General features: G+C 68.7%; 57 protein-coding genes, 1 tRNA gene and 6 pseudogenes (1 of these 64 cut by a window edge). 38 read left to right on the top strand and 26 right to left on the bottom strand.

Translation table 11 applies throughout. The features are described 5' to 3' along the window. The 5 genes from ACF1G2_RS00320 to ACF1G2_RS00300 form a co-directional block, all read right to left on the bottom strand. Positions 1–724, bottom strand: partial view of a DUF427 domain-containing protein gene (locus ACF1G2_RS00320; RefSeq protein ID WP_391796050.1) — the 5' portion only. The gene continues 95 nt to the left of window position 1, outside the view; only the first 724 of its 819 coding nucleotides appear in the window; its start codon is at positions 722–724; the stop codon falls past the left edge of the window. 904 nt (positions 725–1,628) lie between these two features. Beyond that, a complete protein-coding gene (locus ACF1G2_RS00315; RefSeq protein ID WP_391796049.1) occupies positions 1,629–2,045 on the bottom strand; it encodes a hypothetical protein in 417 nt (138 codons plus the stop codon). A 541-nt stretch (positions 2,046–2,586) separates the two neighbouring features. Next, positions 2,587–3,024, bottom strand: a complete 438-nt coding sequence (locus ACF1G2_RS00310) for a DUF3618 domain-containing protein (protein ID WP_391796048.1) — start codon at positions 3,022–3,024, stop codon at positions 2,587–2,589. Then, positions 3,021–3,458, bottom strand: coding sequence for a phage holin family protein (locus tag ACF1G2_RS00305; protein ID WP_391796047.1), 438 nt, complete (start codon positions 3,456–3,458; stop codon positions 3,021–3,023). Before ACF1G2_RS00305 ends, ACF1G2_RS00310 begins: the two co-directional genes overlap by 4 nt. A 196-nt stretch (positions 3,459–3,654) precedes the next feature. Then, positions 3,655–4,758, bottom strand: coding sequence for a YihY/virulence factor BrkB family protein (locus ACF1G2_RS00300; RefSeq protein ID WP_391796046.1), 1,104 nt, complete (start codon positions 4,756–4,758; stop codon positions 3,655–3,657). A 121-nt stretch (positions 4,759–4,879) separates the two neighbouring features. On the opposite strand from ACF1G2_RS00300, the gene ACF1G2_RS00295 reads away from it, so the two are divergent. From ACF1G2_RS00295 to ACF1G2_RS00275, 5 genes are all read left to right on the top strand, one after another. Further along, on the top strand, positions 4,880–5,041 hold the full coding sequence (locus ACF1G2_RS00295) for a suppressor of fused domain protein (RefSeq protein WP_391796999.1): 162 nt from the start codon (positions 4,880–4,882) through the stop codon (positions 5,039–5,041). 203 nt (positions 5,042–5,244) lie between these two features. Continuing rightward, the gene (locus tag ACF1G2_RS00290; protein WP_391796045.1) at positions 5,245–5,571 is read left to right on the top strand and encodes a PadR family transcriptional regulator; all 327 of its coding nucleotides are present in this window, start codon (positions 5,245–5,247) and stop codon (positions 5,569–5,571) included. Further along, on the top strand, positions 5,568–5,924 hold the full coding sequence (locus ACF1G2_RS00285; RefSeq protein WP_391796044.1) for a DUF1048 domain-containing protein: 357 nt from the start codon (positions 5,568–5,570) through the stop codon (positions 5,922–5,924). The genes ACF1G2_RS00290 and ACF1G2_RS00285 overlap by 4 nt, the downstream gene beginning before the upstream one ends. Before the next feature lies 1 nt (position 5,925). Continuing rightward, complete coding sequence (locus ACF1G2_RS00280; RefSeq protein WP_391796043.1) at positions 5,926–6,243, top strand: DUF1048 domain-containing protein; 318 nt, start codon at positions 5,926–5,928, stop codon at positions 6,241–6,243. A gap of 169 nt (positions 6,244–6,412) precedes the next feature. After that, positions 6,413–6,661, top strand: a complete 249-nt coding sequence (locus tag ACF1G2_RS00275; RefSeq protein ID WP_391796042.1) for a hypothetical protein — start codon at positions 6,413–6,415, stop codon at positions 6,659–6,661. A gap of 145 nt (positions 6,662–6,806) precedes the next feature. On the opposite strand, the gene ACF1G2_RS00270 is transcribed toward ACF1G2_RS00275, so the two are convergent. Beyond that, positions 6,807–8,243: a D-alanyl-D-alanine carboxypeptidase family protein gene (locus ACF1G2_RS00270; protein WP_391796041.1), complete on the bottom strand. Its 1,437-nt coding sequence runs from the start codon at positions 8,241–8,243 to the stop codon at positions 6,807–6,809. Positions 8,244–9,336: 1,093 nt separating this feature from the next. Between ACF1G2_RS00270 and ACF1G2_RS00265 the strand changes: the two genes are divergently transcribed. From ACF1G2_RS00265 to ACF1G2_RS00245, 5 genes are all read left to right on the top strand, one after another. Next, positions 9,337–9,639 carry a hypothetical protein gene (locus tag ACF1G2_RS00265; RefSeq protein ID WP_391796040.1) on the top strand — a complete coding sequence of 101 codons (303 nt, stop codon included), beginning with the start codon at positions 9,337–9,339 and terminating at the stop codon, positions 9,637–9,639. Between the two features lie 277 nt (positions 9,640–9,916). Further along, positions 9,917–10,720, top strand: a complete 804-nt coding sequence (locus tag ACF1G2_RS00260) for an alpha/beta fold hydrolase (protein WP_391796039.1) — start codon at positions 9,917–9,919, stop codon at positions 10,718–10,720. Next, positions 10,720–11,997, top strand: a complete 1,278-nt coding sequence (locus tag ACF1G2_RS00255) for a PP2C family protein-serine/threonine phosphatase (protein ID WP_391796038.1) — start codon at positions 10,720–10,722, stop codon at positions 11,995–11,997. The genes ACF1G2_RS00260 and ACF1G2_RS00255 overlap by 1 nt, the downstream gene beginning before the upstream one ends. A 13-nt stretch (positions 11,998–12,010) precedes the next feature. Further along, the gene (locus tag ACF1G2_RS00250) at positions 12,011–12,349 is read left to right on the top strand and encodes an STAS domain-containing protein (protein WP_391796037.1); all 339 of its coding nucleotides are present in this window, start codon (positions 12,011–12,013) and stop codon (positions 12,347–12,349) included. Positions 12,350–12,411: 62 nt separating this feature from the next. Continuing rightward, positions 12,412–12,666, top strand: a complete 255-nt coding sequence (locus tag ACF1G2_RS00245; RefSeq protein ID WP_391796036.1) for a hypothetical protein — start codon at positions 12,412–12,414, stop codon at positions 12,664–12,666. 87 nt (positions 12,667–12,753) lie between these two features. Here the strand turns inward: ACF1G2_RS00245 and ACF1G2_RS00240 are convergent, their stop codons facing one another. Further along, the gene (locus tag ACF1G2_RS00240) at positions 12,754–13,215 is read right to left on the bottom strand and encodes a DUF4279 domain-containing protein (protein WP_391796035.1); all 462 of its coding nucleotides are present in this window, start codon (positions 13,213–13,215) and stop codon (positions 12,754–12,756) included. A 235-nt stretch (positions 13,216–13,450) separates the two neighbouring features. On the opposite strand from ACF1G2_RS00240, the gene ACF1G2_RS00235 reads away from it, so the two are divergent. Beyond that, positions 13,451–13,669, top strand: a complete 219-nt coding sequence (locus ACF1G2_RS00235; RefSeq protein ID WP_391796034.1) for a hypothetical protein — start codon at positions 13,451–13,453, stop codon at positions 13,667–13,669. Here ACF1G2_RS00235 and ACF1G2_RS00230 read toward each other — a convergent pair. Then, positions 13,666–14,485: pseudogene (locus ACF1G2_RS00230) on the bottom strand (IS5 family transposase). The gene ACF1G2_RS00235 and the pseudogene ACF1G2_RS00230 overlap by 4 nt on opposite strands. A 70-nt stretch (positions 14,486–14,555) precedes the next feature. On the opposite strand from ACF1G2_RS00230, the gene ACF1G2_RS00225 reads away from it, so the two are divergent. Continuing rightward, positions 14,556–14,783 (top strand): hypothetical protein, encoded by a 228-nt coding sequence (locus ACF1G2_RS00225; RefSeq protein WP_391796033.1) that lies wholly within the window; start codon positions 14,556–14,558, stop codon positions 14,781–14,783. A gap of 700 nt (positions 14,784–15,483) precedes the next feature. Here the strand turns inward: ACF1G2_RS00225 and ACF1G2_RS00220 are convergent. From ACF1G2_RS00220 to ACF1G2_RS00210, 3 genes are all read right to left on the bottom strand, one after another. Continuing rightward, a complete protein-coding gene (locus ACF1G2_RS00220; RefSeq protein WP_391796032.1) occupies positions 15,484–16,086 on the bottom strand; it encodes a hypothetical protein in 603 nt (200 codons plus the stop codon). Between the two features lie 306 nt (positions 16,087–16,392). Next, positions 16,393–17,823, bottom strand: coding sequence for a phospholipase A2 (locus ACF1G2_RS00215; RefSeq protein ID WP_391796031.1), 1,431 nt, complete (start codon positions 17,821–17,823; stop codon positions 16,393–16,395). Between the two features lie 205 nt (positions 17,824–18,028). Then, complete coding sequence (locus tag ACF1G2_RS00210; RefSeq protein WP_391796030.1) at positions 18,029–20,086, bottom strand: hypothetical protein; 2,058 nt, start codon at positions 20,084–20,086, stop codon at positions 18,029–18,031. 212 nt (positions 20,087–20,298) lie between these two features. Here ACF1G2_RS00210 and ACF1G2_RS00205 point away from each other — a divergent pair, with 212 nt between their 5' ends. The 3 genes from ACF1G2_RS00205 to ACF1G2_RS00195 all read left to right on the top strand — a co-directional run bounded on the left by ACF1G2_RS00205 (position 20,299) and on the right by ACF1G2_RS00195 (position 24,041). Then, a complete protein-coding gene (locus ACF1G2_RS00205) occupies positions 20,299–21,831 on the top strand; it encodes a hypothetical protein (protein WP_391796029.1) in 1,533 nt (510 codons plus the stop codon). A 58-nt stretch (positions 21,832–21,889) separates the two neighbouring features. Further along, positions 21,890–23,122, top strand: coding sequence for an RNA polymerase sigma factor (locus ACF1G2_RS00200; RefSeq protein WP_391796028.1), 1,233 nt, complete (start codon positions 21,890–21,892; stop codon positions 23,120–23,122). A gap of 238 nt (positions 23,123–23,360) precedes the next feature. After that, entirely contained in the window at positions 23,361–24,041 is a 681-nt protein-coding gene (locus ACF1G2_RS00195; RefSeq protein ID WP_391796027.1) for a hypothetical protein, read from the top strand. A gap of 322 nt (positions 24,042–24,363) precedes the next feature. Here the strand turns inward: ACF1G2_RS00195 and ACF1G2_RS00190 are convergent, their stop codons facing one another. Next, positions 24,364–24,813 (bottom strand): hypothetical protein, encoded by a 450-nt coding sequence (locus tag ACF1G2_RS00190; RefSeq protein ID WP_391796026.1) that lies wholly within the window; start codon positions 24,811–24,813, stop codon positions 24,364–24,366. 143 nt (positions 24,814–24,956) lie between these two features. Between ACF1G2_RS00190 and istB the strand changes: the two are divergent. Continuing rightward, positions 24,957–25,613: pseudogene (gene istB / locus ACF1G2_RS00185) on the top strand (IS21-like element helper ATPase IstB); the annotation flags it as partial. Positions 25,614–25,741: 128 nt separating this feature from the next. Here the strand turns inward: istB and ACF1G2_RS00180 are convergent. Then, positions 25,742–26,164, bottom strand: coding sequence for an SMI1/KNR4 family protein (locus ACF1G2_RS00180; RefSeq protein WP_391796025.1), 423 nt, complete (start codon positions 26,162–26,164; stop codon positions 25,742–25,744). A 530-nt stretch (positions 26,165–26,694) separates the two neighbouring features. On the opposite strand from ACF1G2_RS00180, the gene ACF1G2_RS00175 reads away from it, so the two are divergent. The 3 genes from ACF1G2_RS00175 to ACF1G2_RS00165 all read left to right on the top strand — a co-directional run bounded on the left by ACF1G2_RS00175 (position 26,695) and on the right by ACF1G2_RS00165 (position 28,667). Next, positions 26,695–27,465, top strand: a complete 771-nt coding sequence (locus ACF1G2_RS00175; RefSeq protein ID WP_391796024.1) for a transposase — start codon at positions 26,695–26,697, stop codon at positions 27,463–27,465. A gap of 575 nt (positions 27,466–28,040) precedes the next feature. Then, complete coding sequence (locus ACF1G2_RS00170) at positions 28,041–28,499, top strand: hypothetical protein (protein WP_391796023.1); 459 nt, start codon at positions 28,041–28,043, stop codon at positions 28,497–28,499. 39 nt (positions 28,500–28,538) lie between these two features. Next, entirely contained in the window at positions 28,539–28,667 is a 129-nt protein-coding gene (locus ACF1G2_RS00165) for a hypothetical protein (protein ID WP_391796022.1), read from the top strand. Positions 28,668–28,792: 125 nt separating this feature from the next. On the opposite strand, the gene ACF1G2_RS00160 is transcribed toward ACF1G2_RS00165, so the two are convergent. Beyond that, a complete protein-coding gene (locus tag ACF1G2_RS00160) occupies positions 28,793–30,307 on the bottom strand; it encodes a hypothetical protein (protein ID WP_391796021.1) in 1,515 nt (504 codons plus the stop codon). Positions 30,308–30,647: 340 nt separating this feature from the next. Here ACF1G2_RS00160 and ACF1G2_RS00155 point away from each other — a divergent pair, with 340 nt between their 5' ends. Further along, positions 30,648–31,112, top strand: coding sequence for a hypothetical protein (locus ACF1G2_RS00155; protein ID WP_391796020.1), 465 nt, complete (start codon positions 30,648–30,650; stop codon positions 31,110–31,112). A 34-nt stretch (positions 31,113–31,146) separates the two neighbouring features. Here ACF1G2_RS00155 and ACF1G2_RS00150 read toward each other — a convergent pair whose 3' ends face one another. Beyond that, positions 31,147–31,527 (bottom strand): hypothetical protein, encoded by a 381-nt coding sequence (locus ACF1G2_RS00150; RefSeq protein WP_391796019.1) that lies wholly within the window; start codon positions 31,525–31,527, stop codon positions 31,147–31,149. 72 nt (positions 31,528–31,599) lie between these two features. Here ACF1G2_RS00150 and ACF1G2_RS00145 point away from each other — a divergent pair. Next, positions 31,600–31,788, top strand: a pseudogene (locus tag ACF1G2_RS00145) (IS5/IS1182 family transposase); the annotation flags it as partial. 63 nt (positions 31,789–31,851) lie between these two features. Here the strand turns inward: ACF1G2_RS00145 and ACF1G2_RS00140 are convergent. Beyond that, positions 31,852–32,091 (bottom strand): hypothetical protein, encoded by a 240-nt coding sequence (locus tag ACF1G2_RS00140; RefSeq protein WP_391797052.1) that lies wholly within the window; start codon positions 32,089–32,091, stop codon positions 31,852–31,854. 255 nt (positions 32,092–32,346) lie between these two features. On the opposite strand from ACF1G2_RS00140, the gene ACF1G2_RS00135 reads away from it, so the two are divergent. Then, positions 32,347–32,420: transfer RNA gene (locus tag ACF1G2_RS00135), tRNA-Gly, on the top strand. A 3-nt stretch (positions 32,421–32,423) separates the two neighbouring features. Further along, positions 32,424–34,850, top strand: a complete 2,427-nt coding sequence (locus ACF1G2_RS00130) for a hypothetical protein (protein WP_391796018.1) — start codon at positions 32,424–32,426, stop codon at positions 34,848–34,850. 122 nt (positions 34,851–34,972) lie between these two features. Here ACF1G2_RS00130 and ACF1G2_RS00125 read toward each other — a convergent pair whose 3' ends face one another. From ACF1G2_RS00125 to ACF1G2_RS00115, 3 genes and pseudogenes are all read right to left on the bottom strand, one after another. Next, a complete protein-coding gene (locus ACF1G2_RS00125; protein ID WP_391796017.1) occupies positions 34,973–35,566 on the bottom strand; it encodes a DUF4291 domain-containing protein in 594 nt (197 codons plus the stop codon). A gap of 40 nt (positions 35,567–35,606) precedes the next feature. Next, positions 35,607–36,424: pseudogene (locus ACF1G2_RS00120) on the bottom strand (IS5 family transposase). A gap of 38 nt (positions 36,425–36,462) precedes the next feature. Continuing rightward, a complete protein-coding gene (locus tag ACF1G2_RS00115; RefSeq protein ID WP_391796016.1) occupies positions 36,463–36,924 on the bottom strand; it encodes a hypothetical protein in 462 nt (153 codons plus the stop codon). A 209-nt stretch (positions 36,925–37,133) separates the two neighbouring features. Here ACF1G2_RS00115 and ACF1G2_RS00110 point away from each other — a divergent pair. Beyond that, positions 37,134–37,582 (top strand): annotated as a pseudogene (locus ACF1G2_RS00110) (ATP-binding protein); the annotation flags it as partial. Positions 37,583–37,634: 52 nt separating this feature from the next. Here the strand turns inward: ACF1G2_RS00110 and ACF1G2_RS00105 are convergent. Then, complete coding sequence (locus tag ACF1G2_RS00105) at positions 37,635–38,273, bottom strand: HAD family hydrolase (RefSeq protein ID WP_391796015.1); 639 nt, start codon at positions 38,271–38,273, stop codon at positions 37,635–37,637. 391 nt (positions 38,274–38,664) lie between these two features. Here ACF1G2_RS00105 and ACF1G2_RS00100 point away from each other — a divergent pair, with 391 nt between their 5' ends. Together ACF1G2_RS00100 and ACF1G2_RS00095 are read left to right on the top strand one after the other, a co-directional pair. Next, on the top strand, positions 38,665–39,234 hold the full coding sequence (locus ACF1G2_RS00100) for a suppressor of fused domain protein (RefSeq protein WP_391796014.1): 570 nt from the start codon (positions 38,665–38,667) through the stop codon (positions 39,232–39,234). 165 nt (positions 39,235–39,399) lie between these two features. Beyond that, positions 39,400–39,888 carry a hypothetical protein gene (locus ACF1G2_RS00095; RefSeq protein ID WP_391796013.1) on the top strand — a complete coding sequence of 163 codons (489 nt, stop codon included), beginning with the start codon at positions 39,400–39,402 and terminating at the stop codon, positions 39,886–39,888. A 379-nt stretch (positions 39,889–40,267) separates the two neighbouring features. On the opposite strand, the gene ACF1G2_RS00090 is transcribed toward ACF1G2_RS00095, so the two are convergent. Then, complete coding sequence (locus tag ACF1G2_RS00090; protein WP_391796012.1) at positions 40,268–42,331, bottom strand: PP2C family protein-serine/threonine phosphatase; 2,064 nt, start codon at positions 42,329–42,331, stop codon at positions 40,268–40,270. A gap of 607 nt (positions 42,332–42,938) precedes the next feature. Between ACF1G2_RS00090 and ACF1G2_RS00085 the strand changes: the two genes are divergently transcribed. Next, positions 42,939–43,889, top strand: a complete 951-nt coding sequence (locus tag ACF1G2_RS00085) for an ADP-ribosylglycohydrolase family protein (protein ID WP_391796011.1) — start codon at positions 42,939–42,941, stop codon at positions 43,887–43,889. Between the two features lie 448 nt (positions 43,890–44,337). Here ACF1G2_RS00085 and ACF1G2_RS00080 read toward each other — a convergent pair whose 3' ends face one another. After that, positions 44,338–44,637: a hypothetical protein gene (locus ACF1G2_RS00080; protein WP_391796010.1), complete on the bottom strand. Its 300-nt coding sequence runs from the start codon at positions 44,635–44,637 to the stop codon at positions 44,338–44,340. Between the two features lie 158 nt (positions 44,638–44,795). On the opposite strand from ACF1G2_RS00080, the gene ACF1G2_RS00075 reads away from it, so the two are divergent. The 3 genes from ACF1G2_RS00075 (at position 44,796) to ACF1G2_RS00065 (ending at position 47,012) form a co-directional block, all read left to right on the top strand. Beyond that, positions 44,796–45,266: a lamin tail domain-containing protein gene (locus tag ACF1G2_RS00075; RefSeq protein WP_391796009.1), complete on the top strand. Its 471-nt coding sequence runs from the start codon at positions 44,796–44,798 to the stop codon at positions 45,264–45,266. A gap of 519 nt (positions 45,267–45,785) precedes the next feature. Next, a protein-coding gene (locus ACF1G2_RS00070) for an IS5 family transposase (RefSeq protein ID WP_391796008.1) occupies positions 45,786–46,662 on the top strand; the annotation gives its coding sequence in 2 pieces (ribosomal slippage) (positions 45,786–46,175 and positions 46,177–46,662; 876 coding nt in all). Positions 46,663–46,712: 50 nt separating this feature from the next. Continuing rightward, the gene (locus tag ACF1G2_RS00065; RefSeq protein ID WP_391796007.1) at positions 46,713–47,012 is read left to right on the top strand and encodes a hypothetical protein; all 300 of its coding nucleotides are present in this window, start codon (positions 46,713–46,715) and stop codon (positions 47,010–47,012) included. A gap of 23 nt (positions 47,013–47,035) precedes the next feature. Here ACF1G2_RS00065 and ACF1G2_RS00060 read toward each other — a convergent pair whose 3' ends face one another. Further along, complete coding sequence (locus ACF1G2_RS00060; RefSeq protein WP_391796006.1) at positions 47,036–47,659, bottom strand: glycine-rich domain-containing protein; 624 nt, start codon at positions 47,657–47,659, stop codon at positions 47,036–47,038. 462 nt (positions 47,660–48,121) lie between these two features. Further along, a complete protein-coding gene (locus tag ACF1G2_RS00055) occupies positions 48,122–48,406 on the bottom strand; it encodes a hypothetical protein (protein ID WP_391796005.1) in 285 nt (94 codons plus the stop codon). Between ACF1G2_RS00055 and ACF1G2_RS00050 the strand changes: the two genes are divergently transcribed. Next, complete coding sequence (locus tag ACF1G2_RS00050; protein WP_391796998.1) at positions 48,378–48,551, top strand: nuclear transport factor 2 family protein; 174 nt, start codon at positions 48,378–48,380, stop codon at positions 48,549–48,551. The two genes, ACF1G2_RS00055 and ACF1G2_RS00050, sit on opposite strands and share 29 nt — an antisense overlap. 177 nt (positions 48,552–48,728) lie before the next feature. Here the strand turns inward: ACF1G2_RS00050 and ACF1G2_RS00045 are convergent, their stop codons facing one another. Both ACF1G2_RS00045 and ACF1G2_RS00040 read right to left on the bottom strand, forming a co-directional pair. Then, positions 48,729–48,920, bottom strand: coding sequence for a hypothetical protein (locus ACF1G2_RS00045; RefSeq protein ID WP_391796004.1), 192 nt, complete (start codon positions 48,918–48,920; stop codon positions 48,729–48,731). A 67-nt stretch (positions 48,921–48,987) separates the two neighbouring features. Next, positions 48,988–49,161 (bottom strand): DUF6233 domain-containing protein, encoded by a 174-nt coding sequence (locus tag ACF1G2_RS00040; protein WP_391796997.1) that lies wholly within the window; start codon positions 49,159–49,161, stop codon positions 48,988–48,990. A 474-nt stretch (positions 49,162–49,635) separates the two neighbouring features. Here ACF1G2_RS00040 and ACF1G2_RS00035 point away from each other — a divergent pair, with 474 nt between their 5' ends. The 7 genes and pseudogenes from ACF1G2_RS00035 to ACF1G2_RS00005 all read left to right on the top strand — a co-directional run. Further along, positions 49,636–49,875, top strand: a complete 240-nt coding sequence (locus ACF1G2_RS00035) for a hypothetical protein (protein ID WP_391796003.1) — start codon at positions 49,636–49,638, stop codon at positions 49,873–49,875. Next, a complete protein-coding gene (locus tag ACF1G2_RS00030) occupies positions 49,872–50,309 on the top strand; it encodes a hypothetical protein (protein WP_391796002.1) in 438 nt (145 codons plus the stop codon). Before ACF1G2_RS00035 ends, ACF1G2_RS00030 begins: the two co-directional genes overlap by 4 nt. A 665-nt stretch (positions 50,310–50,974) precedes the next feature. Continuing rightward, positions 50,975–51,592 carry a tyrosine-type recombinase/integrase gene (locus tag ACF1G2_RS00025; RefSeq protein ID WP_391796001.1) on the top strand — a complete coding sequence of 206 codons (618 nt, stop codon included), beginning with the start codon at positions 50,975–50,977 and terminating at the stop codon, positions 51,590–51,592. Between the two features lie 116 nt (positions 51,593–51,708). Next, complete coding sequence (locus ACF1G2_RS00020; RefSeq protein WP_391796000.1) at positions 51,709–52,752, top strand: hypothetical protein; 1,044 nt, start codon at positions 51,709–51,711, stop codon at positions 52,750–52,752. Positions 52,753–53,034: 282 nt separating this feature from the next. Continuing rightward, a complete protein-coding gene (locus tag ACF1G2_RS00015) occupies positions 53,035–54,081 on the top strand; it encodes a tyrosine-type recombinase/integrase (RefSeq protein ID WP_391796996.1) in 1,047 nt (348 codons plus the stop codon). 126 nt (positions 54,082–54,207) lie between these two features. Further along, positions 54,208–54,954, top strand: coding sequence for a hypothetical protein (locus tag ACF1G2_RS00010; protein ID WP_391795999.1), 747 nt, complete (start codon positions 54,208–54,210; stop codon positions 54,952–54,954). A 69-nt stretch (positions 54,955–55,023) separates the two neighbouring features. Then, a pseudogene (locus ACF1G2_RS00005) lies at positions 55,024–55,420 on the top strand (hypothetical protein); the annotation flags it as partial.

Raw genomic sequence — 55,420 nt, 5'->3', positions numbered from 1 at the left:
TCTTGATGATCCCTACGGAGGGCAGGGGGTCGGGGTAGCTCCAGGCGATGTCGGGCCGCACGTCGGCGTCGCCGGCCCAGGACCAGTACTCGCTGGCCACGCCCTTGTACGGACAGCGGGTACGCCCGTCGGTGCGAGTGAAGAGGTCGAGCCGGACGTCCTCCCGCGGGAGGTAGAAGCGCACCGGCAGGCCCGTCTCGAACAGCAGAACCGGCGTGTGGGTGTCCGCGACGACCGTGCCCTCGATCTCGATCTGGACGTGTCGACTGCTGGGCAGGACGTCGACCCGCTTGTGCGGGTCGCGGGGGTGCACGAAGATCTCTTCGTCCTCCTCGTACCAGTGGTCGAGAACCTCGCGCCCGAACCATTCGAAGCTGATGTGGCCGGCCAGCTCCTCTCCGGGGTACGTCCAGGCCGCCGCCCCGACGGTCCGGTCGGGGAGCACGAGGTCGTAGAAGACCGTCGCTCCCGCGTGACGCCGCCGGGCGGCGGGCCGCTCCGTCCGCCGCAGAAGGTCCGTCCGGATGTCCCCGGCCGGGAACGCGTAGAGAGGTACGGGGCGACCGGGCTCCCACACGAGAACCGGTGCACGGCTGTCCACGATCGTGAGCTCCCCTGCCGTCGCACGCACCCAGCGCTCACTCGGTTCCCAGAAGACGCTGTCGGACTCGTCCCGGCGGCGCACGACGGGCACGGCTTCCGGGCCGGACTTCGGTGCGGCCATCGGTCTCTCCTCTCGCTCCGGTTCCCGCCTGCGGTTGCCCGGACCCCGTGTCCTGGTACCGGTGGCAGCCGGTGTGGTCCACGCTGCTCCCGATCCCGGCCCGAGGCAAACGGTCCGGGATCAGGAGCAGCTCTCTGCCCCGCAGCTCCGGCCGGCCCTCGCATTGATCGACGCCGGGGTCCCACAGTCGACCGTCGGAACCGTCCGCCGAGGCGCGCGCAACGCCCAGCCTCTGCCTGAAGCCGTATCGGCCGCAGGCGCTGGGGGCGCTGGCCCGTACAGCGCGCCCCATGCCCGGGAAGAGTGCCCCATGCCCGGGAAGAGTGCCCACCGTCCGGACACGCAGTGGTCAGGGGATCGCAGCGGGTGGCACCGGCGCCCCTTCCGCCCCGAGCACGGCCATGCCTGAAACGCTGCGTCCATGGCCTTCGTGTCGTTGAGGCGCGGGCCCCGGCGGCGCAAGCCGGGAAAGCTCATCGCCCGCAGGAGCGTCGAGTCCTCGCAGCGACTGGGCCACCATGGCCTGGCTCGCCGGCTGCTCACGCCACCACCGACGCTGTGCACGCAAAGCCGACCAGTTCCTCGCCTTCACCGGCGTCGCCTGCGGTTGAGGCCGTATCGCACCTGTATCAAGAGCTCATTGAACTACGTTTCCTCCCAGCTTGGCTGGAGCGGACCGCGCTTGTCGCGGATTCCACACACCCAGCCACCGAGTGAGATGACGTCTTACTCCACCGCTTCGGCGAGCTGGTCGGCGACGGTGCAGGCGGCGTCCAGCTGGATGGGGAGGGCGAGATCTGCTTGTCGAGCGGGTCCTCGACCCGTGGCGGCTGATGGGCCCACTCCCCGCGGAAGACGTCGCGGGCGGCCGGCCTCGCCCTCCGCCGCACCCACAGGACGCGCTCTACGTCGCGCTGAATCTGGCCAGTGCCCAGATGGCGACGAGGTCGAGGACCATGACGGTGATCGACCAGCCCGGGTAGTACGGGATGAACATGAACTGGGTGACCAGGCTCACCGCACCCACTGCCACACCAGCGCCTTTGGCCCAGCTCTGGCCGAGCAGCACCCCCAGACCCGCGGCAATCAGCGCGACCCCGATGACCACGTGCAGCCAGCCCCAGGCTGTCACGTCGAAACGGTAGGCGTACCCGGGTGCCCTGAAGATGGAACCCTGTCCGATGCTGGCGGCGCCCATGAGAATGCTGAGCGTCCCGCTCAACGGCAGTGTCACCCCCGCGAAAAGGTGCGGGCCGGTCACCCACTGGTTGTCGCGGGGCTGCGTCGTGCCCTTCCGCGGCCCACCAGACATCTCCGCCATTGTCTCCACCTTTTCTGAACAGCGCGGAAACCGCCGCGCACCGTGGGGTGGGGACTGCCGCCTCTGACAGGCACAGTCTCGACTCGCATCGATCGCACCGCGACCGCCCGAGGCCATCCGAGCGAAGCCCCTGCCCCGGATCGTTCCGTGGCGAGGCCGCTTGGTGCGGAGCCGGTCAGTAGGCAGCGGGTTCGCGGCTGAGGGGGCAGGTCGTGCAATGACCGCCGCACTTACCCTCCCTGCGGTGCCCGCAGCACTGGACGACCTCGGCTGAGTCCCTGGTCGATCGTGGCCGTCGCCCGATCGGCGAACTTGCCGACCCCGCGGCCATTACGCAAGTTCGTACAACCGAGTTCACCAGTGCTGCGCCAGGCCGCGGGGCCGTCCTGGACACGCGGGTGTATGGGCGGCTGTCGCGCCTCTGTACTGGCAGCCCCCTGCTCTTCCCCGGCGGCCCACTCCGCAGGGGACCCGTGTGGGGGCCGATCGCCCGCTTCGCAGGGCTTCGGCGGGCCCCCGTCGCCACGGGCATACGGGGGTACTAGCGACGGCCCCTGCGACGTCGACGGATGAGGGCCACGGTGAGCAGCCCGGCGGCGGTGACGATCAGCGCGGTACGGTTCTTCCGTGCCACCCGCTTGGCCTCACCGGCCCGCTGCCTGAGGGGTTCGGGAGTCGTGTCGTGCACCAGCTGACCGGCGAGGGCCGCCTTGTCGCGCACCTGCGCGGCTGTCGCGCCCGCCGTGTCCCGTAGGGGCTGCGCGGCCTGCGCGACGGTGTCCCGGGCTTGGGCCGCGACACGGCCCGCCTGTTCCCTCACGTCGGCGGCCTTCTCCTGCGTCCTGGCCTTGACGTCGGTCTTCGCGGCCAATGCCTCGACAGTCCTGCCAAGCTGCTCGCGGGTCTGCTCCACCAGCTCGCGCGGTTCCGCGGGAGCGTGGGCGTCGTGGCCCTGGGGCTTGTCCTCGGACTGCGTCATCGCTTCGCCGCCTCCTTGATCTCCTCCACGTCGGCCTTGACGTTCTCCAGCGCCTCCTGCGGGACCGGAGTCCCCGCCTTGCCGATCTCGTTCTTGCCGACCGCGGCCAGCACGGCGGTGATCCCGGCGAGCAGCGCGGTCACGACCAGCGCCGCCAACCACACCTCCCACACCAACGCCAGTGCGGCGATCGCGGTGGCCGCCAAGGCCTGCAAGGTCAGGACCCCGAACAGGCCGGCGCCACCGAAGAGGCCGCCGCCGCGCCCGTACCGCTTGCCCTTCTGTGTCATCTCGGCCTGCGCGAGGCGCATCTCGTCCCGCACGAGCTGGGAGAGCTGTTGGGAAGCCTGCTGAACCAGTTCGCCCACGGATTCATCGGGGCGAGAGTGCCGTCCGCCACTACGGGTGCTGTCGCTCGGATCGACGATGGCCATGCTCGTTCACCTGCCCGTTCCCTCACGGAGTGGTCATCTGCTGTCCGCGTCGGTGCGCGCCTACCCGCACACGGCCGACCCACCCGGCGGGCCTGTCGCTTTCTCAGCTGCCGAGGCCATGGAAAGGGCCTGCCGGAACTGAAAAGGCCGCCCTCGTCCCCTCGCGGGTCCGACCGTGCGACGCCGGCGCGCACGCTCAGGCCTCACCCTTGAGGCGCTGTTTGTCCTCCTCGTCCCACGCCCGGGTGTCGCGCGGCTCGACGTACGGTTCTTCCTGCTCGGGGTGGCCGCCGGCGATCGCTCGCTGGCGGGAGGTCTCCGCGTCGAACTCCAGGCCGAGGAGGATGGCCAGGTTGGTGATCCACAACCACACGAGGAAGACGATGATCCCCGCGAAAGTGCCGTATGTCTTGTTGTACGAACCGAAGTTCGCCACGTACAGCGCGAATCCGGCAGAGGCGATCATCCAGATCAGAAGGGCCAGGAAGCTGCCCGGGGTCACCCAGCGAAAACCGCGGACACGCGCGTTCGGCGTCGCCCAGTACAGGATTGCGATCATGGTCAGCACGAGCAGGACCAGCACGGGCCACTTGGCGATGGACCACACCGTCATCGCGGTGTCCCCGATGCCCAACGCCGTGCCGACCTGTTTCGCGAGAGGTCCGGTGAACACGACGATCAGCGAGCTGATCAGCGCCATGACCATCAGGACGACGGTGACACCGACGCGGACCGGCAGCACTTTCCACACCGGCCGGCCCTCGGGGATGTCGTACACGGCGTTGGCGGTACGGATGAACGCCGCGATGTAGCTGGAGGCCGACCACAGCGCCAGCAGCAGACCGACGATCGCCATCACCGAACCCGTACCCGCGTTGCCCTGCAGCTGCTGCACCGCGCTCGTGATCACGTCACGGGCGGAGCCGGGGGCGAATCCGGTGAGGTTGTCCAGCACCTTGTCCGTCGTCGACTTGCCGGTGATGCCGAGCAACGAGACCAGCACCAGCAGTGCGGGGAAGAGCGCAAGGATCCCGTAGTACGTCAGGGCGGCCGCGCGGTCGGTGAGCTCGTCCTTCTTGAACTCCCTCACCGTCCGGCGAAGCACCGCGCCCCACGACTTCTTGCCCAGCCCGGTGGGAGCATCCGGCGCCCGCCGCTCGACATCGGGCTCCGGACCGTACTCCGTCTCCGCCTCTCCACCTCCCGTCGGAGCGCCGCGCGCCTCGTTCTCGACATCCGGATGGGCGGCATCGCTCCCGGAGGATCGATGGTTATGGGTCAGTTTCGGTATCCGTGTCATGTATGCGCCGCTGCCCGGGATACCCGTACGCGAACCTGAAAACGCCCGCGAGATGCCGCCCCAGCTCGAAAGGGCGTAGCACAGGTCCGGCCTGCATGCCGAGTGAACTGGGCGGCGGTCGATCGGGGTCTGCGATGATCGCGCCGCTCGCGTCCTGTGGGCGCTGCCCGTGACGACCGCCGAGATCGAGTTCCGCAGGCGTCACGGCCACGAGGCGTTGGAGCAGCTCTTTGACGAGGCGGGGATCAACCCCATCGATCCTTTCCGAGCGTCGGTCGTCTGAGCCTTCCGGCCGCCCATGATCGCCGCTCGTGGTCACCAGGGCGTAGCGGCTCCAGGTCCGCCAGATGGCGAAGGCCTGCAGAAGCCGACGGTGTTGCCCCATTTGTTCCGCCCACTGAGGACATTGGCGCTCCCACTACTCGGTGATACCGTATAGCGGTACTCGGTACCACGTAGTACCGACGGGGTTGAGGAGCATCCGCAATGGACGACCTGACGGAGATGCTGAAAGGCACGCTCGAAGGGTGCGTGCTCGAGATCATCGGCAGGGAGGAAACCTACGGGTACGCCATCACCCGCCAACTCAACGAGCTCGGCTTCGCCGACGTCGTCGAGGGGACGGTGTACACCATCCTGCTGCGGCTGGAGCGGAACGGGCTCGTCCAGGTGACGAAACGGCCATCCGAAGTCGGTCCGCCGCGCAAGTTCTACGCGCTCAACGACGCCGGACGCGAGGAGCTCGCGAAGTTCTGGGCGAAATGGCAGTACCTCTCATCACGCATCGACAGGCTCAAGGAGGGCGGGAGATGAACTTCTGGGAGAAGGTCACAGGCAGCGATCTCACCAGGGAGTGGCAGGAGTTCGAATCCCGGGCCGAGGCCCTGCCGGACGACCACCGGGCGGCGTGGGAACAGATCGTCGCCCACCTCTTCCCCTACGGGGACTTCACCGGCCGCAACCTGATGCCGATCCTCGGCTCCGCGCTGGGGCTGCTCGAACTGGCCGCGGCAGACAGGCAGAGCGTCCACGAGGTGCTCGGAGAGGACGTCCAAGGCTTCTGCACCGCGCTGGCCGGCGGAGCGGGCGCCCGGACGTATCGCGACCGCTGGCGCGAGCAGTTGAACAGAAACGGTGCGAGGAAATTGAGCCGGCTGGGAGGCTGACGTGAGCATCCAGGACATCATCGAAGGCAAGAAGCAGTGGCGGGCGCATGTGGCCCGGGTCAGGGCACTGCCGCCGGACTACCGGATCGTCTATGGGGAGATGCAGAGGTACCTGTTCAAGGTCGGACCGATCAGCCTGGCTGACGGGTCGCTGCTCCCCGGCATCGTCCGCTTCTTCGAGGAGGGTGTCGCCTCGGGCAAGGGAGTGCTGGAACTCATCGGCACCGACGTCGCCGCGTTCTGCGACGACCTGGTCAAGGACTCTCCTACCTACGCGGATGCCTACCAGGCATCCGCCACCACAGCACACGACAAATGACGCCCGACGTGCCATGTGCGGCGGCCGGGTTGCCACTTGGTGCGGGACTTGGCGGTTGAGCGTCCGAATCAACGGGGTTGAGCGATCGGGCCGGCGGCCGCAGGCCCGAACTGGCGGACAGTTTTGTGACACTGCGATGACCTGCGATGACGCGTGGCACAGTGCACGCATGTCCAACGACGTCGCCTGTCCCGGCTTCCGTACGTTCGAAGGGGTGCCGCTGGAGGACTGGCCCGCGCTGGTCGTCGGCGTCCAGGGGCCAGGTCCCCGAGATCTCGACGAGCCCGCTGACGACCACACCGTCCTCGTCCATGTCCGCAGCGTCGACGTCGACGGCCGTCAGATGAGGGAGCCGTACGCGCAGTGGCTCGCCGAGCAGGCCGGACTCAGGGTCATCGGGCCCGGCCAGCGGTGGTAGAGCAGGCCGGTCCCTCCGAACCAGGGGGCGCGTGGACCCCCGCCCATGCGGCGGTGACCGCGCTGGTTCCGCGAGGTCAGGCTCGGTGCGTGTTCAGGCATGGTCCGGCAGGAGCACCGGCCGTGCTCCGGAGGCGTCGGACCGGTCAGAGGATGCGGGTGAGTCGGGTGCTGAGAGAGGGTTCGGTCAGCTCGCGGCCGAGTTCGACGGGTACGCTCCTGGCGGCCGACCCCTCGCCCACGGTCAGCACGCCGATCTCGGCGCCCGCCGCAGCGGTGCGCGGGACCGCGTCGGAGGCCTTCGCCCTGTTCCCGCCGCTGAGGGTGAGTCGCAGTGACTGCCCGGGGACGGCGACGACTCCCAGCTCCGCGCCCGCCACGAGAGGCGTGCGGCCGCCCAGCCCGTCGTCGACGTACCCGACCGTGTCGCCCTTTCGTACCACCGTCGCCGAGGTCAGGGCGCTCCGGACGGACCCTATGACCTTCTTGCTGTTCGCCAGTACCAGGGCCAGGCTCCGGGTCGCGTTGGGATCAGGTCCATCCGCCCGCTGGTCCATGAGCGCGCCCAGGATCAGCGGGGTCTCGTCGCCGACGGTCTTGTAGCCCGCCCAGACCAGCGCGCCGCCCGCAGGGGTGCTCGAACCGGTCTTGATCCCGCGGATGCTCAACTCGGGCTCATTGAGAAGGGTGTTGTTGTTGATCAGCCGCTGGGACAGATTCTTGATCTCGGCATCCGGCAGGGCGACCACGGAGCGGAACACGTCGTTCTTCATCGCCGCTTCAGCGAGCTTGAGCTGGTCGACGGCGGTGCTCACCGTGCCCGCGTCCAGGCCGCTCGGATCGGTGTACCTGGTGTCGGTCATGCCGAGTTCGCGGGCGGCGGCGTTCATCCGCTGCACGAAGGCCGCCTCGGACCCGCTGCCGGTGGACCACCGTGCCAGCAGCCGGGCGGCGTTGTTGCCCGAGGGGATCATCAGCATCCGCAACATGTCGAGCTGGCTGTAGGAGCTTCCCTCGGTGAGTCCTTGGATCCGGGACTCGTTCTGGGACCGGCCCTCGGCGACGGCCTTGGCGTCGACGGTGATGGTGGGACCCGCTTCTCCCTTGCGCAGAGGATGATCCCTGAGCACCACGTACGCCGTCATGATCTTGGCTACGCTCGCGGTCGGCACCGGCTTCCGCGCGCCGAACGTGCTGATCGTTCCCGACCCGGGGAGGCGGACGGCCCCCTGGCCCTGCGTGGGCCACGGGATGGCGAGCTGCCCCTCGACGGTGTGTGTCCGCTCGGCCGCGACGAGACGGGGATCGGGCAGCGGACGGAGCAGTTGGGCGCCGGCCAAGGCGCCGGCGAGGAGCAGCAGGACGAGAGCCGGTGCCTTGATCCGCCGCGCCAGGGGGCGGCGCGGGGTCTCGACCGGGGGAGGGGAGCTCGTCTGCTCGGCGAGCGGGTCGGACGGGCTCTCAGCGGATGCGGCATCCTGCTCCACGCCGGCGGGCGAGGGTTCGGACGCGCCGGGAGCTGCGGTCGTCGCGGCCGTCGGGACGGCGAAGCTCGCCGTCGGCGTGTCCGGAGCCGCGTGCACGGTGAGGGCGCGAGTGGGCTGGTCGTACTCGCCGCGTCGCGCCCATGGCGGCGCGTCCTGCCCCGCCCTCTCAGTCGCCGGGGATGACGGCGTGTCCTGCCCCGCCCCCTCAGTCACTGGCGATGCCGGCGCGCCACGCCCCTTGGTGGCCCGGGCCACCGTGCCCAGCACGGCGGTTGCCTGGTCCACGGCCGGCCGCGGCTCCGCTGCGAAAGGGGCTTGGCCGGGTTCCGTACGGGCCGCGGGGGTGGCGGATTCCGGCCCGCCGTCGCCCTGGGGCACGGGCCGGACGGTACCGTTCCCCGCCGATGCCGCCGATGCCGCCGATGCCGCCGATGCCGCCGGGGCGGCCTCGGCCCGGTCCTCGGTCCAAGCCGTGTTGTTCGTGTCCGGCCGCCCCTGCGCGTGGGATCCGTCCTCGGCATCCGTCGCGTCCTCGGACGCGGAGATGTCCTCCGGGGAGGAGTCTGCCTCGGGACGGGTCCCATCCTCAGGGAGGGCCGCGGATCTCGTGGCCAGGGGAGCGGTCTTCGGGGTGCCCACATCCGTCAGAGGCGGGGCCGCGCCCCCGTCGGCGGAGTCGTCCGCCGGTGCAGCACCGCCGATGGGTGCTGGAGCGCTCACTCCGGCCGGCTTCCCTGCCTGCGGCTCGGTCACCACGGGCTCCAGCGGCCGCCCATCGCCATGGCCTTCCCCTCCGGCCTGGCCTTCTCGCGCGGCGGCCCGGAGGGCGTCCGACGCAACCGCCGGATCCGTGCTGCTCTCGCGAACCGGAGACTCCGATCCTCCATCCGGTACCGCTTCGTTCGTCATCCCGGCCAGCCCTGCCTTCTCGTTGCCGTGGTTCTCGGGGCCCGTCGCCTCCCGAGACGTGAGCCGCGGAGGTGATGTTCCATAGAACCGACCTTGTGACAGTTCGGTCATACAAGCGCGCGTGAGGGGCTGCTGTTCCGCCGGCCGACGGAACGAAGACCGACGCTGTCCGGTCGTTCACCCGTTCGGAGCCGGCTACGTGAGGGCCGCGATGGCCACGGCTCCCTACCTGCGGCACGAGAGGCCTGTGAGCGCGGGGTACAGACCCGACCGGTACTGCGTGTCCGACTCGGCAGGCGGTTCGGGAGCGCTGGGATACCCGCACTTCGACCACGCGTACGACAACTCGACCGACCCGACGAAGCCCACCGCGCTCTTCTACGAGGACGACGGCAAGGGAGGCAAGCGTCTCGCCGGCGTCGAGTGGCTCGTCTTCGACCGTGACCAGGACCTGGCCACGGACGACGACCGGCCGCGCATGTTCGGCGTGCCGTTCAACGGTTCCAAGCGCGGGAACTTCCCCGATCAGCCCGTCCACTACGCCCTGCACCTGTGGCTGGGGAAGAAGAAGCCCCGTGGGTAGTTCGCCACCTTCAACCCGGCTGTCACCTGTCTGCCCGGCACCACTCGACCGGCTGCCTGACGGCAGATACGCGCCACCGGGACCGAGGGCCTGCCCGGCCGCCGGCGGGCGACGGTACGCAGGCCTCGTCGGCGATGCGCTCGTCCGCAGTCGGTACGACTCCGTCACCGCCGTCACCGCCGTCACCGCCGTCACGGCCGCACGGCCGTCACCGCCTGCGACGCCGGATATGGGGGCATGTGAAACGCCTGGTGGCGGAGCTGCAAGGATGGCGGGCATGGACATCCGACGCAGGAACAACGTCACCGTCACCGGCAATCCGCGGGGTCCGGTGGTCGTCCTGGCGCACGGATTCGGCTGCGACCAGAACATGTGGCGGCTGACAGCGCCCGCACTCGTCGAGGACTACCGGGTGGTGATGTTCGACTACGTCGGATCGGGCCGCTCCGACCTCTCCGCGTTCTCCGAGGCCCGCTACTCGTCCCTGGAAGGCTATGCCCGGGACGTGGTGGAGGTGTGCGAGGCTCTGGACCTGCGTGACGTGGCGTTCGTGGGCCACTCGGTCAGCGCGATGATCGGTGTGATGGCCGCCGCGATGGCCCCCGAACGCATCGGATCCCTGGTGATGATCGCCCCTTCCCCGCGGTACGTCGACGACGACGGCTACCGCGGCGGGTTCAGCGCCGAGGACATCGACGAGCTGCTGGACGCGCTGGAGTCGAACTTCCTCGGATGGTCGGCTGCCATGGCGCCGGTGATCATGGGCAACGGCGAGCGCCCCGAGCTCGGTGAAGAGCTGACCAACAGCTTCTGCGCCACCGATCCGGACATGGCGCGCGTCTTCGCCAGGACCACGTTCCTGTCTGACTCGAGGGACGATCTGAAGGCGGTCGAGGTGCCGACCCTGGTGCTGGAATGCACCGAGGACGTCATCGCCCCCCGCGAGGTCGGTGCCTACGTCCACGCGGCCGTCCCGGGGTCGACCCTGGTCACGCTCGATGCCACGGGCCACTGTCCGCACCTTTCGGCGCCCGAGGCCACCAACCAGGCCATCAAGAGTTTCCTCGCGGGCCTGCGGTGATGTGCCGAACCGGACAATCGTCGGGGCCCAGCGAGACGGGCGGCGAGGAGACGAGCGATGCCGCGTTCGCGGCGATGCTCGAGGACGACGCACAAGACCTGTACGAGAGCGCGCCGTGCGGGTACCTCTCCACGCTGATGGACGGCACCGTCGCGAAGATCAACAACACGCTCCTGGGCTGGCTCGGCCTCGAGCGGAACGCGGTGGTGGGCCGGATGCGGTTCACCGACCTGCTGACCGTGGGTGGCAAGCTGTACTACGAGACACACTTCGCACCCCTGCTGCGGATGCAGGGGGAGATCGCCGGCATCGCCCTCGAACTGCGGCAGGCCGACCGCAGCCGACTGCCCGTACTGGTCTCCAGCATCGTCAAGCACGCCGAGGACGGCGAGCCGCTGCTGATCCGTACGTCCGTCTTCGACGCCCGCGACCGCCGCGCGTACGAGGAAGAGCTCCTGCGCGCCCGGAAGGCGGCCGACGAGGCCACCAAGCAGGCGCAGGCCGACCGGGCCCGCCTCCAGGACGCCCTCGCCGTGCTCCAGCAGTCGCTCCTGCCCACCACGCTGCCCCAGGTCGCCGGAGTCGAGACGGCCGCCTACTACCACACCGCCTCCCCCGACCGTCTCGGCGGCGACTTCTACGACGTGTTCCCGATCGACGGCAAGCGCTACGGCTTCTTCCTCGGCGATGTCTGCGGCAAGGGCCCGCAGGCGGCCGCGGTCACCTCACTCACCCGCTACACCCTGCGGGCGGCCGCGCTGCACGACCCCGAGCCCGTCGCGGCCCTGGCGACCCTCAACACGGTGCTCCACGAGCGCTACACGGGCGGAGACCCGCGCTACTGCACCGCCATCGTCGGAATCCTCGCCCCCGACCCGCACACGGGGCTGACCTCCGTACGGCTGGCATCCGGCGGCCACCCCCCGGCCCTCGTGCTGCGCGCCGACGGCCGGACCGAGTATCTCCACACCACCGGAGGCCTGCTCGTCGGCATCCTGCCCCGGCCGAACTTCGCCGCCGTGGACACCACACTTGCCCCAGGCGACACGCTGCTGCTCTACACCGACGGCCTCACCGAGGCCCGTACGGGAGCGGACCGCGCGGACCTCTTCGGCGACGAGGCCCTCCAGGACTTCGTCGCCGGCCACGCCGGCGGATCGGTGAGTGGCGTCATCGACGCCCTGACCGGACTCCTGGCCGGATTCGGCGAAGGACTCGATGACGACACCGCTCTCCTCGCCCTCGGCGTCCCCACCCCTCCGGCCTCCGTCCTGTAGTGAAGAAAACACGATGAGCGCATTGAAGATCACTGTCCGAGAGTCCACGGTCGGCCTCGTCCTGGAGATCAAGGGCGAACTCGACTACGCCAGTGCCGACGAGGTGCGTGAAGTGCTGCCCACGCTCACGCTCAGCGCGGGACAACGTCTCGTCATCGACCTGGACGGCATGGAGTTCTGCGACTCCAGCGGCATCACCGCCCTGATCGCGGCACGGAACCGAGCCGAGGCGGCCCAGGCGGACATCGCTCTGGCGTCCGTACCCGCCAACACCCTGCGCATCCTGCGCCTGGTCGGCCTCGATCAGGTCTTCGCCTTCCATCCCGACGCCGAGACGGCCTTGCGCGGCTGAGGCACGGCGGGAGACCCAGGACGGCTGCGAGGCGGTGAACGGCGGGGGAGAACCCTCATCTCGTGGCGTGGACGGCCCTGCACGGTGCGGGAGGCGGCCCGCGAGAACGGGTGGTGACGGCCGTGGTCGGGATCCGCGGCATCGGTTCACTGTTCTACCTGGCCAACGCGTTCGGCCACAGCGACCGCTTCGACGCGTACGCCGACGAGCTGTGGGCCGTCACCGCGTTCACCGTCTTCCTGTCGGTGTTCCTGCACGGCGCGGCCGCAACACCGGTCATCCTCCGACTCGACCGCCTCCGCCGCACCCCTCGTTGACGGCTGTCTCACGGCACCGGTCTCGCCCTCGATGGCTGACCGGTCGAGGTCGTCCTTGCACCTCGGCACGGATGGCGTCGGCAGCGGTCACGTCCCGGTGGCAGCATCCTCCGGCGTCGGCGGATAGAGGTCGAGCACGACATCGAGCCCCAGAGCGCCGACCTCGGCGAGCAGGTGAGCCGGCAGGACGCAGCCCCCCTGGCCGTTTTCACTGCCGAACCCGAGAACCACCTCCAGATCGCAGGCATCAGATAGCCGCATCAGCTCCTCACGGTGCCCGTCGAGCAGCCTGACCAGTGCCGCCACATGTTCCTCCGGCCATCGGTCGCTGCCCAGGCCGCTCCGGCGAATCCACACGTTGACCTCACGCCGGACGCTGCTCGGATTCCGAGGGGTCGTCAGGCTTCCTCGCTCGAACTGATCATCCGGCGCGATCCCCAGGCGAGCCGAGATCTCGCTGGCGCCCACCGTTTGGCTCGTGATCCGCAACGACCCGGCGGACCACTTCGTATCCGGCATCGGCTGCCGCAACATCAGGTTCTCTGGCACGCCATCACGATCGCAGGCCGTCCAGTCCAAGGCCACTGACTTCTTGGCGCTCCACCAATCGGAGCCCCCGAACTTCAGCCACTCGACACCACGAGTTCAAGTTCCATAGTGTCCGGGCGCGACCCTGACTGACCTCAGCAACGGCTTCCGTGACGACAAACAGAGGCGCCGCGTCCAGGCGGTCATCCATGATCGCCTGGCAGACGACCGCGACCCGCAGGAGTGTCGCTTCCTCATGCGGTTCTGGTGGCAGCTGAGCATGTCGTACCGCGAGGTGTCGATGCGGGATCTGAGTCTGAACGTCAGCCAGGAGAAGCTCGCGGCGCTTGAGGCGCTGATCAACGCCATCCGGTCGTCCCATGCTCAGATCGATGCATGGGCCGCGGGCGCCGAGCGGGCCTTCCCGGTTGTTGAAGATCGTGGCTTTCGAGGTTCCTCGGGCAGCGAGAGCTAGGACGCCGGCAGCCTCTTCAACCGTCGCCAGCAGATGAGACTGCAGGCGAGGCTGAGGAAGGCTTCGTGGATGTCGTCGCGTATCTCCCAGCGGATCCGCAGCCGGCGGAACCAGTGCAGGTGGGCGAACGCGCGTTCCACGACCCACCGCTGGGTGCCCAGGCCGGAGCCGTGCTCGGTGCCGCGGCGGGCGATCAGCGGTTGCACTCCGAGGTCCCAGACCAGCCGGCGGTACTTGTCGTGGTCGTAGCCGCGGTCGGCGAGCACCATGTCCGGGCGGCGCCGGGGCCGGCCGCGCTTACCCCGCACCGGCGGCACAGCCTGGAGCAGTGGGATCACCTGGGTGACGTCCTTACGGTTGCCGCCGGTCAAAGTGGCGGCGAGCGGGATGCCGGTCGCGTCGGTGATCAGGTGATGCTTGCTGCCCGTCCTGCCCCGGTCGACAGGACGTCGTCCCGTCTCGGGTCCCCCTTCAGCGCCCGGACGCGGGAGCCGTCGACGGCCGCCAGGGAGAAGTCCAGGGCGTTCGCGCCGCGGAGCTCGGCGAGCAGGGTCTCGTGCAGCCGGGGCCACACACCGGCCTCGGTCCACTCGGCCAGCCGGCGCCAGCAGGTCATGCCCGAGCCGAAGCCGAGTTCCTGCGGCAGGTGTTCCCAGGCGTCCCGGTGTGCAGAACGAACAGGATGCCCTGGAACACCAGCCGGTCAGGATGCCGCGTGCGCCCGGGATGCCGAGCCCGACGCTCCACCTTCGGCAGCAGCGGCTCGACCACCGACCACAGTTCATCGTCGACTTCCCATGGCTTCGGTCGCGCCACTCTGCACCCCCGGATCGTCAGTTCCGGAGCGATCCAACCACCTCGAAGATCATTTTGTGAGGAGTTCTAAGTGCCCGAGCGCGTACCGCAGTCCCTGCGACCGCACTCGCTCCCACTGCGTCGCCCCCTGCCGCTGGACCATCCAGGCGGCCACCGCACCGCCGGCGAGAAGAACCAGCGAGAGGGGAATCCACGGGTGGGCGGCCAAGAAATTGACCAGACCGGTGAGCAGCATCCACGCGGCGAGCAGACCGCCGCCGACGAGGGCGAGCTGCTCGCCTCCGGATGTTTTGTGTGAGCGTCTCCGGGTCGGGCGGCGTGGCGCGGGGCGCCGGCTCACCGTGTGTCCCCGTTCCGGTCCCACTTGATCGGGTACGACACGGTCGGCTTGGGCCGCGGAGCGGTCTCGTTCCATCCGGGCCACTTGATCGGATACGACACCGTCGGCGCCGGGCGGGGCGTCGCCTTATCTGCCGCGGGCCATTTGATCGGATAGGTCACCACCGTCGTCGACCCTGGCGCCGGTGCGCGCCGCGGACTCGTCTCCGTGCCCGACGACATGCCCGAGCCGCCGAACACGAGCACAGCCGCCACGATCCCGATCGCATACGCGGTCTGCTTACTCGTCCCAGCCGGCGCCCTCCAGTACGACCGGACCGCCGTCCCGTCCCGCCTGATGTATCCCCTCACTAACGGCAAAGCCGTCCCTCCCCAGGTCACGGCGCGAATCCCGCGCAACAGGCCAATCTAGCGGCCCCCACTGACAGAAGGTTGCCTCAAGGTGTAGGCGCGCCCCTCGCGGCCGTGCCCACCGGCGGGCGGGTCGGGTACCTGGACGACATCGAGGTCGTCGACCGCTACCACGAGGCCGCCTGGGTCGAGGTCATCGAGGCGAAGGCCGGGCACCGCCACCCCAAGCCCGTCGCTGGGGAACCGGAGCCGCTCGCATCGACCTTCTCTGCACCATCGATCGGCCTGGAGTCTGTTGCTGGTATGGATCAGGCGGTGGGTGCCTCTGCGATCTCTTTGCGCATCGCGTCAGTGAGCGCGACGTGTGTCGCCGCGTCGGTCGCGTATTCACCTCGCCAGCTGTCCTGCATCCGCTTGGACGTGGAGCGGCGGTGATCATTGAGAGCGTCCACCACTTCTTGCCCTCCGATCAGGAAAACGAGATTGAAGGCCTCACGCCACGAGGCCGTGGCGGCTTGGAACTCCGCAGCGGTCTCCGCTGGAATCCGCGCTCTCGCTTCGAGAGGGTCCGATGGCGCTGGATCGAGGGCGGCGATCACCGTCTTCACTTCGAGAAGCTGCTGGGTGAGGCGGTTCCAGGTAGACAGATAGTGCGAGTAGGTCTCAAACCGATCTTGCCGGAGCTGCTTGGTGTGCTCCCAGCGCTCTCCTCGCTCGGCGGTTCGTGTCTGCCATCTGTGGTTGAGGATGGCTGTCACGAGAGCGATCGCGCTGGTGATCAGCACTCCTCCGAGCGCGCCAGCAAGCGCGAACCACGCGCTTTGGCTTCCGGTGTTGTCCGCAGCCGCGCTGACGAGGGCAGGAGGCGCAGTCAACATCGATGCTCCCGGTTCTGGGTGGGCGAAACTCATCGTAGGACTAGACGACTTACCCGGTTAGCGGATCGTCAAGTTGGTGCAGTCAACAGACCGGGGCATGCAACCGGGTGCGGTGTTCTGGCGGGCCACGGCGGCGGGGGTCACCGCGCCGCGAGCATTCGGTCTCTGCCGCTCAGACTGCGGGGGCCAGGGGCCGCGGGCGCCGAGGGGTGTTCGAAGCGAGTGACGTCCAGGCGGAAGGCGAAGGGGCCGGCGCTCTCAGTCCGCCCGTAGGGGGCGGACTGAGAGCGCCGGCCGAGATCTACCCCGTGACGCTGTATGGGAAGGGCAATGTCGGGGTCAGCCGAGGACGGTGACGGCTGCGTAGTACTGCTGGGCGACGGCTTCGCATGCTGCGATCTGGAACGCCGGCTTGGCCTGGACGTACCGGCCTGAACCGAGGGGGCGGTTGCACTCCTTCTTCATGTCCTGGAGAAACACCGCGTCCGTCTGTGCCTTGGGGCTGTCCGCTCCGAGTCCCGTCACACCGGGGACTCCGAAGCGCATGCCGTGCTCGCCGAGGAGCGCGCGGTAGTTGCGGTAGCCGAAGTCGTGCCGGGTGCATGCCGCCCGGAAGTCGGCGCCGGGCTGATCCGGTGCCTTGGTGCACTTGTCGGCATCCCAGTTGAACCCGTGGATGTCGGGGTTGTTGTTGACGAGTGCGTCTCCGCGGGCGGCCGCCCAGTCGTTGAACGACTGCTGTCCGAGCTGCATGAAGGCGCGTACGCGTGCGAGCTTCTGTTCCTTGGTGACGGAGCTGGACTCCACCGTGCCGGCTGTCTTCTTCCACGTGCGGTCGGACACGTGCTTGAAGACCGCGGAGCGGTCCGGTGACACTCCGTAGACGTCGTCCGTGGAGCTGACGAAGGTGGAGCCGGGCCCACCGATCTTCGTCCACTTGCGGAACAGAACGGAGTACCGGTAGACGTCGCCGGTCTCCTTGGAGACCTTCAGCACTCGGCCTTCACCGCCGTAGATGTGCTCCGCCGGTCCGCTGATGCGCTGCCATCCGCCGTGCTGGGTCCATTCGTGGACGGAGAGGCGGTCGGGGGCCAGGCCGTACAGGCTGCGGGTGCCGACGACGAACTCGGCGCCCGGGCCGCCGATCTGGGTCCACTGGCCCTGGTGGTAGCGGTGGACGTTCCCGTCGAGCGTGGTCATGAACACTCCCGCGCGGCCCGCGTGGATGTCCTTGGCCGGCCCGCCGATCCGCTGCCAGCCACCGGATCCCCATGCGTTGACGGAACCGTCGCCGGCGAGCGAGTAGAGCCGGTCAGCGCCGACGGCGAACTTCGTGGCAGGCCCGCCCGTGAAGAACCACTTGCTCTGCTCCGTGTCGTACCGGTAGATGCTGCCGTCGACGGACGAGGTCGCGAACAGCCCGGCGCCACCGGCATAGATCGCCCGTGCCTCGCCGCCGATCTTCTTCCACACGCCGTGGTCTGCCGCCTCATAGACCGCAGACCCGTCCTCGGCCAGCGCGTACACGGTCCGGCCGGATGCCGCCAGGGACGACACCTTGCTGGGTGATCCCGACGCGTTGACGTGAGCGACCGTGTCGGGGCGCCGTGTCGTGGTGCCTGCGGGGTCGTCGACGCCTGTGGTCCCGGCCCATGCCAGCCCGCCCACCCCTAGGGCTGTCACCAGCGCCAGACTGACCATCCGCCCACCGCGCCCGGTCCTGCCTTCGGTGGTAGCGGCTCCGGTGCGGCGTCGCAGCAGTGACTTCATCTCTCGTTCCTCCTCGGTCGGGTTCGACTGGGAGGCCCACGCTGGCCGCAGCTGGGGGATGTCCGTTGTCCGAAGGCGTGAATGTGCAGGTCAGCAGGTGGACAAGTGCCCGTTGTCCGCGGACAGGAAAGTGTCCGCAAGGTTGGGCGGGGCACTGCTGCAGTCACTGCGTCGCGCCCCGCCGTGTCACTGGGCGGGCGGTGTTTCAGTGGGTGTCGATGTCGCTGGCGGTCTTGCCGAGTGGGGTCCAGGTGGACCGGCCGGTCCACCGCTCGACTGCGCCGGTGTTCTTCGCGATCCGGTAGACCGACCGGTCGTCGACTTCGTGGGCGGTGCCGGCCGCGCCGATCTGCGTCCAGGCGTGCGGGGTGCCGCTGTACTTGAGCAGCTTTCTGTTGCCGGGGTCGGTGGCGAACAGCCCCGCACCGCCGGCGTGGACGCTTCCGGCGGGGCCGCTGATCTTGTGCCATCCGGACCCGTGGGAGTCGGCCATCCAGATCTGGCTGCGGTCCGGGGCCAGCCCGGCGATGTAGTCGGGGCCGATGGCGAACTCGGAGCCCGGCCCGCCCGCGCGGGTCCAGCCCCGGCCGGGTCCGCCGTAGCGGTAGAGGTCATTGTTCTGGCCGGGGAAGACTGCGAACAGCCCTGCTCCGCCCGCGTACAACGCACTGGCCGGGCCGCCGATGTTCTCCCACCGGCTTCCCTCCCCGGTCCAACGCATGACGGCGTCCTTGCGCGGTGTCAGCGCATACAAGGAGTTGCCGTGGACGAGGAACTGCGCGCCGGGGCTTCCGATCCACCTCCAGGCGCCGGCCTGGTTGCGAGCGTAGATATCGCCCGTGTGGGGGTTGGTGGCGAACACCCCAGCAGGTCCGGCGTAGACCCGGCCTGCGATGCCCCCGACCGCTGTCCACCCTTTGCCCGCGGTCCACTGCAGGACCTCCTTGCGGTCGGACGTGACGGTGTAGAGGGTGCCGGCGGGCTGGGGTGCGCTTCTGGGATCACTACCAGAGCGGGAAGAAGCGGGCGCCTGCGAGGGGCCCGTGGTCACCGCCGGCGGCGGGGTGCTGCTGGCGACCGTCGGGCTGGAGTCCTCGAGGCCGGGCACGTCGAGCCCGCGGCCTGGCGCGGAGGATGTGGGTGACTGGGACGGCACCCTGAGGGACTGGTCCGGGCCGGTGTCGGATGCCGTCTGCCGCAGGCCGATCACGATGCCGCCGGCCACACAAGCGGCTGCCAGGAACAGAGCGGCCAGAGCGGGAACCCTCACACGCCGTGGACTGCTCTGGTCCCCACGGGCTTCGGTGCCGACGAGCGGTGTGCCGGCATCGCCGTCACGCTCGTCGTCACCCGGCGCCTGTCCTTCCGGCGCGTGGGGGGCGGAGGGCGGTGGCAGGTCCAGGCCGTCGCCGCCGTGCGCGGGAGCCGCCTGCGAGATGTCCGGCTCCTCCGGGCCATCGGGCCTCGAGGCCTGGGCCGGGACGGGGGTGTCCTCCGCGTTCCGGTGCCCGTCTTCGGTCTTGCTCCTTGCGCTGGAGGCGGAGACGGGTACTGACGAAGTGTCTTCGTCTGCCTGCTCGCCTGGTCCGGTCTCGCTCTGCCACCCCTGCAGGTCGTCCTGGTGGCGAGTCACGCTGTCGCGGAGTCGCGCCAGGTCCTTCAGCAGATCCGTGCTGCCCTCACCCCTGGGATCACTGTCCTCGAGTGACGGCTGGGTGGCCTGGATGCCGGCGTACGCCCTGCGGGCGGCCTGATGGACCTGCTGAGCCTCCGACACCCGACTGCGTAACTCAGCCAACTGCACGACCTCAGAGGAGTCCGCTTCCTGCCCCGTCTCTGCCGATGACCCCGGCGCGGGCGCCTGTTCCAAGGTGTCGATCCTTGCGAGGAGCACGGTGATCAGGCGGCCCATCTGGTCGATGTCCTGCTCGGCCTGACGCAGGGCCGCGTCGAGACCGGGGGAGGGGCGCTCCTCCTCCTCGGCGGTCAGCGCCTCTTCGTACAGGCGGCGTGCCTTCGCCAGCATCGCCTCGCGGCCGCGGGCGTCGCGCACGCGGTCCCTGACCACCGCGTTGAGCCGTCCCAGGGGGATGATCCGCGCGCCGGAGCGGTACTCGCCCCACAGCGTCTTGCCTCCCTCATAGCGCTCGGCCATCTCCCGGACACCCATGCCGTCGGTCAGCTCCCGCAGGAACTGCGCGAGTGCGTTGGCCGCGTCGGTCGCTCCCCTCGGAGCACCTTGCGGACGTCCCCCTCTGGCCACCCGTCCCCCTTAACGGTTGTCCGCGGACAACCCCCGTTGTCCGTTCCCCAGCTTGCGCCTGACCTGCGCGTTCCATACCCGCCCCACCCGGTCAACTCCGCAGAGAAGCAACGTAGGCGGCACGGGTAGCACAGGCGGCTTCCGGCGAGATCGCCGACGCCTGGTGCCACAGAACACGGCCAGGTCTGTTCCGTCCATCAATGGGGGTTGTCATGTCTCAAATTCGTACGCTTGCTGCCCTGGGGGTGGCCCTCACACTCGGCGGCGTCGTCGCCGCGGGAATCACCGCCCCTCAGCCCGGCCCCGTCGGAGTCAAGCCGGACACCGTCACCAACGCCGCAGCCCAGCCCCTCTCGACCGGGACGCTCGGCCGTCACGCCCGCCCAGGCGGAGCGGTCACCCGCGAGCAGATCATCAACCGCGCCCAGTCCTGGGTGAAGCAGAAGGTTCCCTACAGCCAGACCGCCTGGTGGCCGGACAAGGCGACCGGTGGCCCCTACCGGCAGGACTGCTCCGGCTTCGTCTCCATGGCCTGGCAACTGCCCACCAGCGACACCACCCTCACCCTGCCCCGCCGCGCCCACCCGATCGCCGTGAAGGACCTCAAGCCCGGCGACATCCTCAACTCACGCGGACACGTGATCCTGTTCGGTGCCTGGAACAACCAGGCCAAGGGCACGTTCACGTTCTACCAGGCGAGCCGACCGGGCCACCCCGCCGGCAAGTCCACCGGCAGCATCCACGCCGCCCGGCTGGCAGGCCACCCCACCCACCACTACACCGCCCTGCGCTACAAGAACCTGACCGAGACAGCGCCGGTCGCCACGCCCTCGCGGAAGCCGCCGCGCAGAGCGCCCGCACCGACCACCCCGGCCCCCAAGACCACCACCGCCCCGGCTGCCAAGCAAACCCGCGCTCCGGCGCCCAGCGACCGGGCGCGGACACTGCGGCTGTCGACGATCGTCACCGCGCAGAACACCCTCTACGCCCGCTCCGCCGACGGCTCGGGCGTCTATCAGTGGACCGGCCGCGGCACCGTGTGGGTCAAGGTAGGAGGACCGGCGCGGCACCTGTACGGCGGAGGGGCGGGCCTGTTCGCGACGAACCCGCACACCGGGAACATTTACCGCTACGACCCCACCCGCCGCACGTGGACAGGGATCGGAGGTCCGGGCAAGTCGTTCGTCATGGACACCACCCGCCTGTACGGCCTGAGCCCTGATGGTTCGGGCATCTACCAGTGGACCGGCAAGCCCGGACAGTGGACCAAGATCTGGGACCACACCCGCAACGTCTACGGCGGCCCCGCAGGCCTGTTCGCCACGAACCCCAGCAACGGCAACATCTACCGCTACCACCCGGCCACCCGCAGCTGGTCGCTGACCGGCGGCCCGGGCAGGACGTTCGCCACCGACGGAAAGCACCTCTACGGCCTGAGCCCCGACGGCTCGGGCGTCTATCAGTGGACCGGCCACGGTACCGAGTGGGTCAAGGTAGGGGGGCCGGCGCGGCACCTGTACGGCGGAGGGGCGGGCTTGTTCGCGACGAACCCGCACACCGGGAACATCTACCGCTACGAGTCGAACTCCCGACGCTGGTCGCTGACCGGCGGCCCGGGCAGGACGTTCGCCGCCGACGGCAAGCACCTCTACGGTCTGAGCCCTGACGGCTCGGGCGTCTACAAGTGGACTGGCCGCGGCACTCTCTGGGCGGGCATCGGTGGACCCACCCCGCGGCATCATTGACCTTCCGCACTGAGCGCCCGCCCACGCTCCCCGGTCTGACCTTTCGGCCGGCACGTGCGTGCGACGCGAGCTGGCGCCGCAGGTCCTCGGCGCGCTCGTACGCCGTTACGGCGTCTTCGACGCCTGCGAGGACGCGGTCCAGGAAGCACTGCTGTCCGCCGCCCTGCAGTGGCCGGAGGCTGGCGTCCCGGACAACCCCCGGGGCTGGCTGGTCACCGTTGCCTCCCGCAAGCTGGTCGACCAGATCCGCAGCGACAGTGCCCGGCGGCGCCGTGAGGACGCCCTGGCGCTGGCCACTCCGCAGGCCGCGTTGCTCAGCCACGCTGCCGACGCCGCATCAGATGCGGACCGGGACGACTCGCTGGCGTTACTGTTCCTGTGCTGCCACCCCGCGCTGTCGCCGGCCAGCCGGATCGCCCTGACCCTGCGCGCGGTCGGAGGTCTGACCAGTGCGCAGATCGCTGCCGCTTTCCTGGTTCCTGAGTCGACCATGGCACAGCGCGTCAGCCGTGCCAAGCAGACCGTCAAGGCCTCAGGTACCCCTCTGGCCGTGCCTGAGGGTGCCGACCTCACCGAGCGGCTGGCCGAGGTGCGGCACGTGCTGTACCTGATCTTCAACGAGGGGTACACCGCCACCGGCGGTACCGACGGCGACGGCCTTACCGTGCCGGAACTGTCCACCGAGGCGATCCGACTCACCAGGATGCCGCACCGTCTGAGGCCCTATGACAACGAGACCGCGGGCCTCCTCGCTTTGATGCTGCTTACCGACGCGCGTCGCCCCGCCCGCACCAGTCCATCCGGCGAAGGGGTGCCGCTGGCCGAACAAGACCGAAGCCAGTGGGACCGCCGTGCCATCAACGAAGGGGTCGACCTGATCAGCCGGACCCTCCCGAACGGTCAGGTCGGCCCGTACCAACTGCAAGCTGCCATCGCGGCTGTGCACGACGAGGCCGAGGACACCGAAACCACCGACTGGCCACAGATCCTCGCGCTGTACGAGCTCCTGGAACGGTTCGGACCGAATCCGATGGACTCCCTCAACCGCGCGGTCGCCGTAGCCATGGTCCACGGCCCAGCCGCAGGACTCGACCTGATCGCATCGCTGGAGACCGACAAGTGCATAGCCCACCACCACCGCCTGCTCGCCACCAGAGCCCACCTGCTCGAACTCCTCGGCGAACATGAGGCCGCGGCAACCTCCTACCGCGAAGCCGCCCGTCGCACCACCAGCATCCCCGAACGCCGCCACCTCAGCGCCCGCGCCCACCGCCTGAAAGCCCTTATGTGACACGCCCCGCTCCGTCGGGCGGTGCCCGGCAGAGCCAGACGACCCGATGAGACGAGGGAGACCCCACCGGCGTGTGGCGCGGCCGGTCCGCGTACGTGCGAAGGAACGCGCATAGCCCATACTGGTGGACTCGCCTATTCGACTGTCGCGTGTTGGCCGCCCGGCTCTGGAACTGCTATTGACCGTGACGTCTGGCAGGGGTGGGGCTGATGTCAGAGGGATCCGGTTGGATGAGCCCGTGACTGTCTATGACGTAGCCCGCCAGCTTCCCACCATTGCCGACCTGCGGGACCTGTGCCGCTCGCTTGCGATGCTCGACGCGATCCTGAGCCCGGACTGGGAAGGCCGGTACTACTCCTTCAACGCCGCTTGGGCCGGCGGCGAGGAGGTGGCCTCGATGCGCGACGGGTCAGGAGACGAGTACTCCATCGTCTTCTCGGCGGCCGGGGTCTATGTCCGCAGCTTCAGCCACGAATCGCCGATGAGCCCCTATGGCAACGACGGCGAGCCTTGGCCGGGAGTGATCGACGAAGTGCCTGAGGTCTTTCGGCCCTTCGTGGAGGAGCCGGCGTTCACCGACGAGGACGGCGTGCCCGTCGTAACAGCCTGCTTGTGGCGGGGGAAGACCGACGATCAGTGGCGCCACGGGACGATCGACTTTCCCGTGGGTCGTGCCGATCCTGATGGGACGACCGGACTGTTCAGTCTCCTGGTCGACCGTTCTCCGGAAGCGTTCCAGTGCTTTGCCGAGGACTACTACGAGGTCCCCGTGGACCTGGCAGCGGTGAGCAATGTGTATGCCCTGCGGCCTCTGGACCAGGAACTCGTTTCGTCGCTGAATGCAGAGGTCACCCTGGCGGACCTGGCCCAGGACATCTCCGAAATCGGCTATCCGCGGCCGGACCGAGAGGCGCTCTGACTGCTGCGCGTCCCGGTGGGATCGCCTGTTCAACTGTGATCGGCCTGCCGGGGAGCCCAGCCGGATGGTGACCTTAGGTGATCACCGGCGGCATAGCGGGTCCAGTTGCCGCCAGCCTTTCGGCGCAGCCGCCGAACCCTGCAGGGCACCAAGCCCCGCGCATGGCATCCGGGGCATGCGATCACAGCGGCGCGGTGCTTAGCCTGGGTGGTCGACCGCCAGGGGGGCCAGGAGGTACGCATGCCCGCCGGCCGTGCGATGTGGTCCGGAGCCGTCAGCTTCGGGCTGGTCACTTCTCTGAACTAGCGCTGGCGGGCGCGGATCACGTCGGGTCGGAGCCGATTGCGGTGTTCAGCGCGAGCAGGGCGGCATCGTATTGGCCACGTTCAAACTGGAACGGTCCAAATTCCCGGTACTCGCGGGTCTTGCGATGGGGTTGCTCGAAGGAATCCCAGATAACGAGCTCCGCTGTCGTGGTGATGCGGGCCATGAGGGGCCAGCATCCCCACTCGCCGCATTCACAGCCGAGGACGGGTGTCTTCGGCCCCATCGCGTTGGTGGATCGCCCGGAGAAATGGTCCTGCATCGGTCCGAACCGGTAGAACGCAGGGATCAGGCCACCATAGGCTTCGCCTGCAGGCTGCATCTCGGCGGCGATCTCGAAGTTGTCGATCAGCTCGGTGAGTGGTGCTCCGTCGATGTGAGAGAGCACCACGAGTGGGCCGACGCCGCCACGCGGCCGGCAGTCGAAACGGATCTCATTGCTCGTCATCCGCTGATTGTTCCAGCGCAGCTGTGCCATCATCCTCCCGGATCGGCTGAGCTGGGGGCACGCGTGGCATGCCGAGGCTGACCGTCGTGCCGCCGGGAGTTTGCCGGTCCACTTGAGCGATCTTGTCCTCGGCGCCAGCCAGGTACCGCGGCTTTCTCGCCGAGCTGCTGATGGCCGAGTGCGACGACCGGGCCCGGCGCCGGTCGGAGAGGCGGATCAATTCGGCCGGCTTCCCCCGGGAGAAGTCCCTGCGGAGCTTCGACTTCGACGCCAACCCCAACATCGACCCCGCCACCATCCACACCCTCGCCAGCTGCGAATGGATCAAGAAGAGCGAGCCCCTCTGCCTCGTCGGCGACTCCGGCACCGGCAAGTCCCACATGCTCATCGCCCTGGGCACCGAGGCCGCCATGAAGGGCTACCGCGTCCGCTACACCCTCGCGACGAAGCTGGTCAACGAGCTGGTCGAGGCCGCGGACGAGAAGCAGCTGAAACAAGACCATCGCCCGCTACGGTCGCGTCGACCTGCTCTGCATCGACGAACTCGGCTACATGGAACTCGACCGCCACGGCGCCGAACTCCTCTTCCAGGTCCTGACCGAACGCGAGGAGAAGAACAGGTCGCCATCGCCTCGAACGAGTCGTTCGGCGGCTGGACCAAGACCTTCACCGACCCTCGCCTATGCGCGGCCATCGTCGACCGCCTCACCTTGAACGGCACCATCATCGAAACCGGCACCGACGCCTGCCGCCTCGCCTCGACGCGGGTGTGGGCCGAGGAAGCAGCGAAGGCCGGCTGACCGCTGCAGGTGCCTGTGACGGCCCTCCTCCCGGGGGCCGTCACAGCTGATGAGGATCCGCAAATAATTGCTCTGGTCGGAAGTCCGTGACAGGCCAAGTCAGCAACCTGCCTGGCGGATCGTTTCGGTCACAGCTGATACCAGTCGTCTCCGCCGACGCGCAGCGAACGGCCGAGGTAGTCGCGCAGGTCGTTGGCCACCCATCTGCGGCTGTCGCTCTCGTGTTCCCAGACGAACACGTCCGGGCGCTGCGGCTTCTGCACGAAGGCGAACTGATCACCGCCCCCGTTGCCGCCGAAGAACATGAGGGCGTCGAAAGACATATAGAGCTGGGCGAAGGTCTCGTCGGACCAGAAGTGGAGGTTCTGTTCGACGATCTGATCGATGGTCCAGACAGTGTCCACGTGAGAGTGACCGAGCACCCCGTTGCTCTCCAACAGCAGCTGCTTAAGGTCCGTCGGCAGAGCCCGCCCCAACCGCCTCTCGGCCTCAACGATCTCGGACACCTCGACCGGCTCCCGAAGCCCTGCATCAGGAAAGACTTCCTGCACTGACTGTCTCCACATGACAGGGAGCTTAAGGGCCTGTCCCGTATATGACTGTGAGCTGGTAGGTCTCCCTGGCGGTACTGTCGGCCGAGGGAGTCTGAAAGCCGAACGGGTGCCCGCTTCACGGCGGTGGGGCGGCTGCCCAGAGTCTCGTAGGGCGCCTGCTCGCGGAGGTCGTCGCTTCGAGGCACGTGTATGGCGGCGGGGATCTCGCGGGGCCGCTGGACGTGTGGCTGATCGATGACCGGGGTGCAACCGTTCGCGTCACGACTGGATCGGACGGGTGCCTGATCGTCGAGGAGTCGGAGCCACACACCGGCTATGACATGGGCGACTTGGGACGCGTCACTGTGGGGGCGATCGGCAACGAGACACCGTTCGCAGATCACATCCGGGAAAGCATTCTGGCGGTGCGGGAAGAGCACGAACCGAACACCGGACGCGTTGCCCTGGAGCTCTCATTCCCCAGAGGTCGCGTCCGCTGCGAGAGCCGGGCTGGGGGCCTCCGTCTGACCCTGATGTGATGATCTTGGTTGGCTGGTGTGATCACGGCGTCGGAGCCGTCCTGGATAGCCCCGTTCACCGGGCTGAGCCCGCGGCAGTTCGGGAAGCTGGTGACGGTGCTGCGGCGCGAGGGGGCGGACGCGGTCCGCAGGGGCCGGCCGTGGAGTCTTCCTCTGGAGGACCGGGTCCTGCTGGTTGCGGCCTACTGGCGCACGAACCTGACCATGCGGCAGCTCGCGCCGCTGTTCGGGGTGTCCAAGTCGGCGGCGGACCGGATCATCGGCCATCTCGGGCCGATGCTCGCGCTCCAGTCCCGCAAGCGGTTCGCCAAGGATGCCGTGCTCATCGTGGACGGCACCCTGGTCCCCACCCGCGACCGTACGCTCGCCGAGCGGTCGAAGAACTACCGGTACTCCACCAACCACCAGGTCGTCATCCACGCCGACACCCGCCTGGTCGTCGTGGTCGGCCAGCCTCTGCACGGGAACCGCAACGACTTCAGGGCATGGGAGGAATCCGGCGCCAAGGCCGCCGTCGGCAACACCGTCACGATCGCCGACGGCGGCTATCCGGGCACCGGACTCGTCATCCCGCACCGCCGGCGGCGCGGCCAGACCGAACTGCCGGACTGGAAGGAGGACCACAACAAATCCCACAAGCAGGTCCGGGCCCGGGTCGAGCACGTCTTCGCCCGCATGAAGACCTGGAAGATCCTCCGCGACTGCCGCCTCAAGGGTGACGGCGTCCACCACGCCATGCTCGGCATCGCCCGGATGCACAACCTCGCCCTCGCCGGATAGGGAAGCGGGCCGCACGGCGGCCCACCACGCTTGAGACGGCCAGAAGATCATTTACGGGACAGCCCTTAGCCGCCAACTACAACGGAAACCTGTGGCTCTATGCCGGCGACCCCACCAAGAAGCCGGGCGTCAAACCAGCCACCAAGGTCGGCAGCGGCTGGAGCACCTGCACGTTGTCCGCACCAACACGTCCGCCGACCTCCTGGCCCGTAACACCGCCGACGGCAAACTGTGGCGCTACCGAGGAGCAGCAAACACATTCGGCAACCGCACTCTATTCGGCACCGCTGGCTGGACCACAGCCGGTCGCCCACTCATCGCTTCCGGAGACGACGCCGACAACAACGGCCTACCGGATCTGTGGGCCACGACCAGTGACGGGAAGCTCCTCTTCTACAGCGGCGCTCGAGATGACGACGGAAACCCCGTGGTGGACCATTGACAATCGTCGGCACCGGCGGCTGGGGTTCGATCACTGTCCTCAGCTAGGATCTCCTATTTGTTGATGGCGGTCCGGGCCGGCATATCCCGGACCGCCCACAGCAACCCGCCCAAAGTCCCGTCGGAGGCAGGCGATGGCGCAGCGGCTGAGCAATTACCAAACCCTCGTGATGCCTGATTACGGAGGATTCGATCTGTACGATGCAGATTTCGACGTTCGCGATAATGCGCTTATTAAACCCGCGCGCGCCAGAGCAGCCGCAGGGAACGGATTGGAAGTCTGCGTCGTCTGCGCCCAGACCCGATTCAAAGTGCGCCTTGTGATCGAAACCTGGACGGCAGAACCGCCCCTCCTTGACGACTGCGAGGGCTATGAGGAAATGCAGATGGAAATTTCCACCGGTCTATTGGTCATCTCGGAACGGACTCGGGGTGCCTGGGACATCTCTATCCCGAAAGGGACGTACAGGTCACGCATTTCTTTTTCCGGCCGAGACGCAGCCAGCCAGATGGCCGCCGAGGCAGACTCAAGCACGCCGTCGGACGGCCGTGAGGGAACGGAGCAGTACACGTTTCAAATGTGGCCGGCATAGAGGGACGGCTCGCTCTCCCGTCGCCCACGACGGTGCGCGATGACCGCCTGGAACCATCTCGTCTGCGTGCTCTGGGCGCGGTGGCAGGACGCCGAGGGCTACGACCGCACCCGCTGGACGCTGGTCTCCTCGCCCCGTTCAAAGACGGCCGCGGTGGAGGTTCCGTGAGCACGGCCGTCGATACGACGCTGGTGCCCGTCGAGGACGTCGGCGGGCACCAGCCCGTGCCGCTGGGGTCGCCCCGTACGGGCCAATCCGGGCAACTTCCCCAAGGCCGACTCGCCCCAGACCTGTCACCCCGGGGCTGTGCAGTCCAGGATCCTTCCGTCGACCGTTCCTATGACCAGTCGCTGTTGGTCCGCCCGGAACGCGACGGACACCGGCGTGACCGGGTGGCCGTGTGCGCGGAGGGTGTACCGGTCCCGCACCTTGCCCGTCGCCGTGTCGAGGGCCTCTGCCTTCCCAGTGAGGTAGACGACGTACACCGTGCGCTCGTCGCCGTCGAGACCGGCGAGCGGCTGGTCGGTCTCGTAGACCCAGCGTGCTGCTCCGTCCGGAAGCCGACGGTTCACGACGTAGGTGCCCGTACGGGCTTGTGCGTAGGTGGGGCCCCGCTCGTAGGACCGGCCTGCTTGAACGAGGTTGTCTCCCAGCTCGACGGCGGGGCCGTACCAGGGCTGGAGCGCGGACGCCGGGTCCCAGTGCAGGGGGAAGAGGGCGCGCACGGTGGCGGGACCGTGGGCGCCTGGCGGCTCGATCGCGTGGATCCACGGAGCGTCGCCGTTTGGGCCGGGACCGTCCACGTACAGCAGACGGGTGCTGTGTCTGACGCGCAGCGCCGGGGAGTTGGAGCGACGGGGCGCAAGCCCGACTTGTGCCGCCTGGTGGTGTGCGGGGTCGAGCAGCAGCGCGGCCTCTGCGTCGCGCCCCAGGGGGCGCAGGGCCAGCCAGCCCTCGCCCGTGGCGCTCCATGCGGCTGCCGATGGCGTGTTCACCCAGTCCACCACACCGCCGTCCGCCGTCGATATCCGCCGAACTGTGGTCGCCCGGTCGACCATCCGCCCCGTCCGGTCGTCGCGGCGGAAGCCCCGGTACGTCACCCACGCCGATGTGCCGTCAGGGGCTGCCTCGACCTGGACGCTTCCCTCCCCGCTGGCCGGTAGAGCCCAGCTCAGCGCGCCGGACGCATCCCAGCATTCGAGGTCCGTGTGCCGGCCGGTAGCCAGCACCCTGCCGTCGGCCAGCACCGTGAGGTCCCGTATTTCCGCCCGCCTCCGCCACCGGCCCTCCGTCAGTCGGGCGAGGGCGTCCTCCACCTGGGGGTCGTAGAGGAGCCCGCTTTCGACCATCGGATGGCGAACGCGGTCGGGGTCGACCAGACCGGCCGGAGCGGACAGCCAGTCGTCCGCCGCGACGGCCAGCTCGAATCCTGTGCGGAAACCGCCATCCTTGTCCTCGGGGGAGAGCAGCATCGCGAGCCTGCCATCCTCCAGCCAGCGCAGGTGCCGCACTTGGCGGCTCTTGCTCAGCAGGTCCGTCACACGCCCGGTCTCGAGGTGCAGCAGAAGCAGCTGTCCCTCGAAGTCCCACGAACCGTCGTAGCGGCCGGTGCCCACGGCGACGATCGGCAGCTCCGGGTGAGGCTCGATGGCACATACGGAGTATCGGGAGGCGACAACGTGGCGCGGCCGGAGGGTGCCGGCTTCGTACACGCCGATCCGGTGGCCGAGCCAGCGACCCGTGCCGTGCCACGGGACGTGGCCGAGGTCGCCGGCCGTGATGACGCAGCCGTGACGCGTGGCGCTCACCACCCACTCCGGCCGACCGATCTCGGCGAACGGTTGGTCCCCGAGTATGCGGCGAACGGTCAGCTCTCCCGGCACAACGATCTCCCTTCAGGCGGCGCACAGTCTGCCAGGCCCGGCCCGGGCCTTCCTGTGCCCTGTCCAGTCGCTCGGCTCATCCGCACCAGGACGGGCCGACGCGCTGTCCTGACGGCCGGTGGCCCGTGCCGAGCCCGCAAGAGGCGTACGTAGCGAACACGGTCACCGTGTCGAGCGGCCGCACCCACTCGATGAACTCGTTCATGTCTGGCGAACGGCACGTTCCTCTTAAGGTGCCCCCGAAGTCAGGCACGAGGGGATCTCGTTGAAGCGACGGAAGCTGATCGGGATTGGAGCGGGGCTGGCGGTCTTACCTGCCTGGTGGACCCTGCGCCAGGTGGCGAACGGAGCCAAGGGGGACTGGCACACCGACACCACACCGCTGGAGCGGGCATTCCCGCTGCTGGGCCCGCTCGTCGACGCCAAGTGGGTGAGCAGCCGGGACAACGATCGGGGCGTACCGTCGCCGGAGCTGGTGATCTCGGGCTTCGCCCGGCTGACATCGGGGAAACTTGCCGAGCTGACGGCGGCCCACGCCTTCGTCTCCGAGGGGCTGGCCGATGACTTCTCCTCGTGGTTCGAGAAGCCGATCGAGGTCGAGGGGCCGGAGAACCCCCAGTGGATCCGGTCGCACGAGCTCGACCGTGACGGCAGCGGCCACTCCACCAAACTGTGGTTTGACCGTCGCAGCGACACCGTCCGCTTTTGGGCACTCAATCCGTACGGCTAAGGGTTGTCCCGTCAGCGGGTTCCGCGGTCGGGCTTCAGAGGAAGCCCAGCGGGACGTCCTTCTCGATGCAGAGCCGCAGGACGCCCGCCAGCTGGCGGGCGTCCTCGATGTGCTGGAAGAGCTGGTCGCCGCCCTCCTGTGCCCACTGGTCGGTGATCGCTTCCAGCCGGACCAGAATCGACGCGCACTCGGCAGGCGAAAGGTCGTCGCCGCCGGCATCCGGATGATCGAGTAGTGGCTCCAGGGCGGTGGAAACCGGGCTCCACGGGCGTTCTCCGCCGAAGCCTGACATCTCGGAGAGGACGAACCCCTCGGCCTCGGCCAGACGCCGCCGGAACGCGGCGAAGCCGCTGTAGGACCAGGAGACATCCGGACTGCTGTTGTCTCCGTCGCCCGGGAAAAGAACCAGTCCCATGTGCCCTCCTTGCTTGCCGAGCACACAGGATCGAGGACGCTGGGCAGCGCCTGCAACTGCAATGATCTTGGTGTGGCTGGTGTGATCACGGCGTCGGAGCCGTCCTGGATAGCCCCGTTCACCGGGCTGAGCCCGCGGCAGTTCGGCAAGCTGGTGACGGTGCTGCGGCGCGAGGGGGCGGACGCGGTCCGCTGGGGCCGGCCGTGGAGTCTTCCTCTGGAGGACCGGGCCCTGCTGGTTGCCGCGTACTGGCGCACGAACGCTGCAGCGCCCTCGGCGTGGCGGCCAGGGCGTACCAGCCCACCTCCTTGGGGACGGTGGTCGTCAGTCGTCGCGACGGCGCACGGCGCGGAGTGCGACGTCGTATGCCATCGCGCCGAGCGTGAGAACCACGAGCGGCCACACGAACGGGAATCCTGGCGAGGCAGCACCCTGCGCCAAGAGCGCACCGAGGCTGCCCGTGCCGAGCATTGCGGTACAGGCCGGCAGGTTCGGTGAGGTGATCCGCAGCACCATCTCCCTGCGTACGGCCGGGCGTGACGGGTCCGGAGCGGGCGCGCTCATCGACCGTTCCCCGTCCCCGCTCCGACCTCCGTGGGGCCGCCGGTGATCCGGGCGGCAAAGCCCTTCACCTTCCGGCGGACCTGCTCGCCGACAGTGATCACCGGGCGCGGGCCAGCCCGGGTCGTCCTGCCTACGGCGGAGTCATGGGGTGCGCCACCCACAGGTGGCGCGGGAGGAACGAGTTCGCTGCGCGGCCGACGGCTCGCAATTCGTTTGCCGGGCCTGGGTGTTCGAATCTAGGGTCGAGGTGTTGAACGGCGTGTAGCTCAGTCAGTTAGAGCACCGGGCTTCCTACCCGGGGGGCGCAGGGGCAGATCCTGCCACGCCGGCTTATGGACGAGATCGCTGACCAGCAGCCCCCGACCGAGCCCGCCTCTCCCGCCGGTGCGCCCGCAGCCGTGACGATCGGCCTGGCCACCGCCTCGTCGGCGTATGCTGCAGGCCAGTTGGCACGCGCGCTGCGCACCTCTGTCTCGCATGCCGAGCCGGCGACCCGCGACCGCGCCCTCGGCCGTATCCAGAAGTGGCGTGCAGTGCTCGCGGGCATGGCGGACGGCAGCCTCACCATCGGTGCGCGCACGCCGGTCGCCGGACTGCCCGCCTGGGTCACCCCCGAGGTCGTCCGCGGCGGATTCGCCACCGGAACGCCCGGCGCGGGCGGGCCCCTCGCCTCGTACGAAGCAGATGCCGCCAGCCGTGCCGGCGTACCGGCCGACCGTGCGGCGCTCTTCGCGCACGCGCTGACGGAAGCGGGCCTTCAGGAGCTGTGGCAGCTCCTGGACACCGGTCGCTACGAGGTGTCCCTGCCCGAGGAAGCGGCACTGCTGACCGTCGCCTGGCTGGTACGGGCCGAGGACTTCGACGCGGCCGCAGCCTTGGTGAGGGAGCTTCAGCCGTTCGCCGACCGGCTGCGCTTCCTGCCCCGCCCGACCGACCGGCCCACCCCCGACGCGAGCGCGGTGCACCGCCGCAGCGTGGGCCAGGTCTCCCACGCGCTGCGGGCCCGCGGGCCCAAAACCGCCATCGAGGTGCAGCGCGAAGCCCTCGGCGTCTGGCGGCCCTTCGACGACGAACTCCTCGCTTACTGGCTGCAGCATGCCGAAGTGACCGCCCCGGCCCGGTCCGCAGCGGATCGATCCGGACCCGGGCGCGTGCCCGGCCCCGGTCAGGCCACTGCCCGCCCCGGCCCCGGCGACGCGCGCGGGCAGGCCGCCGCTCTGCTGGAGCGTTACCGCACCCTGGCCGCAGCCCACACGCTGTGCCGCAAGCACCGCGACCAGAAGTCCAACACGGGCATCATGCTGCGGGCCCTGGAGGAGGCCGCCGCCGGTCGCCCGCTCGCGCCCCGGCTCGCCGGGCTGCTGCGTCACGCGGTGACCTCGGTCGTCGCCAAGCGAGGTCTGCCCGGCTCGGACCGGCACTCCCGGCTGCGCGCCGAGCAGGCGCGCCAGGCGGCTCTGCCGGCACACCACGAGATCGCCACCGCCGTGGCGGACCGCCTCGCAGCTCTGGACCAGCGGGGCGGCACGCCCGACGTCGACGGACCGCTCGCACCGATCACGCAGACGGAGGCAGCCGAGACCGGCCTGCCCGCCGGAACCGTGGTCCCGCCGCGACTGCGGCACGTGGTCCGCACCGCGCTGAGCGCCCCGCCGGAGGAGCTCCTCGCGCGCGGCCTGGTGCCGTCCGCGGAGGTGCTGGCCGAGCTCGTTCCGCAGCTCGTGGCCAACGCCACCGCACAGCGCTACGCCGACCCCGCCCTGCGCACCCTCATGGCGGCCACGTACCGGGCCTTCCGCAACCGGCGTTCGCTGATGCTGCTCAACCTGGCGCACCAAGTACGGGTGGACGAGCTGCCCTGGGTGCGCGCGGTCGCCGGCCAGGGCAGTGACGCCGATACGCAGGCAAGGGCGCGGGCGGCGGCAGAGGCAGCGCTGCGCCGCCTGGGAGACCTGGCCGTCGGCGCTTTCCCCGGAACGCTGCTGCCGAACCCGCTGGTGCGCGAGATGTCCCACCTGGCCCGCCAGGCAGACCTTTCCGCGCCGTTCACCGAAGAGCTCGCGGCCGACATCTTCATGGGGACCTTCAGCTCGAAGTTCCTGACCACCGCGCGCATCGCGGCCGACCTTCTGCAGGACAGCCTCTACACCCGCTACTACGGCATCGACTGCGCGGCGGTACGCAGCATGGCGGTGGTGCACGCCGCCGACAACCTCGGCCGGACGCATCCGGCCCGAACGGCACCCGCGTTCGACCGGCTGTGCGGCGAACGGGCCGGTACGGACACCGCCTACTCCTGGTCACCGGCCGGAAACGGCACGGTCATCGAGCAGGCGCAGATCCTGACCACCCACAACCTGGCCGTCCTGGTGCGGCACGTGGGCATCGCCCCCGAGGCAGGCTGGGAGGCCCTGGCCGAGGAGGCCTTCGCCGCGGTCTGCCGCCTCGTCGCCCGCGTCCACGGCCACCCACGCCCGCTCGGCACCATCAAGGACGCCGCGTACGGCTGGCGTCAGACGCTGTTCTTCCTCTCGCTGTGCCCGACCGCCCGGCAGACGGCGCTCGTCCAGCAGATGGCGGCCGAGGCCGCCCGGCAGCCGTGGCACACGGCGGCCCGCCTCGCCCCGGTGATCGCCGGACTGCGCCTGGTCGCGGGCGGCGGCACCTTCGACGCGGACGGCACCGCACTGGGCGGCCTCGCCCGCCGTTTCCAGGGCTGGACGACGACCGGCCACTGGATGCGCTCGGCCGCCCGCTGACCGGCCGCGATCGTGCGTGGGTGAGGCTGGGTGCACTGTTCCACGGGGCCATACCACCGGTGCGCCCCGAGGAGTCCTGCTGGCGTAACGACCTAAGACGTCATCTCAGTGGGTGGTTCTGGCTATCGGTGTAGGTGAGTCAGAGCGTCGTCTCTCACGGGGTAGGGGCGTTCATGCGGCAGGAGTTGCTGTGCGGCGTCCAGCTCTCCGTCTTGTACATGGGCGTGGATCATGCGGGCCGGTGCTGTGACATCGGTAATGGAGACGATCCATTCGTCGGCGTAGAGGTGGGCGGCTTCACCGGCGAGGCCGAGCTGGAGTGATCGGTGGGGAAGTGGTTGAAGATACAGGTCGCGTTCCGGGTCCCATTGCACGCGGGCAGGAGCTCGCTTCAGCTGGCGTCTCCACGCGTTGCGGTCGGTGTGGAGTCCGCGTTCATAGTGCGAGAGGCAGGCGTGCCGCAGTGCCCACTCGAAGCCTTCCCTGGTGATCTCGACGGCAAGGACATGCTCCTGACCTTCCTTGGTGCCCCACCCGGAGCGGTACATCATCCACAGGAATGACGGCTTGATCCACGTCATCCGGTCCCGCTGCCACACTGCCGGGAAGCGACCGTCCCGGGCCGCCGCCAGACCGATCTCCGGCGAGTATGCCTGGTAGACGGTGACCGTGGAGTCCGTGTGAAGGGCTCGGATCTGATGCTTGGGTTCTGTCACGGGATCAGGGTGATCGCACCGCTTCACGTGCGCTATCGAATTACCGGGGCGGGAGGTTGCCGAGTCTGCGGGAGCAGATGAGGGTGCAGGCGATGCCGGCAAAGGCGAGGAAGTGGGCCGCTTTGCGTTCTTAGCGTCGGTGGAGGCGTCGGCAGCGGGCGAGCCAGGTCATGGTGCGTTCGATGGTCCAGTGGTAGCGGCCCAGCCGTTGTGACGACTCGACGCCTTTGCGGGCGATGCGGTGGGTGATACCGCCGTGACCATCGCCGCAGGTGGTAGTAGTCGTAGCCGCTGTCGCCGTGGAGCTGTTCCGGCTTGCGCCGCCGGGGCCCGCGGCGGGACCGGATCGGCGGAAGGCCCTTCACCAGCGGGGATCAGGCCTGGCGGTCGTGCAGGTTCGCCGCCGAGATCCCGACAGAGACGGGCAGACCCGTCCGCTCGGTGATCAAGTGAAGCTTCGAGCCGTGTTTGCCCCGGTCCACAGGATTCGGACCCGTCAGGTCGCCCTTTCAAGGCCCGCATGTTCGCCGAGTCGATCGCGCAGCGGGAGCAGTCCAGCTCGCCTCCGGAGCCGAGCTCGTCGAGGAGCAGGCGTTAGAGCTTGGCCTACACTCTCGCCTTCGTCCACTCAGAAAAGCGCTGGAGGGCCGTCGCTCCCGACGGCCTGAACGACGCGGGCGGCAACTGCTGCCACGTGCAGCCCGACGTGGCCACGATCACGATCGCGGCCGGCACCTCTCGGTCGCCATGCCGACGCCGGCCCCGGGCCCTGGGGCCACGTAGGAGCCTCCGGCACCACTCACTGGAACACCCCTCCCACAACTCGTCCGGCACAAGCCGCTCGACTATCCCCACCACAGCCCGCAGCCTGTCGAACCGGCCGAATGAGATGCCCTCTATACCGGCTCCTCGTACACATCGATCTCGGCTGGCGCACGAGCAAGCACCCGTTCGAGGTACCTCTCCATGGCGGCGAACCACTCGTCGAGGTCCGCATCGGCGTCATGAAAGAACCAGGAATCGAAGCTCCCCAGGGCATCCAGTACAGGATCACACTCGTAGCGAAGTTCGCAGTGAACCTGCACGTAGTGCTCGTGGTCACCCTCGTCGTCACTGATGTCGAACTGTCGCGTGAGGTCCATCGTGAACATCGGCCGCCCGCTGAAGGCGTACGTGCCGTACTGGAGGAGCAAGCCGTCCGAGTCCGGAGTGGGCGCGGTGGCAAAGCGTCGCCGCGCGAATCGCATGAAGGCCAGCCATGCAGCCCGCGTGGTCAACTTGCTCTTCGCCGATCGCTCGACCTTCAGTTCGGCACGGAGGACATCGAGGGCTTCCTCCATCCTCAGTCTGTCGTGCACGCCCGTTCCCCTCGGTCCCTGAATCAGCACCCTAACCTTGCAGGGTTGGATCAGATCCAGTCCTGACCAGCGAGGCAGCGGCCGCCCGAGACGCAACGCCCGGTCACTGCTGCACGGAACTGCACGGAACATGCGCTACGGCTTCTGGATGGGATGGCGTTTCGGTGCGCGAGGATCCGCAGCATCACGGTCATGGTCGTAGACCTCGGCTCGGCGACTCCGGCACCGGCAAGTCCCACATGCTCATCGCGCTCGGAACCGAAGCCGCGATGGCCGGCTTTACCGGGTCAAGTACGTGCTGGCCACGAAGCTGGTCAACGAGCTCGTCGAAGCCGCCGACGAGAAGCAGCTCTCCAAGACAATCGCCCGCTACGGCCGCGTCGACCTCCTCTGCATCGACGAACTCGGCTACATGGAACTCGACCGCCGCGGCGCCGAACTCCTCTTCCAGGTGCTGACTGAACGAGAAGAGAAGAACAGCGTCGCCATCGCCTCCAACGAGTCGTTCGGCGGCTGGACCAAGACGTTCACCGACCCCCGGCTCTGCGCGGCCATCGTCGACCGCCTCACCTTCAACGGCACCATCATCGAGACCGGCACCGACTCCTACCGCCTCGCCAGCACACGAGCCCGCGCGGAACGCGCAGAAGCGGGCTGATCAACCGCTTCAACGCCTGGCCGGCAGCTGCCGGAGACCGGCCAGGCCGACGTCATCCGAGTGGGACACGCCCTGGGACCAACGGCCCGGCGTCCAAGTGAGCTGCGATGCGCCGGATGGTCCCGGCGTTGTCCTCGAACAGATGCGCCTGCATGCCCGCCGCCTGGGCGGCCTCAACGATGACTGCGACATCGTCGATGAACAGGCAGTTCTCCGGCCGCACGTCCAAACTGGCGCATGCGACCTCGAAAGCACGCAGGTCAGGCTTTTCGATGCCGATCTCATGCGAGTAGACGATCTGCTCCACCAGTTCGTCGAAGTGATACAGCGTCGTCTCCCGCTCCCTGGCGCCGATGAAACTGTTGCTCAGGATGCCGAGCTTGCACCTTCCGCGCAGCCCTCGCACATAGTCGATGAGCTCCACGTTCGGCGTCCCTAGATACTCCGCCCAGAGATCAGCCATGAACGCTTCAACCCGGGACGCGTCGAGACCCAAACGGGCCGCTACTTGCTCGTGCACCTCTCGCTCGCTGATGTCCCCGACGCTCCCAGCCCGCCACACGTCGTGCATCCGCTCATGGATAGTGCCCAGTGGCAGGTCCAGCCGCTCTTCCCACCGTTGCACCCATCCCGTTTCCGGCGTGATCTCCAGCACGCCGCCGATGTCGAGAATGACGCAGGTCGCGATCACACGAACTCCCCCCTCTTCCTCCTGGCCTGACCGGCGGACACAGACCGTCCGCTCATGTGGTCGGCAGAGACACTGTCATCCGTCCCTCTGGGGCAAGGTCAAGTGATCTCCGAAGCTTGTGACAGCCCTGTCGCAACCAACCGACCCTGCTCGCCCCAATCAGCAGGTGCCTTCAAAACTCGTGACGATCCGCGAAGCCATCGACCGGACGCTGACGGCGAAACTCGTTAACAAACGCTGTCGAAAGAAGTGATCGAAGCCAGCCCGGGAATCGATGAGCAACCGTTGTCCCTTCTCGGGTTCTGGGTCAACTTCTGTGGACCTGTCGCGGAGCGTGACTGGTGACGGCCCCGGTGGCGTGCGCCGGTGAGCGATCGTGCAGGCTGGCCTCATGACCAGCCGCGTTGAGAATTACCTCGCCCATCTTGATCGACTTTCCGGAGGAATGGAGCCCCGCTTCTTCCCCGTCGAGTCGACCAAGCAGGGGCTGCGGGGCGTGACGGAGATCGTTTACGACAACCTGCCGGACGGTCTTCTCACGGCGCTCACCTACGGCTTGTCGCTGGCAGAGCATCCCGATTGGCAGCACGGCTCGCCGGAACTCTGCCTCAGCGTGAACTCGACCGACGTGATCTGGGCCCACGCCGTGGGCTTCCTCGCCGAGCAGCTCCGTGGAACCTGCCCATTCAGCTACGGCAGCACGATCAACTTCGGTGAGCGCATCGTGCCCGACTCGGAGATGACGGCATTCTGCGTGTTCGCGCCGCTGGTCCTCGACAGAGACGACTACCTGGGCCTCGACGTCGGCATTCCGGGACACGAGGGCCACGACGTGATCAACATCCAAGGGGTGTACCCCATCCACGAGGTCGAGCGGCAGTTCATCAACGAGTACGGACTTGAAGCCTTCTGGAAGAGCGGCTGGGTGCCCACCGACGTGCTCCGGCGCCCCGCGATCTGATCTGGGGAGGGCGGCTGGTGGACTGCATCGGGCGAGCGGGACTCGCTTGTGTAGGAGCGCGAAGCCGGCTCGGCCGAACATCTGACGCTTGAGCATCCTGCGCGGTCGGCGTCGATCACAGTGGAGAGCGCCTCCTCGCTCCCGCCTGCGGTAGACGCGCGCCGGTTGCAGACGCTGCCCACCCCAAGCGGCCCCGGGTTGCAGTGCTGGCAGAGATCCGGCTGCCCGTCGCCAGCACTAACTACGGCCGCCCGCAACGGGCAGATCTTCGCCCTCACCGAGCTGGGGCGCCACTCGGAGGCCGAGGCGCTGGCGTGCGAGGCACTCGCCGCCCATTGCGTACCGGACCGGTTCACCCTGGTACCGCGTCTCGGTCTGGCCCGCAGCCTCAACGGTCAAGGCCGCCACAAGGAGGCTTTCGCCGAAACGGAGCGTGCCGAGGAGCTGTGCCGCAGTCTGCCCCGAGAGCAGCGCCGCTCGGAAACCGGCGCAGTCGAGCTGGTCATGGCCACCGCCCTCCTCGGTCTGGGGCGTGACACCGAGGCCCGTCCGCTGGCCGCAGCCGCCCAACACGCCTGCCTGGCCGCCTTTGGCCCGGGCCACCGTCGCACCGGGGAGGCCAGGGCGATGCTCGACCGTATCGACAGCGTTTGAGCAGGAGCGTCGCGTCGACATGCGGGACGCTCGCCTGTGGCTGAGCGTCCAGCCTGCGACCGAGCGTCGCAATCGGCCGACGTCGCACGGCAGGTCCCGGCTCGACATGTGGCACGGCCGGTCCGCGTACGTGCGAAGGAACGCGGACCGGCCCACGGGTGCACCGTCCTGCCAGTGGTGCCGACACCGACCGTAGGGAATACCGTTGTACGGCGCACAGCCTGATCCGCCGTTAGGTGCGCCGGGCCCGGCCACTCTTGCGTGCCGGAGGACAGGTTGGACTGCTGGCGGGAGTTGATGTTCCAGTCCCGCTCGGCGCCGATGTCAGCCGCCTTGGGTGGCGAGCTGCAGCCCGCGAGAAGGATCGCTCCGGGCCCCGTCACGCATGCAGTCCTTTTTGGGCGAAGCGCAGCAGGAGCAGGGCGATGTCGTCGGTACGGGGCGCTCCGCCGCGAGCCTGGCCGACGAGGTCGTCCGCCAGCAGGTTCACCGGGTGGTGTTCCGGAGCCGCAGTGATGCGGGCAGCGACGGCCGCGATGCCGTCCTCCAGGTCCTCGCCGGGAACCTCGATCAGGCCGTCGGTGTACAGCGTGAGCAAGGTGCCGGGCTCGAACGGGATCTCGACGGCCGTGTACGAGGTGTCCGGGTCGATGCCGAGGAGCAGTCCGGGCGGCAGGTGCAGCGTCTGCGCTGGGCGGTGGGCGTGGCGGAGGAGCGGGGGCGGGTGGCCGGCCGTGGCGAGGTGGGCGGTGCGGGCCGCGAGGTCGATGTGGGCGTACACGCAGCTGGTGAACAGTCCCGGTTCGAGGTCAGTCAGGAGCCGGTTGGTGCGTGCGAGGACCTCTGCCGGATGTGCTCCGGCGCTGGCGTGGACTGCTGTGCGGACCTGGCCCATGAGGGCGGCGGCGTTCACATTGTGGCCTTGGACGTCGCCGACGGCGGCTGCGACGGTGGTGTCGTCGATCCGGATGAGGTCGTAGAAGTCGCCGCCGATGTCGAGCCCGTGTGCCGCTGGCAGGTAGCGGGCGGCCACTTCGAGGTGCGGGACGCCGGGCAGGGCGTGCGGGAGCAGGCCGGTCTGGAGGCTGTGGGCGAGCTGGTGGGTGGAGTCGTAGAGGCGGGCGCGGTCCAGGGCTTGGGCGATGAGTCCGGCGAGGGAGGTCAGGATCGCCCGTTCGCCGGGGACGAATGCGCGGGGACGGGCGTAGGCCAGGATGAGGGTGCCGATGGGCCGGCCGGACGCGATGAGGGGCAGGAAGGCCCATGCCGCCATGCCGTCGCCGATCACGACGGCGGGGAAGGCGTCCGCGAGCTCGTCAGCGTTGGCGAAGAACAGCGGCTCGCCCGTGCGCAGGCCATGGGTGCTGGCCGTGTGGATGCCGAGCGGGATGCCGTCGTAGCGGGCCATGAGCTCGGCCGTATAGCCGCGGAATCCGACGATGCGCAGGCGCTGCTCCTCGGCCACCAAGAGGGCCAGGGCCTGGGCGCCGAGCGCGGGGACGAGCAGGTCGGCCGCCTGGTCGACGACGTCACGGGCATGGACGGCCTCCGTGAGGGCGGCCGCTAGGTGCATGAGCTGGTAGAGGGCGGTGGCCCGGCTGGGCGAAGGCGCTTCAGGGGTGGGCACAGGCGCTGCGGGTGGTGGGACGGGCTCGTCGAAGATGACGGGGGTGATGCGGACGCTGATCCCGGTGTCGTCCGGGTGGAGGTCGAAGCGCAGGTAGCGGCCCCCGGGGGTGGCGGCGGTGAAACTACGCGGCAGCCGGCTGATCGCCGCGGCCCGGTAGTGGTCCTCGATCACAGGGGTGTCCATCCAGGGCAGCGCTTCCCAAGGCATGGCCCCCCGAAGCCGGGAGACCGGTTCTCCCAGCAGCTCGGCCGCCTCGGCGGTGATGAAGGTGATCGTGCCGTTCAGGTCGAGGGAACAGTTACCACCGGGCAGCCGGCGGATGAAGGCCATGGCAGCGGCCGCCTCCGCCGGTCCGGGCGTGGAAGGGGGAGGCGGTCGCAGCATGACCGGGTAGGCCGGCGGACGGACGGGGTTTCCTGCGTCGGCGGCCCGGCGCAGATGGTTCGCGAGCTGGGCGCAGGCCGAATCCACGGCGTCGCGTTCAAGGCCGGTCAGGTGGGGCGCGTGGGAACCGGGCCACAGGAGGACCAGACCCGCCTCGATGGACTCCGCCCCCTCGGGCGCCGGGTCGGGGACGAGCGGGGCGGCGGCGAGGGCGAAGTCGTACGGCAGGACGAGGCCGAGACGCGGGTAACGCCGGGCCGTCTCCTCCTGGCCGCCCAGCCAGACGAACCGCTTCTCGCGGACCGCGTCGGCCACCGGGGTGGAATCGTCCGCAGCGACTCGGGACCAGGGCAGCGCGAACTCACGCGCCAGACCGGTGGTCATCGCCAGATGCAGGACACGCCGGGCGGGCTCAGGCAAATAGAGCATGCCGATGGACGCCCCCGCGGCCGCGCAGACCTGCACCAGAGTCTCACCGAGCGCCCTCTGATCAACCCCCTCAAAGTCCTCGGCAGGTCCGGTCGGCCCTCCCCGGCCACGCCCTGGTTCATTACGCACATACCCATGGTCCCCCCACACCCACCCGTGTACCGCAGCAAGCCTCGCGCGCCCCCGCGCCAGGTCGCAGTCATCCCGGCCTTGGGCGAGGCCGGCGGTCGCACCAACAACTGCTCCGAATCGCCCCCTCCGCCCAGTAGCCAGCCCGAAACGCGGCGCAGCCGCCGAACCCTGCAGGGCACCAAGCCCCGCGCATGGCATCCGGGGCATGCGATCACAGCGGCGCCGTGGCTTAGCCCGGGTGTCCGACCGCAAGGGGGGCCTGGAGGTACGCATGCCCGCCGGCCGTTCGATGTGGTCCGGAGCCGTGAGTTTTGGGCTGGTCACTTCTCTGAACTATGGGATGCGGGATCGCTCGTCGGCCCCTTCAGGGCTCAGAGCTCCTTCACGTCGCTTGTACGGGCGACGATCTGGTTTGGGAGCCAGACCAAGGAAAAGGCCTGTGCGGCCGTCGGCGTAACGAAGATAACCTGCGGGAATGAAGCGGATTCAGCGGGCCGCCGGCGCGGTCGTCGGCTCAGCGGTGGGTGACGCTCTGGGCGGCCCGTTCGAGTTCGGTCCCCAAGGCGCATTCTCCGCGCGGTTTCCCGCTCCTGGTGCCGGTGGCGAGATGTGCGGAGGCGGTGGCTGGGACCCCGGCGAGGCCACCGACGACACGCAGATGGCCGTCCTGGTCGCGGAGTCGCTGCTGGAGCGGGGCGGACTGGATCTGCCGGACATTTTCGCCCGCTTCCAGCGGTGGGCAGCCTCACAGCCCAAGGACATCGGCTTGCAGACCGAAGACGTCCTGACCAACGGCATGCCCTGGGACCTCGCCGCCGCGATCCACTTCCAGGTCAACCAACGAGCAGCGGGAAACGGCTCCTTGATGCGCGCGTCGACCTCCGCAGTCCACTTCGCGGCCGCCGGCCAAGAGGCCACCATGGACGCGGCCCGCCGTATCGCTGCCCTCACCCACGGGGACCGCGCGGCCTGGGAAGGCACCGCGATCTTCCATGAGCTCATTCGAGTCACGTTCGAGGACACTGACCCCCTCGCGGCGCTCCCGGACATCTTGGATCTTGTTCACTCCGACCACCGCGACCGCTACGACACCGTCCTCGCGCCCGACTGGCACCCCGATCAGGCGACCGAGTTCAACGGTGCCGTCTGGCCCTGTTTGGGATCCGCCGTCTGGGCCCTGCGCACCACCGATAGCTTCGAAGACGCGATACGCGCGGCGATCGACCTAGGCGGTGACACGGACACCGTCGCCGCAGTGACCGGAGGCCTCGCGGGGGCGTATTACGGGCTGGATGCGATCCCCGTCCACTGGACCAAGCCGCTCCATATCCCCCTCCCAGGATTCGACGGACGTGTGCTGTACCTGCCCGACCTGCTCCACCTTGCACACCGCCTCGGAGAGGGGCTGTCGATGCGGCGGGGGTGATAGCCCCCATAAATGCCGACGGGGCTCAGGAGGAGTGCCTGCTGAGTGAGCTGCCGATGCTCCAGCAATCGGACAAGACGCTGGTAGGGCGCCCTACGTGGTTGCATGCCGAGGTTCACCAGTCCGCCGCGAGGCGCGGTGTCCATCTGGCTGATCTTGGACTCGGCGCCGTCCAGGCTGACGCGGAGCCCTTCAATCTCGCCGAGCCAGCCCTCCCTTTCCGCCTCGTCGATGCGGTCAACGAGGTTGTCCCGGATCTCCACCAGCCGACCGCGTTGAGTCGGGTCGGGGCGAAGTAGGGAACAGCGGACGCAGGCTTATCCGAACCAGTCCAGCTCGACGCTGGGCTCGTCCGCGAAGTGCGTTCGCGACGGAAAGTAGTCGTGAAGCGGCCGGGTGACAGGCCGTCCCGGGCGTGTCGCGCTCCGGGATGGGCAGTTACGCGGGCCTAATGGGAGAATGCGTAGGTTCGGACGGGGTCGAGGTGCAGTTCGTAGGGCCCGAAGCAGTCCGCCGCGAGCGTCGCGACGGTGGCGCCGCAGGGACAGGCTCGGTTGAGTCCTTCGTTACCGGTCGGCCCGCAGCAGCCGGTGCTGTTCTCCCCGTTGGGCAGCGGTTGAAGGTCGAGGGCGTCCTCCGGGTGCATCAGCACCGTGCCCGGGACGCCCGCCGAGACGACGAAGCCCTCCTCACGGCAGACCAGCGGCCCTCCGGTCTGAGCCTTCGGGTCCTCCTGATCGTCCTGCACGACGTAGGGAGGCCCCCAGGGCTCGAGATCGATCGCGTAACGGCCCCGCGGGACGGTGGAGGGGCCCGGCGTGTCTCCTTGTCCCGGTCGTGTTCGTCGTCGGAGACGTTGGGGACGGCGGCCAGCTCGGCTGCTCTGTTCTTGAGGGGACATCACACATGTCTGCTTCTTCGACCGCCCGTCGTATCGCCGCCACTGCCCTCGCGGCCGGCGCGATCGTCTCCGCCGTCGCCCTGCCGACCGCCGCCCACGACGGCGACCACCGCCAGCGGGCCCCGAAGGTGAAGATCAGCAAGGTCCAGGCCGACAGCCCCGGACGCGACGACCGGTCCAACCGGTCGCTGAACGGCGAGTGGATCGAGATCACCAACACCACCCGCCACTCGGTGAACCTGGACGGCTGGACCCTGCGAGACAACGACGGCCACCGCTACCGCTTCAACGACTACCGTCTCGCCGGCCGCGCCACCGTCCGCATTCACACCGGCGAGGGCCGCGACTCCCGCACCGACCTCTACCAGGACCGCCGCAACTACGTCTGGAACAACGACCGCGACAAGGCCACCCTCAAGGACCGTCACGGCCACACCGTCGACACCGAGTCCTGGAACCGGCACCACCGCCGCTAACCCCTCATCGTCGGCCGTCCCCGCTCGCCGCTCCCCCAGGGCGCACAGCGGGGGCGGCCGACTCCTATAAACGTGCGCCGGGCAGGCCCCCTTGCTCGGCGCACACCTCTGTCAGGACTCCGGCGCCGTCGCCTCTGTGTTTTGCGGGTGGGAGTGGCCGCGGTTGGCTTTGTTCACGAGAACGGGTTCTGGTCCAACTTCCGCGAAGTCGGGCCGATCCTCGGTCCCCGGGGTTGGCTGCCTCGGAGAACCGGCAGGTCGGCGGCTCGTCCAGAGGTGGGCACGAGCCTGGCCGACGTTTCCCTGTGCCAGAACCGGAAGACCTGGTGCGCCCCGGTTCAGCCCTCTGCCCCTTCTACCAGGTGATCACGGCGTAGCCGTGTCCTCCGTACACCCCTGCCGCCCCGGCTCCGAAGGTGCCGTCGGTGCCGCCGGTCCCGCCCGGCCTGCCGCCGTAGACGGGAAGGCCGCCTAGGGTCTGTTGCGAAAGTGGATCTTGTTCGTTGATGATCACCTGCTGTGGGGCGTGGGGATCTGACGAACGGCCAGTGGGCCCGGCTTGAGCCGTTGCTGCCGCGGGGCATCAAGCCAGGTCGGCCGCAGGTGTGGACGCGGCGGCAGCTGATAGACGGCATACGGTGGCGGACCCGGACCGGCGCCCCGTGGCGTGATGTGCCGGAACGTTATGGGCCGTGGGACCGGGTCTATGAGCTGTTCCGTCGCTGGCAGCGGGACGGCACCTGGGCCCGCATCCTCACCCAGCTCCAGGCCGAGGCCGACGCGAAGGGCCTGATCACCTGGGAGGTCAACGTCGACTCCACCGTCTGCCGGGCCCACCAGCACGCTGCCGGGGCGGTGAAAAAAGGGGGACCTGCAGAAGGAACCGCCCGGCGGGATCTTCGTCGAGCCGGCCGACCACGGCCTCGGACGCTCCCCCGGCAGACTGACCAGCAAGATCCACCTTGCGGTCGAGCAGGGGCAGAAGCCCCTGTCCGTCGTGATCACAGCCGGGCAGCGGGGCGACTCCCCGCAGTTCGAGGCAGTCCTGGAAGCCATCCGGGTTCCCAGGCTGGGTCTGGGCAGGCCACGCAAGCGCCCGGACCGAGTCCGGGCCGATAAGGCGTACGACTCCCGCAGTAACCGCTCCTACCTGCGCAGACGCGGGATCAAGGCCACCATCCCGGTTCCGGCGGACCGCGTGCGCAACCGGTTGAAGCGTGGCTCGCGTGGCGGGCGGCCGCCGGCGTTCGACAAGGACGATTACAAGCAGCGGCACGCGGTCGAGTGCGGGATCAACCGGCTCAAGCGCCACCGGGCCGTCGCCACGCGGTACGACAAACTCCCCGTCCGCTACGAAGCGACCGTGCTGATCGCAGCCATCAACGAATGGCTCTGACCTCTGTAAATGCTTCGGTGACACCAACTGTCGGGCAGTAGCGTGCTCCCATGGGGATCAGCGTTCAGGTTCGGACATTCACAGGCACGGTCGAAGCCACGTGCGTACATCCATCCATCGCTGACCTGTGCAGACAGGCGGCGAGCCAGAACCTGCCCATGCTCGGATACGTCGATCCCTGCGACGACACCGTGTTCAACCGGTCGCAGCTCAGAGTCCTCATCCCGGAACTCCGGGCCTTGGCGAACGGCTCAGCCGCCGAAGAAGCCGAGGCGGTGCACGAGATCCTTGCGCTGACCGCTCAAATCGAGCGCAAGGCCCACCGGTATCTCGTCTTCAACGGCGACTGACGACGCCACTTTCACAACAGACCCTAGGCCGGGGTTCCCGCCCCGGCCCTCGCCTCCGCCGCCGTGGCCCTTGAAGCCGACTCCGCCGTCGCCTCCCCGGCCCGGGCTGCCCCCGATTCCGAGGAAGCCGTTGCGGCCGTCGGCGCCGTCCGTGCCGTCGCGCCCGCCGTGCCGCTTCCCCCGTCCCGCGAGGCGAGGCGGTCGGTATCGATGCCGGCCGTGGGCGTGCAGATCGCGCCGGGCCCGTGATACCCGCCGGCCTTCCCCTTGCCCCCGAGGCCGCGCCGCAGATCGACGGCATCCGAGCCCCCGGCGGTAGGACCGGCGGCGCCGCGTCCACCCTCGGCCAAAACAATGGTGCGACCGGCGACGGTGATCCACGAATCCCCGCCGGCGGTGGGAACGCCGTCGCCGTCGGTCGGGGGAGTGGAGGGCTGGCCGCCCCGGCCGATGTGGACCTCGAACTCGGTGCCCGGCTTGACTCCCGTCAGTCGGCACTCGACGTAGTAGCCGCCGCCGCCACCGCCCCCACCAGCGCCACCGCCACCACCACCCGACCAGGTAGAGGCGCCCCCGTAACCGCCGATGCCCCCTACGGCCCCACCGCCGCCTGCCCCCCACAGTTCCACGGTGAAGTTGCCGTCCACGATGAAGGCATCATCCTCCGTGAACTCCAACGTCCCGCCAGGAGCGGCAGGGGCGGCCGGTGCGGCCAGTGCCGAGGTGACCGGAGCGCCGGTCAGCAGGGCCAGGGCGGCCAGGGCGGTGACACCCGCCCCCCCATGTCTTCTTCGCGTACACGATGCATCCTCCGTCGTAGCCGGGGCGGGGCTATCCCCGGGACACAACGACACTCCGCCCGCACTGATACGCCCGTTCACCCCGACAGCCGATGCAGGGCCTGGCCTGGGACGAGGCGATCTGTCCGCGGCCTACGGCGGACTGCGTGGCACCGCGGCTCAGGGCCGCAAGGGCGGCCGGCGCCCCTCCATCCCCCGGCGACTGAAGATCGGCCCGACTTCACAGAATTTGGGCCAGAACCCGTTCTTGTGAACAAAGCCACGGCGTCGCCGCCTGCTGTGTAGCCCAGGGCGTCTGCAGCGTAGGCCTCAGGCAGGGCGGCCGGTCATGATGAAGACATGGGCGATCGAGACGACTTCCTGGCCTGGTTGGGGACCGCGTTGTACGAGGCGCAGGTCGCGTTGCACAACGGCGACGCCGCTCCCCGGCGGGCGCTCTGGTCGCGCACCGAGCCGGTAAGCGTCCTGGGAGCGTGGCGCACCGCCGTGGGGCGCGAGGAGATCGAGGCCCTGTTCACCAGCCGCCGCGAAGACCTTCTCCGACTGCACGTCGTACGCATTCGAGCTGCACGCCTGCGACGTCAACGGCGACATGGCCTACACCGTCGGCCTGGAGCACACATCCGCCTCCGTGGACGGGCAGCCCCGTACCTACACGCTTCGCGCCACCCAGGTTTACCGCAGGGAGGCCGGGGCCTGGCGGTTCGCGCACCGGCATGCCGACACGGTCACCACCTGACGACCTGCTTGCCGACGAGTCACTCTCTCCGGTTCTGGCACCACTTCTGTCGAGCCGGCGCGAAACGGCAGGCCCGTTCCCTATTACGCCCTGCTCGGCTGCGGTGCCGAGGGATTTGAACCCGCGAGACAGATGAAAGCGTCAGCGCACGGTCCAGGTGTATCGGTCTCCCCCGACCTAACGGACCTCGGCCGGGTCGTCGAGATCATGGATGGCGATCGCCACATCCCTGGCCATAAGCACCACGTCCGCCAGCGACGTCGCCCTCCCGACGAGCTCCCCGTCGATTTCAATGGGGCGGAAGGGCGGGGTGCCAGGCAGGACGCCCAGCACGGTGATGCGGGCCGGGCGGGTGACGTCTGCGGTCATGAGATGACTCTGGCACGCAGGACGGTGGCAGGCGCGGTGACTGTTCGCCTCCACCAGGCGGCTGCGTTCACTCGAAGATGCCGAGCTTGGTGTCCGGGCGGCAGACCTCGCAGGCGCGTATCCCGCCGTCGGCCAGCGCGTGGCGGGCCTGGTCCGGGCCGAGGGGTCGTTTCCGAGGGCCGGCGAGCGCGCAGTCGCCGATGTGCACGCTGTCGGCGATGGGGCGTCCGCCTACGCGCAGCTAGGACATGACCCAGCCTGGCCCTTCCGCCAGGTGACGGAGCGGCCGGAGCTAGGCCTCGCGGATCTCGACCTCGGCGATCCGGCGGCGGACGCGGTCCAGGGACAGCGCCAGCCAGTGCTCCAGGGTCCGGAGCCGGGGGAGGTCAGGCGGGAGCTCGGACATCGCGGCATCACGCCGATGCGGCGAGGTGCCGCTTGGGCTTCTGCAGCTCCGCCACCTCTTGCTGGTGCGTCTGGCACAGGGGCGAGCCTCCGAGGCCGTACCGGTGGCAGGGAGCAGCGCATTTCGCGCATCTGCCGAGGAGGTGGGGCGGGCACATGTTCGCGGGGAGGTTCCGCGAGGCGGGGGCGGTCATGGTGCTCTTCTTCGGGTCAGGTCGGCGGCGGGCGGGGTCAGGGTGGCACCAGTGTTCCCAGCGAGCCGGTGCGGCGTAGCGTGCACATTAATTCGAACATATGCTCTATTAGAAGTGTGAGGCACGCTCCGTTCCCCGACGACCTCGTGGCCGCCCAGCGATCCTGGGTCCACACCTACGAGGCACTCGCCCAGCCCGACGTCCGGCGCACCACCGCGCTGCGCCGCCGCCTCGTACGGCTCTCGGCCGACGTGTACTTCCACCCCTACTGGGCGCACCCCCGCCCGGCCGCCGGGCGCGCGGACCTCCTCGACCTGGTCCGCCGGGCCGAGCGAGAGAGAGCGGGTGCCGCATGAGCGACGCACAGACGTCTGTGATCTGGCATGTCCGGTGCCGTCCGGACACCTCCGCAGAGGACCACCGCCGCGTCCTGGAGCTGCTGACCGGCTTCACCCCGCAGGTGCAGCCGCTCCCGCCGCTGGCAGCGCTCGCGCAGGTCAAGGGCTCGCTCCGGTTCTTCGGCGTCAACGCCGGCGAGCTCGCGACGCGTTTCCGCGTGCAGGCCCTCGTCCAGACCGGCATCGACACCCATATCGGTGTCGCCGACACCTGGGCGACCGCCGCCACCGCTTCCGTCCACTTTGGCCCTGCCGGCGTCCGGTATTTCCCCGACCACCGCGCGGTACAAGACTTCCTCGGCCCGCTGCCGATCCGCGCCCTACACGGCATCGGCCCCCTATTGACTGAACTAAGACCGAAATATGGCCAGGTCACAGGGCTGCGCTGCTAGCTTCCCGGGTCATGCTCGACCGTGATGAGCCTCTACGAGACTTGAAGAGCTTCGTTCTCCCCGACTGGGGACGGCTGACAGAGACCGGCAATCGATACGAGCCGTTTCAATTGCTGGACATACGCGGGAACCCCGTGGTGCCAGTGACGGTCTGGTTCTCGGAACTGCAGGCGTCAGGGAAGCCAGAAGCGACCTTGCGGTCGTATGGCATGGACTTACTGCGCTGGTTCCGGTTCCTTTGGGCCTGGAACGTCGAGTGGCAGCGCGCCACGCGGGTCGAGGGACGAGACTTCGCTCGTTGGATGCAGGTGGCGCCCAAACCCGTGCGTGTGCACTGGAGGCAGCGAGGAACCGGGGTCGATGCCCTGCTTCCTGAGCAGCGCAATGCCGATGCGGTTGTCAACGCTGTCACGGGGAAAGCTGGGCCTGGCACGAGGTACGCAGCCTCGACCCGAGCCCACGCAGAGACCGTGCTTCGCGCGTTCTACGCCTTTCAGATGGAGGAGGGGACGGGGCCATTGCTCAACCCCTTCCCTCTGGATCGGTCGCGCCGTGGTGGAAGGGCCCACGCCCATCACAATCCGATGGACTCGTGGAGGCCCGAGAGGACGGGTCGATACCGGCCGCGTGTCCCTAAGCGAGTGCCGAGGCGGATCCCCGATGCGATGTTCGACGCCCTGTTTGCAGCTCTGAAGCACCACCGCGACCGCGCGCTACTGGCAGCGTGGGTGTCCACCGGGGCTCGGGCTGCGGAGCTGCTTTCGGGCACGGAGTCGGACGCGGATCCAGGCGAGCAGTTGATCACTGTCGTGCGCAAGGGAACGCGTGAATCCCAGGCGCTCCCAGCGTCACCGGACACTTTCGTGTGGCTGCGGCTGTACCAGGAGGAGTCGTTTCAGGCTGGTGTCCCGCGGGGGAGGGACAAGCCGTTGTGGATGACATTGCGCCGGCCGTGGCGGCCGCTGAACTATCACGCTGCCAGGGCAATGCTGATGCGGGCGCAGTCCCTGTTGGGGTCGAACTGGACTTTGCACGACCTTCGGCACACGGCGTCCTACCGGATGGCACAGGATCCGCATCTGCCGCTCACTCATGTGCAGTGGGTGCTCGGTCACGCGCATCTGTCGACAACTCAGATCTACCTGGCGGCAGGGCTCGATGAAGTGATCGAGGGTCTGAAAGCGTTTCATGCTCGTCGCGCCACGGGGTGGGCGACGCCTGCGGTTCCGGCGCCGGGCTATAAGCCGGAGAGTCTCGACGTCCTGTTCGGGAGGGGCTGGTGACGGCTGTCGCGTTGGTAACGGGAGCAGAGCAGGACGCCTTGGTGGGAAGCGTCTACCGAGATCTTCTGGTGCGGTTCCCACCTCGACCGGTGCCTGCTTCATGGGATCGCACGGCTATGGGTCGGCAGGACGTACTCGCGCTGCTGAAGGACTTCTCCTGGAGCGGATCGGACAAGGCCCATGACTCACGTTTGCGTGGGGTGCGCCGGCTTCTGGAATGGTTGTCCGCCTTTCCGGGAACGACGTGGCAGGAGAGGTGGATGGCGTCCGGCTCGGACGTGATGGGCACGCGCTGGGCGGATCTCGTCGCTGCGCAACTCCAGGCTGCCGAGCTCTCTGGGCTCTATCTGCGCAGACCGAAGAAGGCTGCGTCTTTGCGGACGGTCCATAACGAGCTGCGATCCGGAGTTCTGCACATGGCTGGCGCTGACGTGATCCGCCCCGCGCTGGGATGGCTCCTGGCCCGCCAGTCGCCTGCTATTCACCACTGGCTCCTCGTCCGTGATCCCGCTGGCCACGACGCTCTGCGGACGGTGGCCGGAGAGTCATGGGAGTCTGCTGTGTGTCGGACAGCCCAGGGACAGATCGCCTCTCTCCTCCTTGCCAAGGGCGGCAGCGTCGACGAGATCACAGTGGGCGACTGCCTGGAATTGCGAAGGACCAAGGAGGAACGGGCCCAAAGCCGTCTCCCCGCGATGTCGCTCTTCTACGCACTTCTGAAGGACCTTGGGAACTTCCCCCCGGAAGCGCCGGCCACGCTGCGCTCGGTAACTGTCTACACCGGACAGGCCAGTGTGGAAATGTTCGTCGACCGGTACCAGCTGAAGTGCCGCCGCGTACCCGATCTCCTGGTCGAATACCTCAGCGAACGCGCCCCCGCGCTGGACTTCAACACTCTGGAAGAGTTGTCCCGGACCCTCGCTCGGCGGTTCTGGGCGGTTCTGGGCGGATCTGGAAGCGCATCATCCGGGGATCGATTCGCTCCATCTCGAACCGGATGTGGCCGCCGCGTGGAAGACGCGGTTGCGGACGAAGACCGTCGTACGGCGTCAGGCCGACGGAACGCTCGCCCAGGTCACTCTGCCTCGCCTGAAGCCGACCCCGATTCTGGCGACGGTCAAGGCGTTCTACCAGGACCTCGCCCAGTGGGCAGCGCATGAGCCGGCACGGTGGGGTCCATGGGTCGCGCCAAGCCCTGTGAAGTCCTCCGAGCTGGACTTCGCCAAGCACCATAAGCGCGTAAAGGCGCGTGTGGACCACCGGACTCGCGAGCGGCTGCCCGCGCTGCCGCAGCTCCTCGCGTGCGCCCGCCAGCGCCTGGCGGAGGCACAGGAGCGTCTGGCCGCCTTGACGGCCGCCGGTCTCGGTACGGAGTCACCGTTCTCGGCGAAACGTTCACCAAACCCAAGCCCAAGAACAGGCGCCCGAGAGAGGCACCCACGCTGGCCTTCGACTCTGCGGGCCGACGCCGATACCTAAAGGACGCCGAGAACCGAGCGTTCTGGGGCTGGGCCGCCATCGAATTCTTCCAGCACACCGGAGCCCGCATCGAGGAGATGCTGGAGATCAGCCACCACAGCATCGTGCAGTACAAGTTGCCCACGACCGGCGAGGTAGTTCCATTGCTGCAGATCGCCCCGTCCAAGACAGACGAAGAACGCATACTGCTCGTCAGCCCGGAGCTGGCCGATGTGCTGTCCATCATGGTCGCCCGCGTGCGTGATGCCTCAGGCGTCGTCCCGTCCATCGCCGCCTACGACGCCGCGGAACGCGTGTGGAACCCTCCGATGCCGCTGCTGTTTCAGTGGCGGCGGGCAGGACAGAATCGGCCGGTCTCTGCTGGGACCATCCGCAAGTCCCTCACAGAGATCCTCGAGGCGTCCGGCCTGACCACAGCCGGAGGCGACCCTCTGCACTTCCAACCGCACGACTTCCGCCGGATCTTCGTCACCGACGCCATCCTCAACGGTCTGCCACCCCACATCGCCCAGGTCATCTGCGGCCACAAAAGCCTGGAGACCACCATGGGCTACAAGGCGCTTTACCCCACCGAAGCCATCGAGGCGCACCGCGGGTTCATCGCCCGCCGCCGCGCTCTCCGGCCGGGCACGGAGTACCGCACGCCCACCAACGACGAGTGGGATGCCTTCCTCGCCCACTTCGAGAAGCGCAAGCTGTCACTTGGGACATGCGCACGAGCCTTTGGAACCCCGTGTGTCCATGAGCACGCCTGTGTGCGCTGCTCACTGCTGCGGCCCGATCCCGCACAGCGACCACGACTTATCGAGATCCGCCAGAACCTCCTCGACCGCATTGCCGAAGCTGAGCGAGAAGGGTGGCTCGGCGAGATCGAAGGCCTTCGCGTCAGCCTCGCCGGAGCCAACGACAAGCTCACTCAACTGGACGACTTTCCTGCCCGCCCCAGCCGCAACGTCGACCTCGGTATGCCCACTGTTGCCTTCCGACCGCGAGAGGGCAGACAGCGCTGAACACGCCATTGCTCTGCCCTACGGGCACCTGCCGCCTCGCTGCTTTGAACGGCATCGGTGAGCCCGGTGGCGGAGGCAGTCGGAAACGAATGTACGTGCCGCCTAGCCTAGGAGATGATCTCCGGCGTGACGAACGATATAGGGGCAGTCGTGGGCTCGGGCGACGATGACGCCGGTGGCTGGAGCGCCCGGCTGGGGTGGGCGTTTGATCTCATAGCGGATGATCCCGCTGCCCGAGCGGCCGCGCTTGCCCACCTGGCTAAGTCCAGGAGGAACGCCTGGGACGCTCTAGAGCGGTCCAACGAGTTGTGGCAGCTCACGTTGCCGATGGGGACGGAGGAGCAGTACAGGGAGTCCGCCTTCAAGCGGGCACGCGAGGAGTACTACGACGTCCGCAGACACTGCCTTCCCGACGCATTGTGGGAGGGCACCAGCGGGGTGGGGATCACGTCCTGGCCGGGTCTGCCGTACGCGCTTCTATTTCTGGAGTGGGAAGCGCTGTATCCGCAGGAATGGACAGAGCACGCCAAGGCTTGGGGAACTAAGCAGACCCTCATTCGCCGCCTGGCGGTCCCCGGCCACAACGAGACGGTCAGGGAGAGACTGACCAGCCTCGTCGAAGTCGTCGTCCGACGGGCCTACCGATGCAAAGATCGCGAGTACGTTCGCGTTGCCCGTGCAGTCGACAGCGAGGACCTGCGCAGAAGGCTGGGTGAGGCGGTCCATTCGGACAACCCCTGGGCTCGGCTGCACGCTGGCTACCTTCTCTGGCTTCTCGATCGTCCTCAGGTACCGAACACCCGCCACGTCTGGCGGACGTGGCTGGCATCAGCATCGGGAGAGCAGGCGGCCCCGACCACGCCTCGCCGGTAGTTCAGAGAACCCGCCCAGGCCGCCCAGCTCCAGAACTACGGTCTGCACACGATCGCGGCGCTCGCCGCGATGGACGAGACCGTCGTGTGCCGCATCCTCGGCGGCAAGGCCGGAAGGACGCTGCGCAACCGGGCACGCGGTATAGACCCCAGGGCCGTGGCCGTCCAGCGGATGCCTGAGTCGACGAGCGCGTCGTTCGGATTCGAGCGGGACATGCTGGACCCGGTCATCGTCCGCGCCGCCCTGCTGGATCTCGCGGTCACGCTCGGGGACCGGATCCGCGGCCGCGACCAGATCGCCCGCGGTCTCACCCTCGAGGTCCGCCTCGCCGGCGGCGGCACCACCCAACGCACCCGCCGCCTACCCCAGCCCTCCGCCCACACCGACGCCCTCCGCACCGCAGCAATGCGACTCCTGGACGCGATGGCGTTCCAGCGCGCGAGGATCCGCCGCATCACGCTCATTG

Origin of the sequence: Streptomyces sp. NPDC013457 (genome assembly GCF_043089925.1) — a bacterium.
Taxonomy (GTDB): Bacteria; Actinomycetota; Actinomycetes; order Streptomycetales; family Streptomycetaceae; genus Streptomyces.
This window is presented reverse-complemented; position numbering and strand designations above follow the sequence as displayed.

Coding starts and splice junctions, on each gene's coding strand:
- ACF1G2_RS00305 (WP_391796047.1), bottom strand. CDS start 3,458: ATGGCCATCGTCGATCCGAGCGACAGCACCCGTAGTGGCGGACGGCAC.
- ACF1G2_RS00165 (WP_391796022.1), top strand. CDS start 28,539: ATGACCGCCTGGAACCATCTCGTCTGCGTGCTCTGGGCGCGGTGGCAG.
- ACF1G2_RS00085 (WP_391796011.1), top strand. CDS start 42,939: ATGAAGCGGATTCAGCGGGCCGCCGGCGCGGTCGTCGGCTCAGCGGTG.
- ACF1G2_RS00285 (WP_391796044.1), top strand. CDS start 5,568: ATGAACTTCTGGGAGAAGGTCACAGGCAGCGATCTCACCAGGGAGTGG.
- ACF1G2_RS00235 (WP_391796034.1), top strand. CDS start 13,451: ATGCGGTTCTGGTGGCAGCTGAGCATGTCGTACCGCGAGGTGTCGATG.
- ACF1G2_RS00205 (WP_391796029.1), top strand. CDS start 20,299: ATGTCTCAAATTCGTACGCTTGCTGCCCTGGGGGTGGCCCTCACACTC.
- ACF1G2_RS00275 (WP_391796042.1), top strand. CDS start 6,413: ATGTCCAACGACGTCGCCTGTCCCGGCTTCCGTACGTTCGAAGGGGTG.
- ACF1G2_RS00255 (WP_391796038.1), top strand. CDS start 10,720: ATGTGCCGAACCGGACAATCGTCGGGGCCCAGCGAGACGGGCGGCGAG.
- ACF1G2_RS00030 (WP_391796002.1), top strand. CDS start 49,872: ATGAGCGACGCACAGACGTCTGTGATCTGGCATGTCCGGTGCCGTCCG.
- ACF1G2_RS00075 (WP_391796009.1), top strand. CDS start 44,796: ATGTCTGCTTCTTCGACCGCCCGTCGTATCGCCGCCACTGCCCTCGCG.
- ACF1G2_RS00315 (WP_391796049.1), bottom strand. CDS start 2,045: ATGGCGGAGATGTCTGGTGGGCCGCGGAAGGGCACGACGCAGCCCCGC.
- ACF1G2_RS00020 (WP_391796000.1), top strand. CDS start 51,709: ATGGGTCGGCAGGACGTACTCGCGCTGCTGAAGGACTTCTCCTGGAGC.
- ACF1G2_RS00220 (WP_391796032.1), bottom strand. CDS start 16,086: ATGAGTTTCGCCCACCCAGAACCGGGAGCATCGATGTTGACTGCGCCT.
- ACF1G2_RS00190 (WP_391796026.1), bottom strand. CDS start 24,813: ATGACGAGCAATGAGATCCGTTTCGACTGCCGGCCGCGTGGCGGCGTC.
- ACF1G2_RS00130 (WP_391796018.1), top strand. CDS start 32,424: ATGGACGAGATCGCTGACCAGCAGCCCCCGACCGAGCCCGCCTCTCCC.
- ACF1G2_RS00260 (WP_391796039.1), top strand. CDS start 9,917: ATGGACATCCGACGCAGGAACAACGTCACCGTCACCGGCAATCCGCGG.
- ACF1G2_RS00025 (WP_391796001.1), top strand. CDS start 50,975: ATGTTCGACGCCCTGTTTGCAGCTCTGAAGCACCACCGCGACCGCGCG.
- ACF1G2_RS00215 (WP_391796031.1), bottom strand. CDS start 17,823: ATGAAGTCACTGCTGCGACGCCGCACCGGAGCCGCTACCACCGAAGGC.
- ACF1G2_RS00250 (WP_391796037.1), top strand. CDS start 12,011: ATGAGCGCATTGAAGATCACTGTCCGAGAGTCCACGGTCGGCCTCGTC.
- ACF1G2_RS00300 (WP_391796046.1), bottom strand. CDS start 4,758: ATGACACGGATACCGAAACTGACCCATAACCATCGATCCTCCGGGAGC.
- ACF1G2_RS00100 (WP_391796014.1), top strand. CDS start 38,665: ATGACCAGCCGCGTTGAGAATTACCTCGCCCATCTTGATCGACTTTCC.
- ACF1G2_RS00170 (WP_391796023.1), top strand. CDS start 28,041: ATGGCGCAGCGGCTGAGCAATTACCAAACCCTCGTGATGCCTGATTAC.
- ACF1G2_RS00090 (WP_391796012.1), bottom strand. CDS start 42,331: ATGCTCTATTTGCCTGAGCCCGCCCGGCGTGTCCTGCATCTGGCGATG.
- ACF1G2_RS00055 (WP_391796005.1), bottom strand. CDS start 48,406: ATGTCGCCGTTGACGTCGCAGGCGTGCAGCTCGAATGCGTACGACGTG.
- ACF1G2_RS00065 (WP_391796007.1), top strand. CDS start 46,713: ATGGGGATCAGCGTTCAGGTTCGGACATTCACAGGCACGGTCGAAGCC.
- ACF1G2_RS00310 (WP_391796048.1), bottom strand. CDS start 3,024: ATGACGCAGTCCGAGGACAAGCCCCAGGGCCACGACGCCCACGCTCCC.
- ACF1G2_RS00140 (WP_391797052.1), bottom strand. CDS start 32,091: ATGAGCGCGCCCGCTCCGGACCCGTCACGCCCGGCCGTACGCAGGGAG.
- ACF1G2_RS00045 (WP_391796004.1), bottom strand. CDS start 48,920: ATGACCGCAGACGTCACCCGCCCGGCCCGCATCACCGTGCTGGGCGTC.
- ACF1G2_RS00290 (WP_391796045.1), top strand. CDS start 5,245: ATGGACGACCTGACGGAGATGCTGAAAGGCACGCTCGAAGGGTGCGTG.
- ACF1G2_RS00150 (WP_391796019.1), bottom strand. CDS start 31,527: ATGGGACTGGTTCTTTTCCCGGGCGACGGAGACAACAGCAGTCCGGAT.